This is a genomic window from Sphingobium indicum BiD32, assembly GCF_000382885.1.
GTDB classification, from domain to species: domain Bacteria; phylum Pseudomonadota; class Alphaproteobacteria; order Sphingomonadales; family Sphingomonadaceae; genus Sphingobium; species Sphingobium japonicum_C.
On the sequence record NZ_CAVK010000072.1, the window covers coordinates 54,772 to 112,442 of the forward strand.

46 protein-coding genes (2 of these 46 only partly in view) are annotated in these 57,671 nt (G+C 62.1%); 24 read left to right on the plus strand and 22 right to left on the minus strand.

All coding sequences use genetic code 11. From position 1 onward, the window contains the following. The 3 genes from EBBID32_RS07835 to EBBID32_RS07845 all read right to left on the minus strand — a co-directional run. On the minus strand, positions 1–1,020 hold the 5' portion of the coding sequence (locus tag EBBID32_RS07835) for a type II toxin-antitoxin system HipA family toxin (RefSeq protein WP_231382140.1). The gene continues 189 nt to the left of window position 1, outside the view; only the first 1,020 of its 1,209 coding nucleotides appear in the window; the start codon lies at positions 1,018–1,020; the stop codon falls past the left edge of the window. Positions 1,021–1,120: 100 nt separating this feature from the next. Further along, a complete protein-coding gene (locus EBBID32_RS07840; RefSeq protein WP_037489697.1) occupies positions 1,121–1,456 on the minus strand; it encodes a helix-turn-helix transcriptional regulator in 336 nt (111 codons plus the stop codon). Between the two features lie 372 nt (positions 1,457–1,828). Then, a complete protein-coding gene (locus EBBID32_RS07845) occupies positions 1,829–2,536 on the minus strand; it encodes a dienelactone hydrolase family protein (RefSeq protein WP_196805613.1) in 708 nt (235 codons plus the stop codon). Positions 2,537–3,152: 616 nt separating this feature from the next. On the opposite strand from EBBID32_RS07845, the gene mgtA reads away from it, so the two are divergent. Further along, positions 3,153–5,759, plus strand: coding sequence for a magnesium-translocating P-type ATPase (mgtA, locus tag EBBID32_RS07850; RefSeq protein WP_006953652.1), 2,607 nt, complete (start codon positions 3,153–3,155; stop codon positions 5,757–5,759). Positions 5,760–5,873: 114 nt separating this feature from the next. On the opposite strand, the gene EBBID32_RS07855 is transcribed toward mgtA, so the two are convergent. From EBBID32_RS07855 to EBBID32_RS07865, 3 genes are all read right to left on the minus strand, one after another. After that, positions 5,874–6,644: a pseudouridine synthase gene (locus EBBID32_RS07855; protein ID WP_006953654.1), complete on the minus strand. Its 771-nt coding sequence runs from the start codon at positions 6,642–6,644 to the stop codon at positions 5,874–5,876. Positions 6,645–7,156: 512 nt separating this feature from the next. Further along, complete coding sequence (locus tag EBBID32_RS07860) at positions 7,157–7,693, minus strand: MOSC domain-containing protein (protein WP_231382141.1); 537 nt, start codon at positions 7,691–7,693, stop codon at positions 7,157–7,159. 137 nt (positions 7,694–7,830) lie between these two features. After that, positions 7,831–8,682, minus strand: coding sequence for a 2OG-Fe dioxygenase family protein (locus EBBID32_RS07865; protein WP_231382142.1), 852 nt, complete (start codon positions 8,680–8,682; stop codon positions 7,831–7,833). Between the two features lie 80 nt (positions 8,683–8,762). Between EBBID32_RS07865 and EBBID32_RS07870 the strand changes: the two genes are divergently transcribed. Next, positions 8,763–9,593 (plus strand): TIGR00282 family metallophosphoesterase, encoded by an 831-nt coding sequence (locus tag EBBID32_RS07870; RefSeq protein ID WP_006953660.1) that lies wholly within the window; start codon positions 8,763–8,765, stop codon positions 9,591–9,593. Between the two features lie 158 nt (positions 9,594–9,751). On the opposite strand, the gene ric is transcribed toward EBBID32_RS07870, so the two are convergent. From ric to EBBID32_RS07905, 7 genes are all read right to left on the minus strand, one after another. Then, complete coding sequence (ric, locus tag EBBID32_RS07875) at positions 9,752–10,423, minus strand: iron-sulfur cluster repair di-iron protein (RefSeq protein ID WP_006953661.1); 672 nt, start codon at positions 10,421–10,423, stop codon at positions 9,752–9,754. A 173-nt stretch (positions 10,424–10,596) separates the two neighbouring features. Then, the gene (gene mnhG, locus EBBID32_RS07880; protein WP_006953664.1) at positions 10,597–10,959 is read right to left on the minus strand and encodes a monovalent cation/H(+) antiporter subunit G; all 363 of its coding nucleotides are present in this window, start codon (positions 10,957–10,959) and stop codon (positions 10,597–10,599) included. Continuing rightward, positions 10,956–11,237: a K+/H+ antiporter subunit F gene (locus EBBID32_RS07885; protein WP_006953666.1), complete on the minus strand. Its 282-nt coding sequence runs from the start codon at positions 11,235–11,237 to the stop codon at positions 10,956–10,958. Before EBBID32_RS07885 ends, mnhG begins: the two co-directional genes overlap by 4 nt. After that, a complete protein-coding gene (locus EBBID32_RS07890; RefSeq protein ID WP_006953668.1) occupies positions 11,234–11,716 on the minus strand; it encodes a Na+/H+ antiporter subunit E in 483 nt (160 codons plus the stop codon). Before EBBID32_RS07890 ends, EBBID32_RS07885 begins: the two co-directional genes overlap by 4 nt. Then, positions 11,713–13,323, minus strand: coding sequence for a monovalent cation/H+ antiporter subunit D (locus tag EBBID32_RS07895; RefSeq protein ID WP_037489709.1), 1,611 nt, complete (start codon positions 13,321–13,323; stop codon positions 11,713–11,715). The genes EBBID32_RS07890 and EBBID32_RS07895 overlap by 4 nt, the downstream gene beginning before the upstream one ends. 8 nt (positions 13,324–13,331) lie before the next feature. Then, complete coding sequence (locus tag EBBID32_RS07900) at positions 13,332–13,673, minus strand: Na+/H+ antiporter subunit C (RefSeq protein ID WP_006953671.1); 342 nt, start codon at positions 13,671–13,673, stop codon at positions 13,332–13,334. Beyond that, positions 13,673–16,606, minus strand: coding sequence for a monovalent cation/H+ antiporter subunit A (locus EBBID32_RS07905; protein ID WP_006953673.1), 2,934 nt, complete (start codon positions 16,604–16,606; stop codon positions 13,673–13,675). The genes EBBID32_RS07900 and EBBID32_RS07905 overlap by 1 nt, the downstream gene beginning before the upstream one ends. A gap of 376 nt (positions 16,607–16,982) precedes the next feature. On the opposite strand from EBBID32_RS07905, the gene EBBID32_RS07910 reads away from it, so the two are divergent. From EBBID32_RS07910 to EBBID32_RS23530, 3 genes are all read left to right on the plus strand, one after another. After that, positions 16,983–17,882 (plus strand): universal stress protein, encoded by a 900-nt coding sequence (locus tag EBBID32_RS07910; RefSeq protein ID WP_037489633.1) that lies wholly within the window; start codon positions 16,983–16,985, stop codon positions 17,880–17,882. 241 nt (positions 17,883–18,123) lie between these two features. Beyond that, entirely contained in the window at positions 18,124–18,555 is a 432-nt protein-coding gene (locus EBBID32_RS07915; protein WP_051093307.1) for an META domain-containing protein, read from the plus strand. A gap of 349 nt (positions 18,556–18,904) precedes the next feature. Next, complete coding sequence (locus tag EBBID32_RS23530; protein ID WP_231382143.1) at positions 18,905–19,411, plus strand: GNAT family N-acetyltransferase; 507 nt, start codon at positions 18,905–18,907, stop codon at positions 19,409–19,411. Between the two features lie 215 nt (positions 19,412–19,626). On the opposite strand, the gene EBBID32_RS07925 is transcribed toward EBBID32_RS23530, so the two are convergent. Then, positions 19,627–20,514 (minus strand): recombinase family protein, encoded by an 888-nt coding sequence (locus EBBID32_RS07925; RefSeq protein WP_006953681.1) that lies wholly within the window; start codon positions 20,512–20,514, stop codon positions 19,627–19,629. A 458-nt stretch (positions 20,515–20,972) separates the two neighbouring features. Between EBBID32_RS07925 and EBBID32_RS07930 the strand changes: the two genes are divergently transcribed. Next, a complete protein-coding gene (locus EBBID32_RS07930) occupies positions 20,973–21,992 on the plus strand; it encodes a hypothetical protein (protein WP_006953683.1) in 1,020 nt (339 codons plus the stop codon). A gap of 1,639 nt (positions 21,993–23,631) precedes the next feature. Here EBBID32_RS07930 and EBBID32_RS07940 read toward each other — a convergent pair. The 3 genes from EBBID32_RS07940 to EBBID32_RS07950 all read right to left on the minus strand — a co-directional run bounded on the left by EBBID32_RS07940 (position 23,632) and on the right by EBBID32_RS07950 (position 27,109). Next, on the minus strand, positions 23,632–24,756 hold the full coding sequence (locus EBBID32_RS07940) for a replication initiator protein A (RefSeq protein WP_006953686.1): 1,125 nt from the start codon (positions 24,754–24,756) through the stop codon (positions 23,632–23,634). An 80-nt stretch (positions 24,757–24,836) separates the two neighbouring features. After that, a complete protein-coding gene (locus EBBID32_RS07945) occupies positions 24,837–25,916 on the minus strand; it encodes a ParB/RepB/Spo0J family partition protein (protein WP_006953688.1) in 1,080 nt (359 codons plus the stop codon). After that, positions 25,913–27,109 (minus strand): AAA family ATPase, encoded by a 1,197-nt coding sequence (locus EBBID32_RS07950; protein ID WP_037489715.1) that lies wholly within the window; start codon positions 27,107–27,109, stop codon positions 25,913–25,915. Before EBBID32_RS07950 ends, EBBID32_RS07945 begins: the two co-directional genes overlap by 4 nt. A 561-nt stretch (positions 27,110–27,670) precedes the next feature. Here EBBID32_RS07950 and EBBID32_RS07955 point away from each other — a divergent pair. Then, positions 27,671–28,525: a DUF7146 domain-containing protein gene (locus EBBID32_RS07955; RefSeq protein ID WP_037489642.1), complete on the plus strand. Its 855-nt coding sequence runs from the start codon at positions 27,671–27,673 to the stop codon at positions 28,523–28,525. A gap of 342 nt (positions 28,526–28,867) precedes the next feature. Next, complete coding sequence (locus EBBID32_RS07960; protein WP_037489645.1) at positions 28,868–31,531, plus strand: AAA family ATPase; 2,664 nt, start codon at positions 28,868–28,870, stop codon at positions 31,529–31,531. A gap of 74 nt (positions 31,532–31,605) precedes the next feature. Here the strand turns inward: EBBID32_RS07960 and EBBID32_RS07965 are convergent, their stop codons facing one another. Beyond that, complete coding sequence (locus EBBID32_RS07965; protein ID WP_006953697.1) at positions 31,606–35,058, minus strand: ATP-binding protein; 3,453 nt, start codon at positions 35,056–35,058, stop codon at positions 31,606–31,608. A gap of 2 nt (positions 35,059–35,060) precedes the next feature. Then, a complete protein-coding gene (locus tag EBBID32_RS07970; RefSeq protein WP_006953699.1) occupies positions 35,061–36,314 on the minus strand; it encodes a metallophosphoesterase family protein in 1,254 nt (417 codons plus the stop codon). Positions 36,315–36,535: 221 nt separating this feature from the next. Between EBBID32_RS07970 and EBBID32_RS07975 the strand changes: the two genes are divergently transcribed. Continuing rightward, entirely contained in the window at positions 36,536–40,747 is a 4,212-nt protein-coding gene (locus EBBID32_RS07975) for a strawberry notch-like NTP hydrolase domain-containing protein (protein ID WP_006953701.1), read from the plus strand. Between the two features lie 377 nt (positions 40,748–41,124). Here EBBID32_RS07975 and EBBID32_RS07980 read toward each other — a convergent pair whose 3' ends face one another. Both EBBID32_RS07980 and EBBID32_RS07985 read right to left on the minus strand, forming a co-directional pair. Then, entirely contained in the window at positions 41,125–42,621 is a 1,497-nt protein-coding gene (locus EBBID32_RS07980; protein ID WP_006953703.1) for a hypothetical protein, read from the minus strand. A 2-nt stretch (positions 42,622–42,623) separates the two neighbouring features. Then, positions 42,624–44,975 carry a hypothetical protein gene (locus EBBID32_RS07985; RefSeq protein ID WP_006953705.1) on the minus strand — a complete coding sequence of 784 codons (2,352 nt, stop codon included), beginning with the start codon at positions 44,973–44,975 and terminating at the stop codon, positions 42,624–42,626. Positions 44,976–45,230: 255 nt separating this feature from the next. Between EBBID32_RS07985 and EBBID32_RS07990 the strand changes: the two genes are divergently transcribed. The 7 genes from EBBID32_RS07990 (at position 45,231) to EBBID32_RS08020 (ending at position 51,800) form a co-directional block, all read left to right on the plus strand. Beyond that, positions 45,231–47,351: a ParB/RepB/Spo0J family partition protein gene (locus EBBID32_RS07990; protein WP_006953708.1), complete on the plus strand. Its 2,121-nt coding sequence runs from the start codon at positions 45,231–45,233 to the stop codon at positions 47,349–47,351. Between the two features lie 87 nt (positions 47,352–47,438). Beyond that, positions 47,439–48,383, plus strand: coding sequence for an ArdC family protein (locus EBBID32_RS07995; RefSeq protein ID WP_006953710.1), 945 nt, complete (start codon positions 47,439–47,441; stop codon positions 48,381–48,383). A gap of 61 nt (positions 48,384–48,444) precedes the next feature. Then, positions 48,445–49,056, plus strand: a complete 612-nt coding sequence (locus tag EBBID32_RS08000; RefSeq protein ID WP_006953712.1) for a DUF6927 domain-containing protein — start codon at positions 48,445–48,447, stop codon at positions 49,054–49,056. Between the two features lie 38 nt (positions 49,057–49,094). Beyond that, on the plus strand, positions 49,095–49,301 hold the full coding sequence (locus EBBID32_RS08005) for a hypothetical protein (protein ID WP_037489648.1): 207 nt from the start codon (positions 49,095–49,097) through the stop codon (positions 49,299–49,301). Between the two features lie 101 nt (positions 49,302–49,402). Continuing rightward, complete coding sequence (locus EBBID32_RS08010) at positions 49,403–49,849, plus strand: hypothetical protein (RefSeq protein WP_006953716.1); 447 nt, start codon at positions 49,403–49,405, stop codon at positions 49,847–49,849. A 54-nt stretch (positions 49,850–49,903) separates the two neighbouring features. Continuing rightward, positions 49,904–50,410 (plus strand): thermonuclease family protein, encoded by a 507-nt coding sequence (locus EBBID32_RS08015; RefSeq protein ID WP_006953718.1) that lies wholly within the window; start codon positions 49,904–49,906, stop codon positions 50,408–50,410. A gap of 118 nt (positions 50,411–50,528) precedes the next feature. Beyond that, positions 50,529–51,800 carry an O-acetylhomoserine aminocarboxypropyltransferase/cysteine synthase family protein gene (locus EBBID32_RS08020; protein WP_006953720.1) on the plus strand — a complete coding sequence of 424 codons (1,272 nt, stop codon included), beginning with the start codon at positions 50,529–50,531 and terminating at the stop codon, positions 51,798–51,800. Between the two features lie 256 nt (positions 51,801–52,056). Here the strand turns inward: EBBID32_RS08020 and EBBID32_RS08025 are convergent, their stop codons facing one another. Then, positions 52,057–52,551, minus strand: a complete 495-nt coding sequence (locus EBBID32_RS08025) for a hypothetical protein (protein ID WP_006953723.1) — start codon at positions 52,549–52,551, stop codon at positions 52,057–52,059. 28 nt (positions 52,552–52,579) lie between these two features. Here EBBID32_RS08025 and EBBID32_RS08030 point away from each other — a divergent pair, with 28 nt between their 5' ends. From EBBID32_RS08030 to EBBID32_RS08065, 8 genes are all read left to right on the plus strand, one after another. Then, positions 52,580–53,614 (plus strand): deazapurine DNA modification protein DpdA family protein, encoded by a 1,035-nt coding sequence (locus tag EBBID32_RS08030; RefSeq protein ID WP_006953725.1) that lies wholly within the window; start codon positions 52,580–52,582, stop codon positions 53,612–53,614. Between the two features lie 181 nt (positions 53,615–53,795). Then, a complete protein-coding gene (locus tag EBBID32_RS08035) occupies positions 53,796–54,440 on the plus strand; it encodes a hypothetical protein (protein WP_006953727.1) in 645 nt (214 codons plus the stop codon). Positions 54,441–54,456: 16 nt separating this feature from the next. Beyond that, on the plus strand, positions 54,457–54,909 hold the full coding sequence (locus EBBID32_RS08040; RefSeq protein WP_006953729.1) for a hypothetical protein: 453 nt from the start codon (positions 54,457–54,459) through the stop codon (positions 54,907–54,909). After that, positions 54,906–56,240 (plus strand): hypothetical protein, encoded by a 1,335-nt coding sequence (locus EBBID32_RS08045; RefSeq protein ID WP_006953730.1) that lies wholly within the window; start codon positions 54,906–54,908, stop codon positions 56,238–56,240. Before EBBID32_RS08040 ends, EBBID32_RS08045 begins: the two co-directional genes overlap by 4 nt. A 44-nt stretch (positions 56,241–56,284) precedes the next feature. After that, the gene (locus EBBID32_RS25095; protein WP_006953732.1) at positions 56,285–56,407 is read left to right on the plus strand and encodes a hypothetical protein; all 123 of its coding nucleotides are present in this window, start codon (positions 56,285–56,287) and stop codon (positions 56,405–56,407) included. A gap of 27 nt (positions 56,408–56,434) precedes the next feature. After that, a complete protein-coding gene (locus tag EBBID32_RS08050) occupies positions 56,435–56,869 on the plus strand; it encodes a DUF4262 domain-containing protein (protein ID WP_006953735.1) in 435 nt (144 codons plus the stop codon). 39 nt (positions 56,870–56,908) lie between these two features. Then, complete coding sequence (locus EBBID32_RS08055) at positions 56,909–57,223, plus strand: hypothetical protein (RefSeq protein WP_006953736.1); 315 nt, start codon at positions 56,909–56,911, stop codon at positions 57,221–57,223. 325 nt (positions 57,224–57,548) lie between these two features. Further along, a protein-coding gene (locus EBBID32_RS08065) for an NYN domain-containing protein (RefSeq protein WP_006953739.1) crosses the window boundary here: on the plus strand, positions 57,549–57,671 show its beginning. The gene runs 699 nt beyond the window's last position; 123 of the gene's 822 nt are visible here — the first part of the coding sequence; the start codon lies at positions 57,549–57,551; its stop codon lies beyond the right edge, outside the window.

The window sequence follows — 57,671 nt, forward strand, 5'->3', positions numbered from 1 at the left end:
GGACGCCGACAGACGGCAACTCTCCAGGAGACTGCGCTTGTCCTCCCCATGTACCAGCATCGCCTGGTTTGCTTCCCGGCCGTTACGGGGCTGCGGGCAGATGTCATATGCCTGCGTGAGCGTGAGACCTGCGCCATCCCAGAACGCTGCATGATTGCGGGCATGATCATCGGTGTTGCCAGCCAGTACGTTGAAGACCAGCCGGCCGAAAAGTTCGCGAAGGGTTTCCTTTGGATCGGTAAAACGCGCACGGACCATCTCGGCGAGATCACCGTAGCTTGCATAGCGGGCCTGCATCTCACCAAGCCCCAACATCGTCAGGGCAGAAACCATCGCCCGGCGGGTCCACCCCCTGCCATTCCATTCGCGATCGAAGCGGCGCACCAGAACGACATCCTTGCCGCTCGCCTTCGTCAGGCGCACCGGCGCGGCGCTCAGGCCCACTTCCGCCGCCAGGCGCATCGCAACAAACTCTGCTTTCACGACCGCCATCGTGTCGTTAGTCGCCGAAAACTTCGCAATGAACTTATCCTCGCCATCCTGGATCAAGGCCTTCGGGCGCGCGCCGCCAATCGAACTGCCATGAAACAGCGCCTTGTCGAGCGCCGGTGGAATGGGCTCACCCCGTTCGACCCGTTCGGCGGCTTCCGCGAGCTCCTCGAGCGTCGCACCGTCCTGTTCGCGGGCTCGAAATCGTTCCGCTGAAGTCTGAAAATCGAGAGCCCCGATACGATCGGACCCGGAATTCAGCATGAAGGTCAGCTCGTCAAAATCGACATTGTGCGCAGCCTCGCCGCGCAGACCCGTCAGCCGGTTGATGATGACGCGTCGGCCCCATGCATCCGGTGCACCGTCACGCAGACACCCTGCCATGTCCAGCGGGGCGTCCGGCGCGATCCTGCCACGCTCGAGAGGCAATTCTGGCCAATAGATCGGTATCGCGTCGGCCCGCTCCAGATAGGAACGGCCATAGTTGAAGACATAAAAGCCCCCATCCGCTTCGATCCGTCCCGCAACCACGGGTTCGAGGGCCCCTGGCAACCATATCCAGACATAGGCTTCCGTAGCGGCCGGGATCGGCGCCGGACCGGGACCGTTCGCCGCGACCGCCTGAGGCCGTTCAGAAATCATCTTTCACCTCCGAGCGCGCGCGGCGCACGGACCGAGGAAGGAGCGCAAGCTTGTCATCAATCCGTGAAATCTCAGGTGCGAGCCGCGAAGGTTCATCCACGAAAAGCGGCACACCCACCAGGATCGCGGCTTCGAAAACCAGTCCGATCTCGACTTTGGGGTGGCCCTTCTCAATCAATTGCAGTGTGCTGCGAGCAATACCGACCCGAGCTGCCAGATCAGTCTCTGACATCTTGCGCTGCTTGCGCCCGAGACGAATGAGGCCTCCCATCATGGTCAGGGCTTCGCGCGTCACGCGCGCATAGCTACGGGTATGTTCCTTCATATGAGCCTCGTTGCCCGTTATGGCAGCCGCGAAATTCGCCATTGACCGCTGTATCAGTCATATATCATGACGGAGGGGGAAATCAAGATAATGACCGATATAGCGGTCATATGATGACTTTATGAATGTTATATCAGTCATATTGAGAGCGATATCCGGGGGACGATCTCCTAACATCTAGCCGGCTCATAGGTAACGGACAGGATCGCTTGATGCTTGAGGTTGCCGGTCGCACCAGCATCCCCGCAACCTTCTCGCGGCTGAGCACGGTTGGCAGCGCATGAGGATACTTCACCCGGTGGAGCTTCCAGGTCGGGACCGGACGATCGAGCGTGCGCCAATAGCAGAACCGCAGTGCCGACACCGCAGCGTTCATTTCGATCCCTCTCCGAACAGATCAAGAACCGCCCGCCATGCGCGCTCAGTGTGTTTTGGGTGATAGCCGACACCAGGCACGGTCGCTTGAACATGCGTGAGCCCCTCGGCCGGCGAGCCATCCGAATTCGTCGGGCGCGCCCAGAAGGCGTGCTCGGCTCCGCCATAGACGTTTACGCGCCAATCAACCCCGGCACCCTGTAATCCGTGACCGAAGGCGAGCAGTTGAGCGGGAGTACAGAGCGGGTCCTCGGAGCCAGTACAGAGGAGGACAGTGCTGGTCAGGTCGCGCCAGTCATCGGCGTCAGGTTCCGGCAGGCTGGGATGAACGACCGCGATGGCTTTGAAGGGTGCGCCCGTTTTTGCAAGCTCAAGAACGATATGGCCGCCAGCACCATAGCCGAGAGCAAAGAGCCGGTTGGCGTCAACATCAGGTGTCGCGAGGAGCACGTCCAGTGCTACGCGACCAATAGCCCGCATCCGCCCAGCGTCGGCCAGCAAGGGCAAGACACGAACCAACATCGCGTCGGGCCTGCCAAAGAAGGTCTGTCCGCCGTGAAAGTCCATCGCGAGTGCAATATAACCGTGTGCGGCGAGATCCTCAGCGCGGCCCCTTTGGTAGTCGTCAAGACCAACGCCGTCGTGTCCAATGAGGACTGCCGGCCAAGGCCCCTCGCCTTGTGGTCGTGCCAGATGGGCCACCATGTGCAGGCCATCTGCGTCGTATAAGACTTGGGAAGTTATGATTGCGTGCATGTCTAACCTCTCGTTACTCAGCTGCGGGTAGCCGCAATATCTACGTCCCCGTAACGCCCGTGGTTGCCGCTGACCGGCGCAAGTAATCCGCTTCGACGCCTCGTTCGAGACCGTCAGAGGTAAGAAAACAACATGCTCATCGCAATTCGCATAGGGCTCTCGATTGCCGGCCCTGACCCCATCTTTCCGGGTAAGGCGCTTCCCGCATGACCGGGAAGCTACGGGATTGGCGGACAGTTGAGTCTCGGTCGACGGAGAAATCGTCTCAGCGTCGCTGGGCATCAACGAGAGTATGAGCCCGGTCCGGGAGAGGCTTACCACCTCCCGTCCCGTTATCCGCTACCGCTATATAGCATCGGGTGACGAGCTCAGGGGGCCCCCGCGTCTGGCTTAACCGCAAGACCAGCAATGACCAGGTGCTAGCTCATACTGTTCGCTAGCGCCTCACGCCCCATTTGGCGTAAACAATTTCTTGCCCGCACCAAAGGCAGGAGAGCTCAATCGTATGATCGCTTTCGAAGTCAAGCCTCCGGCCCATCATCGCGATCTGGCCTGGCTCTCCTGAATGCCAGGCGAGACCGGCCAATCGAACGCCCTCTCGGCCCTTTCGGGCATGGCACGGCTTCCCGCGGCTGACCTGTTTGTCCACCTCGACTCCGATGCCCACGGTCTCACGCCCGCCAAGGTTGAGGGCCGGTTCCGCCAATACGGTCCCAATCGTATCGCCGAAGAAGCCCGTTATTCGCTGTTCCGCGAAATCTGGCTTCGCCTGCGCACACCCTTGAACGGACTTCTGTTCGGGCTGGCGGCGATATCCTGGTTTTTGTCTGACCTGCGTTCGGCGGTTGTAATCGGCATTATGGTCGTGCTCAGCGTCGGCCTTGGCTTCGTCCAGGAACACCGATCGAGCCTCGCAGCCGCTCGGCTCAAGCAAATGGTGCAAGTACATGCTGCGATCCGCCGGCCCGGTATGGCCAACGCCGATGCCGATGCCGAAGGATTCGTACAAATTCCGCTCGAGCAGGTTGTCCCCGGGGATGTAGTGCATTTGTCCGCCGGCGACCTCATTCCGGCCGATCTCAGGCTCCTCCAGGCCCATGATCTCTATGTCAACGAGTCCTCGCTGACCGGCGAGGCGATGCCGGTTGAGAAGCAATCCGAACTGCCGTCAGGCGATGCGCCCGTGCTCGAGACAGCCAATCTCTGCTTCATGGGTTCAAGCGTCGTCAGCGGCTTTGCCACGGGCATCGTTCTCCAGACGGGCCGCTCAACCTATTTCGGCGAGATCGCCGACCGGATCGTCGCGGCGAACAGCGACACGAGCTTCGACAAAGGTCTCAACCAGTTCGTCTGGCTGATGCTGCGCTTCATGATGGTGCTGGTACCACTGGTCTTCCTGATCAACGGCTTGACCAAGCACAACTGGTTCGAGGCCCTCTTCTTCGCGGTGGCCGTAGCGGTCGGCCTCGCCCCGGAGATGCTGCCCATGGTGGTGACCATGAACCTGGCGCGCGGGGCGATCGCCATGTCCCGCCAGCGAGCGATCGTGAAACGATTGAATGCCATCCAGAACTTCGGGGCGATGGACATCCTGTGCACCGACAAGACAGGCACGCTTACCCAGGACAAGGTGGTCCTCAAACTTCACCTCGACATTACCGGCCAGGACAACGACGAAGTGCTAGCCTACGCTTGGCTCAATTCGCACTTCGCGAGTGGCCTGCATAACCTGATGGATGAGGCAATACTCTCGCACGCTGGTATCGAGGACCATCCGATCGCAACCGGTGACTATGTCAAACTCGACGAAGTACCTTTCGATTTTCAACGCCGGCGCGTCTCGATCGTCGTACGGCGAGGCGATGAAGCGCCCCTGCTGATCTGCAAGGGAGCGGTCGAGGAAATCTTCGAGATTTCGTCGCGCTATCGGCAGTCCGGCGCAGATCATCCCCTTGACCCTTCCCATTTTCACACGATCCAGCGGCTGACCACGAAACTCAACCAGGATGGCTTCCGGGTCCTGGCGATTGCCTGTCGGACGCTCGATGCCGGGCACGACAACTACACACTCGATGATGAACGCGACCTCGTCCTCGTCGGCTTCGCTGCCTTTCTCGACCCACCCAAGGAATCGGCCGGCACAGCGCTGCGCGAATTGCTCGAGATGGGTGTCGCCGTAAAGATCCTGACCGGCGACAACGATCTCGTAACCGCGAAGATCTGCCGTGACGTTGATCTGCCGGTCGAGCGGATCATGCTCGGCAGCGACATCGAGAAACTGGACGATGAGGCACTCGCGCGCGAGGCATCGCACACTCAGATTTTCGCGAAAGTTTCCCCCGCACAGAAGGCCCGAGTGATCGCAGCTCTGCAAGGCGCAGGCCATGTCGTCGGTTTCCTCGGTGACGGGATCAACGACGGCCCGGCGCTCAAGGCAGCCGACGTCGGCGTCTCTGTCGACAGTGCGGTCGACGTTGCCAAGGAATCGGCCGATATTATCCTGCTCGAAAAGAGCCTGCGGGTACTCGGCGCAGCCGTCATCGAAGGCCGGCGGACGTTCGCCAACATCATCAAATATATTCGCATGGGTGCGAGCTCGAATTTCGGCAACATGTTCAGCGTCCTTGGCGCATCCATCATTCTACCGTTTCTCCCGATGGCGCCGCTGCAGGTCCTCACCAACAACCTGCTCTATGATCTTTCACAGACGACGATCCCCACCGACAATGTCGATCCCGAATATCTCACCAGCCCACGCAAGTGGGAAATCGGCAATATCGCGCGCTTCATGCTGTTCATCGGGCCAATAAGCTCGATCTTTGACTACGCGACCTATGCCCTAATGCTGTTTGTCTTCAATGCCTGGCACAACCCAGCTCTATTCCAGACGGGCTGGTTCGTCGAATCCCTGCTGACCCAGACCCTGATCATCCATATCATCCGGACAGGGCGGATTCCCTTTATCCAGAGCCGGGCATCGACACCTTTGATCGCGACAACCGTCAGCATCTGCTTGATTGGGGCCCTTCTTCCGCTGTCGCCGCTCGGTCATACGCTGGGATTCAAGCCTCTGCCGGCACTCTACTGGCCCGTGATCCTGGGCTACCTCATCGCCTATGCGGCACTGACCCATTTCGTGAAAGTCTGGTTTTTCCGCCGCCACGGTGCCTGAGTGGCTGAGCGTGCCCGCAGTACGGCGAAGCATGCGCTGGTATACAGTGGGGCCGGACGCACCGTTCCCTGAGGGAAGGGCGTTTCCTAGCGCACCGTACTCTCCGCCAGCATATCAGCGCGCCAAGCCCGTGTGTTCACTACTGGACAGCGACCGGGTTTCTCCCTTGGCGAGACCCCCGAGCGACACGCCGCCAATGGCGACGCGCACCAGTCGCAGGACATTCGCGCCTTGGGCTGCCATCATTCGACGAACCTGCCGGTTCCGCCCTTCCGTCAGCACGATCTCGATCCAGCTCGATCGCGCCGAAGTGCGGAGCAGTCGCACCGACCTGGCACTGAGGCACTCCCCGCCATCCTCGACCGGCTCGGAAAGGGCGGCAATAAAGCTCTCACTCACCGTGCGATCGATCTTGACATGATAGGTCTTCGTGACGCCCGAAGCGGGATTCATCAGCCGTTCCGCCCACTGCGTATCATTGGTCAGAAGCAGCAGCCCCTCACTCGCCTTGTCGAGCCGGCCGACAGGTGAAAGAAACGGCAGTCCCCCGGGCAGGCAATCATAGACGGTGCCGCGTTGCTGTGGATCGCGACGCGTCGTGACAATGCCGCGCGGCTTGTTGAGCATCAGGTAGATCTTATCTTGCGCGGCGATCCGACCTCCATCGACGACAATGACCGCCTGGGACATATCCACGCGCTGGCTGGCCGACCGAGCAGGCCTGCCATTCACCAACACCCGGCCAGCTTCGATCAGAGCCAACGCCTCGGTACGGGAGCAATAGCCCAGTTTTGAAAGAGCGCGCGGGAGGCTGACAGCAAAGGCCGAATGCACGGGATGTCTGGCGGCGCGCGGCGCGTGGACCTTGGGATTTTGACGAGGCATGGCGTGAGTCCGCTCCTCGGAGACGCCGCATTCCCGGAAAGCATGGCTGTGACGAAAGATGCAGGTTGAAGGCAGCGCCTGCGCGGAAATCCGACCCCGGACAACCGCGAAGGCGCCCGGGGCTAGATGCCCGTGATCAGTCTGCCGGCACGCAGGGTGCGATGGGATTGGCCATTCGTCATGGTCTCGTCATCGGCCGGTCAGGCGATCGCGTCAATGCTTCCCGCTTAGTCTATCGGATCGACGCTTGATGTCTGGCCTAACCACTTCACGGTAATAGGGATCGATCCGTTCATTGTCGAACGAGAACACCTTGCGCTCACCAAGGTTCGTGGAACAACATGTCGCTTCGCGGGCGCAAGCCGGGTGGCGCGCTGCACCTGCTCGCAGACATTGCCCGGCATCCGACGAGTGGTTCCGACTTCCCGACCACACCGGCGATCCGATGAACCGCCTCCTCGCTGCTCTCCCATGGCTGTAAATATGGAAGGGCATGAATTATTCTCATTCTGTCAGCCCAGCATGGCGTGGCACCGAGCTCGCCACGACCGCGACAGTTGCGGCAGTCCGGCAAGGTCAGCAATGTCGCTCCGTGATGTCGGCACCTTTCCAATCAGGATCCGAAAGGTGCGCGCGACCGTCCACTCCGGATAACGCCTGTCGATCAGCCGGATGCGGTCGCCGGCCATGATCGCACCTGGCTCGATCACGCGGTAATACCACCCGCAACGACCGGTTCCGACCACGCGCCCAACCATTGCCGGATCTCCGAAATGGTGGCCCAACTTCCAGCAGGGCTGACGTCCCTGGCTGATCTCGACAAGGGCCGTGCCCATGCGGAAACGATCGCCGATGCAGACATCGTCTTCCTTCCAGCCCAGCGTCGAGACGTTTTCACCGAACGCCCCCGGTCCGTCGAGGGCGCTCGCCAGCGCCGGCTGTTCGGCTACCCATGCCTCGTGATGGTCAATAGCATAGTGGTGAACAGCCTTGTCGACGCCGCCATGATGGACAAGGTCGGCCTGTTCATCATCCGAAAGACCGACCATGGTCACTGTCACCCGATCAGCGCGGACTGCCTTGCGATACCCGCTTGGCTCACCCTTTGGGCCAAACCGCGCGATCCGGCCTGTCAGCACTGCCCTGATTTCCGTTTCCATAACCACCGCCCTGCTGCCTCGGCTCCTCAGGCGTAGCGGAAAGTGAGCACGAGCACATCCCGGTGCGCCTCGACACCAGGAACCAGGCGATTGATCGGCGTAACGCCATGCCGAACGCGCCGGTCGTCGATAAATACCGCGTCGAGCGGATCCTTCAGTGTGAACTCGGTGATTGCCGGAACGCCATCGATCGCGATGCGCGTCGTTCCTGCAACGACATTACAACGCCCGACAAGAAAGACACCGACCCAATCAACACCGTCACGGTGCATGCCTTCGGGGGTCGGTCGCCCCTCCACCTCTCCCGCCTCGATTCTGAACTGATGAGCCTCGATCTCGCAAGCCACATCCCTCACCGCAAAGATATCAACGCATAGCGCCAGCAACTGCCTGAAGACAGCTCCCCCGAGCACCTCCGGCTTCACCTGGGCGAACCAGCGTTCGATGCCCCCGTTCAATGGATTATAGTCACGGCTCTGGTAATGTGGACGCGGCGGCAAGGTCCGGATTTGCCCTCCGTCCAGCACCAATGCCGCGTGGCGCCTGCGCCGGTAGCGACCGCCGTCCGCCATGTAGCGATCCGGGCCGAGCACGGACCAACTGTCCTGGAAGACAGCCCATTCGTCCTGACCTGCCTCACCGATTAAGGTGCGAACCCGTTCACCGGATAGCGCGGCCCACCCCCGTTCGATAATCGCGGAGGCTATTCGGGCGGTCCCCTCGTTCGACTTACCGCTCAAGCGTACGCGCCTCTCATCAAGAAGACCTCTGCGACCATATAGGCGTGAAAATCCTATTTCCGGCAACATCAGGCTGTCAGTGGACTTGCGCATATCATCAATGCCCATTGCTTCGATCAGGGCAAACCACCCAGACATCACAGTCTATTGCCTAACACCCAGCCCGACCTATTCTTGTGCTGACTGCATGTGCAGGATCAATCCAAGGAGCGTGCCGGTTGCGTATTCTGTTCATTGGAGACGTCGTCGGTCAGTCCGGCTGCAATGCCATCACCGCGCATCTCCCCGAAATGATCGCAGATTGGCGAATCGATCTCGTGGTGGTCAACGGGGAGAACGCGGCCGGAGGTTTCGGCATTACCGAAGCAATCTATCACGAGCTCATCGCGGCAGGTGCCGATGCCGTGACGTTGGGCAACCACTCATGGGACAAAAAAGAAGCCCTGACATTTATCGAACGCGCGCCACGTCTCGTTCGCCCGCTCAACTACATTCCAGGCGCGCCGGGGCGCGGCAGCGCCCTGGTCGAAGCCAAGAATGGCCAGCGCGCCCTTGTGATCAATGCGCTGGGTCGGTTGTTCATGATGGACCCGGTGAACGATCCTTTCGGGTTATTGGACGAAGAAATTTCTGCCTGTCCGTTACGAAAGGATGCAGATGCGATCGTGGTGGATTTCCATTGCGAGGCGAGCAGCGAGAAGCTGGTTGCAGGCTATTTCTGCGATGGGCGCGTCAGCCTCGTGGCTGGCACCCATACCCACACCCCTACTGCCGATCATCGCATTCTGCCCGGCGGCACGGCCTACATAACCGACGCCGGCATGACGGGTGACTACGAATCCGTTATCGGCATCAAGAAGGAGGAAATGCTGCGCCGCCTGACAACGGGTATTCCGTCCGGACGCTTTGAAGCCGCCGACGGCACGGCCACAATATGCGGTATCGCGGTAGAAACAGATGATCGGACAGGGTTGGCGCTCCGCGTCTCGCCGGTTCGCATGGGAGGCATCCTCGAGCAGATCATACCGCAATTCTGGACAGGCACTTGAGACACGCTGCCCATCAATTCCCGTTTCAGCGCCCGGTTGCCTGCTGGTGGCAAAAGCGGCCAACCCTCTTCGGTCCGCGTGAGCCTTTGGGACCAACAAGCACCGGCACCAGCAAGGCATCCGCCACTGGTCACTTCCTGTGCTTTCACCGCGGAATTTCAGAGAAACCGCGGAAACAAGATGTTGTTCTCGATATGAATGTGCTCGATCAGGTCATCCATAAATTTGGCAAGACCAGAATATAGCGCTCGCCACGTCATGCAACCATCTGCCGGCACGGCGAGGTCGTGGGTCAGCCTCTTGATCTCTTCCAACTGGGCACCGTGCTCCTGATGCTCAGCCATCATTGCCGCGATCGGGAACCCCAGTGGCATGGTTGCCCCGTTGTTCATTTGAGGAAAAAGTACCAGTTCCTCTTTCTGCATATGTATCGTGAGCTCGCCGAGCATGGCCTTCAACAGAACGGCCAAGCCTGCTGGAACCGAAACATGCCCTTGGTGAACGACCTCTACCCGCTCAGCCAAGCGGATGAGCTCGGGGAGTTCCTGGCTGTGAACGCGATGGAAGCGCGTGACGATGGTTTCGATCAGCGACCCGGTATCGAGGTCCGCCGGGGTTGTAACGCTACCCTGCTTCAATCCACTCAGCTCTGCCACGATCACCGCGAGTTCAAGCGAACTGGCCGCCGCTGCATCGCGCAGCGTGACCTGCCCTCCACAGCAATAATCGAGACCTACTCCCCGGAACAACGCGGTTGCGCCAGGCAAGGCTACGGCAATTTCGCCCAGCGTACGCTCATCCAGGTTCGCAAGATTTCCTGCCGTCAGCATGGGAAACTCCATCACGCCTCAAAACCGGAAGCCGATCTCCCGGCCGTTAATATGTATTATATATACCTCTTTTTTGATGGCGCCAACATTTGTCAGAACGGAGCTGGTTCCGCTGGCTGCACCGCGCAGCAATGCCGCACTAACAATTAAGCCGGGCCGCTCAGCGGGACCGATCAGTCATCGCCCTCGTCTCCAAAATCGCCTGGTACGTCCTGCACGCCTTCGCTCCGATCCCGGTAAAGCGCGGCACGTGCGAGCAGCATCAACGTGATGGGCGTCGTGATCGTGACAAAAACCGCGATCAGCACCTCGTGCAGCACCGGCCGCGACTGCATAACTGAAAAACACGTGATCGATGCGAGGAGAACGAAGCCGGTGCCCAGGGTCATGCCGAGCGTCGGGGGATGGACCCGTTCGTAGAATGTCTCCATGCGGATGAGCCCAATCGCGCCGACAAGCGTGATCACGGCGCCCAGCACGACGAACAGACCCACGATGATCGCTGCCCAGAGCGGGAGATCGGGCGCCTGGATCATTCGATTACCTCGCCGCGCATCAGAAACTTGGCGAGAGCAACCGTCCCGGCGAACCCCAGCACCGCGATGATGAGCGCTGCCTCGAAGAAGATCGTCCGGCCCGTCTGGATACCGTATGTCAGAAGCAGCAACATGCCCGCGAGATACAGGGCATCGAGACCCAGGATCCGATCTTGTGCACGGGGGCCGCGAAATGCCCGATAGGCGGCGCAAGCCATCGCGATGCCAAGCAGGATCTGCGCGGCAGTGATTGCCAGCGCAAGGACGAGCGCGGTCACTCGAAGATGTCCATCAGCAGTTTCTCATAGCGGTTCTTGATAAGCGCGATCCACGCCTCTTCATCGACAAGATCGAGGACATGGATGAGAATGATCTTGCGGCGGGCGTCGTGCTGGACCCACAGCGTCCCGGGGGTCGCCGTGATGATGACCGCCAGAACGACGAGCGCATAGCGGTTTTCCAGTGCAATCGGCAGCCGGATGAAGCCTGAGCGCCGGGCGGGCGGCTTGCACAGGATGATCCGGCCTACCGCGACATTCGAGCGGATGATATCGCCGAGGACGAAGCCCGCGAGCCTGACCATCGACCATCCGATGCGGACGCGCGGCTTCTCGACCTTCAGCAGCAGCATGACACGCGGAATGGTCAAGGCCACAAGGCCAGCGAGCAGGACATGCCCGGGCGAAAAGCCGGTCAACAGGACCCACATGCCGAAAAGCGCGGCGGACAGGAGCGGGAAAGGCAGCAGCCGCGTCATCGCGTTGCCTCGCCGACCCGGGGAGCCCCGCGAACCGCGCCGATATAGGTCGATCGATCCGCCAGCGCCGCCGCTGTGCCTTCCATGTAAAGATAGACCGGGCCGGCAAGAACCATCAATGCGAGGCAAGCGGCAAGCAGCAGCCCGATCGGCGCGACCTCGATCACACTGAGGCTTGGGGGCGAATCCTCGCTGGGCGTCCAGAGCAGGTCGATCCCCGCCCGCGTCATCGAGATCAGCGTCGCAAGCCCCGAGGCAATGATCAATGTGATCAGGATCCACGCTGTCGGCGAAATTGCCGCGCTGCCGAACAGCGCGTCGACGATCGCGAACTTGGCGATGAAGCCCGACAGGGGCGGAAGGCCCGCGAGAAGCAGCGTGCAGAAGATGAAGCCGCCGCCCAGGATCGCGATGGTACCGGGGATGACAACCCCGATCTCGTTCTCTTCCTCCTCCTCGACCGCGCCGGTATATTCGTCATCGAACACGGGCTCGGCGATTCCCTCGATCATGTCGTCCTCGCCCGCATTGCGTTCGACAGGTTCGATGATGAGGTAGAGCGCACTGACCGCAAGCGTCGAACTGACGAGATAGAACAGCAGGGCAGCCATCAGGAGTTCGCCGCCCATGCCGATCGCGGCGAGCAGCGTTCCCGATGAGACCATCACATAATGGCCGGCGACCCCGGTGAGCTTGCGCGTCGCCAGGATCCCGAGCGTGCCGTAGATCATCGTCGCAAAGCCAGCCCAGATCAACCAGTCGTCCGCGAAACCCGCCGCTCCGCCCGACGTCTCGCCGAACAGGAGCGAGGACAGCCTCAGGATGACGTAGATGCCGACCTTGGTCATGATCGCGAAGACCGCTGCCACCGGCGGCGCGGCGGCGGCATAGGTCCTCGGCAGCCAGAAGCTCAATGGCCAGATTCCCGCTTTCAGGAGGAAAGCGATGCCAAGGATCGCGGCACCGGCTTCGAGCAACATCAGGTCGGCCGCGGGCACACTGGTTATCCGCGTCGCAAGCTCCGCCATGTTGAGCGTGCCCGTCACCGCATAGATCATCGCGACCCCGATCAGAAACAGGAGGGAGGTCGCGATATTGATGGTGATGTAGTGCAGGCTGGCCCTGGTTCGCTCCTCGCCGGCGCCATGCAGGATCAGCCCGTAGGAGGCGGCCAACAGTACCTCGAAGAAGACAAAGAGATTGAACACATCGCCGGTGAGGAACGCGCCGTTCACTCCCGCCAGGAGCAGCAGAAAGAGCACGTGGAAGCGCGGCCCCGAGCGATCCCACCGGGCAATCGCATAAAACAGCGCCGTAAAGCCGAGCACGCTGGTCAGCAGAACCATCAGGGCCGACAGTCGGTCGGCGACCAGTACGATCCCGAACGGTGCCGGCCAGTTCCCGAGAAGATAGACATGGGGTGTCCCGGGCAGTGCCGACCGGCCGGCATCGACCTCCCAGACAAGGGCGGCGGATATGACGACGAGCGTGGCTGCCGTCCCGAGGCTCAGCAGCCGCTTCAGCGTCCGTCGGCGCTCATCGAAGGCCAGCAGCACCGCGCAGACGAACATCGGCAGGACGATCGGCGCTATGACCAGATGATGCATCCAGCCGTTCACAGATCGTCCTCCTCGCCGTCGACATGGTCGGTCCCGGTCAGTCCGCGCGCAGCGAGGAGCACCACCAGCAGAAGCGCCGTGGTCGCGAACGAGATGACGATCGCGGTCAGGACCAGCGCTTGCGGCACGGGATCGACGAATTGTGCGGGATCTACTGCCCCCTTGCCAACGATCGGCGGGGCGTCTGTGCGCAGGCGTCCAGCGGCGACAATGAACAGGTTGACCGCGTAGGAGAGGAGGCACAGGCCGAGCACGACCTGGAAGGTCCTGGGCCGGAAGAGCAGCCACAGGCCGGAGGCCGTCAATGTCCCGATCGCCAGCGCGAGAACAGCTTCCATCAACCCTTGCCCTCGAGTTCCGTTGCTTCCTGTGCGGTGCCGTCCTCCGAACGGTTCGCACGCGGGCTGCGGATGGATTGGTGAGCCAGGGCGATGAGAATGAGCACCGTCGTGCCGACCACCACGGCAAAGACGCCGATATCAAACAGCAGTGCGCTCGCGACCGGTACCGATCCGATCAGCGGAAGATCGAGGTAGCTGAAATGCGTTGATAGGAAGGGATGGCCGAAGAACCAGGCGGCCCCGCCAGTCGCCGTCGCGCACAAAAGCCCCGCACTGATCCACCGGACCGGCCTGACGTTCAGGCGTGCCTCCACGGCTCTGGTGCCGTTCGCCATGTAGAGGAGAATGATCCCGATAGACGCCGTCAACCCGGCTGCAAATCCACCGCCCGGAAGATCATGACCCCGCACCAGCAGATAGAGCGCAAGGGTCAATATCACCGGGAACAGCCATTCCATGGTGACCCGCGGCACGAGCAGATAATGTCGTGCCGTGTCGCCGACCTTGTTGCCCTTGCGGGCATCGTCGAAGGCATTCTGTCTCTTTTGCTGCAACGGCATCTCGACGCTTTCAGCCGCCGGGCGGAAGCGCCTCAGGAGCGAGAACACCGTCAGGGCAACAATCGAGAGGACCGTGATTTCACCGAGCGTATCGAAACCGCGGAAATCGACAAGGATGACGTTGACGACGTTGGTTCCGCCCCCGCCCGGATAGGCCTGCTCCATGAAGTAGCGCGAGAGTCCCTCCGGTGTAGGACGGGTCATGATCGCATAGGAAAGAGCGGCGATGCCGGCCCCACCGACAAGGGCGACAAGCAGGTCCGCGCCGCGTCTGTAGCGCACCGAGAACGGCGCGATTGAACCAGCCCAGAAATCCGAGCGGCGCTGGGGCAGCCAACGCAATCCCAGCAGGAGCAGAACCAGTGTCACGATCTCCACAAGCAGTTGGGTCAGGCCGAGATCCGGCGCCGACAGCCAGATGAAACTGATGCACGTCGACAGCCCTGCAACGCCGACCATGATGAGCGCGGCCAGCCGGTGGAATTTGGCCTGCCACGCGGCCGCGATCGCACTGACCCCGCCCAGCATCCAAAGTACCGCGAACACCGGATCAATCAGCGTCCCTGCCACCGGGCCGGCCGTATAGCCCAGCCTGGCAAGCGGCAGCCCCACGGCGAGGAATGTGGTCAGCACCAGCAAGCGGAGCTGCACTTGCTGCCGCCTTGTCCCGAAGACCCCACGCAATCCGCGCGCGCCCTCGATGATCGCGGACAACACCGTCTCGAATGTGCGCCGCCCCTTCAACCGTCCGATCACCGGCGAGTTCTGCATGGCGTTCAGTCGCTGGCCGAAAAGCCGGTAGAGCACCGCACCGCCCACAAGGGCCACAGCGCTCATCAACAGAGGCAGGTTGAACCCGTGCCAGATCGCGAGGCTGTAGACCGGTGTCCGCTCACCTAGGACCGAACTGACCGCGGTCGTCAACAGCGGACCGATCGTCAGGGCCGGCAAAATCCCGACGAGCAGGCACAGCAGCACCAGGATCTCGATGGGCAGCCGCATCCAGTGCGGCGCTTCATGCGGCTCGCGAGGCAGTCCCACCGGCGGCGGCCCGAAGAACACCTGATGGATGAAGCGAACCGAGTAGAGTACGCTGAAGGTGCTGGCCAATGTCGCCAGCACGGGCAGGAAACGATCGAGGATGGTTCCACTGTGCGCCTCGAGCGCCTCGGCGAGGAACATTTCCTTCGACAGGAAGCCATTGAGCAAGGGAACTCCGGCCATTGCCGCCGCGGCGACCATGGCCAATGTGGCGGTGATCGGCATGAAACGAACCAGCCCGCTAAGCTTGCGCAAGTCGCGCGTTCCGGTCTCGTGATCAATGATCCCCGCCGCCATGAACAACGATGCCTTGAACGTCGCGTGGTTCACCGTGTGAAATATCGCGGCCACCGCCGCCAGCGGGCTGCCGAGCCCCAGCAGCAGCGTAATCAGCCCCAGATGGCTTATCGTCGAATAGGCGAGAAGTCCTTTCAGGTCTTGCTGGAAGATCGCCGCCCAAGCGCCGATCAGCAAGGTCGCAAGCCCCGTCGTCGAGACGATCAGATACCAGCTCTCGGTGCCCGACAGGGCCGGCCAGAACAGAATCAGGATGTAGATCCCCGCCTTAACCATCGTTGCCGAGTGGAGATAGGCGGATACCGGCGTTGGCGCGGCCATCGCGTGCGGCAGCCAGAAATGGAACGGGAATTGCGCGCTCTTCGTGAAGGCGCCGATCAGGACGAGGATCAGCGCCGGAAGATAGAGCGCATGCCCCCGGATTGCCTCGCCCGCAGCCAGAACTCGATCGACGTCGTAGCTGCCGGCGATGTGGCCGAGCAGCAGGAACCCGACCAGCAGACATACGCCTCCCGTCGCGGTCATGATAAGCGCCATTCGGGCACCGTCGCGAGCACTCTGGTTGTGGTGCCAGTAGCCGATCAGCAGGAAGGAGAAGAGGCTGGTCAACTCCCAGAAGAACGCGATCTGGATGAGATTGCCCGACAGGACCAGGCCCAGCATCGATCCCATGAAGGCCAGCAGGAAACTGAAGAAGCGCGGGACCGGGTCCTCGGCCGACATGTAGTAACGCGCATAAAGCACGACCAACGCCCCGATACCCAGGATAAGCAGCGCGAAAAGCCACGAGAAGCCGCCGAGGCGGACCGTGAGGTCGAGACCGAGCGACGGCAACCACGGTATCGTATGACGAACGATCGCGCCGTCGGCGAGAGCCGGATAGAAGCAAATGAGCAGGCCTAGAGCGGCGAACGTGACACCGCCCGCCATCGCGGCCGCCAGCGTCCGGGCACGCGTCGGCAGGAACGCCGAAGCCAGACTGCCCAGGAAGGGAAGCGCGAGAATGACGAGAAGATATCGCGCTTCCAACATGGGGGACGGGCTGCTCCTGGTTGCCTGATGTATCCCCTCGAGGACTTTCTGACGTTATGGTTGAAGTTTGGCGTCAGGGGCAAGGCTTGGTGATGCCTTTATTCTTTTCACCGTGCTGCGCCGCACGCGGCTTACCCGATTGCAGACAATCTATCCTGCCAGCAGGGCGCCGTTCGAAGAAGATTGGTGTAGCGGAGGCGGACAGCCGGAACACCTTGTCCTGAAGCAAGCCCAGCGACCAGCGGCTCCGCATTCGCAGCCCTGTTTTGAGAGCACCGCGCGACCGGTTCCAGGCGCCGAGCCTTCAGCCCCGGGCTGGCCTTGCCCCCACGAACCGACTAGCCTCATGCCTTACGGCAGAATGAAGGAGTAGCCCTTGACCGAGCTCATATCCATCCAGCCTCGCAGGATACTCGTTGCGACCGACCTCACTCCGCGCAGTGATCGCGCGCTCGATCGTGCCGTCCAATTGGCAGCAGAATTCGGCGCCGAGCTAATCGCCGCTCATATCCTGGACCCGGCGGAAACCCCCCAATATTTCGTCGACCGAAGCCGCCGATCATGGCGCAGGATTCCCGATCCGGTCGAACGAATGCGCTGGCAGCTAAGGCGCGACCTTGGTGGAGCATCCGAGGGAATCCGCGTGATCGTCGAAGAAGGCAATCCGGCTGAAAAACTCATCGATCTCGCGATACGCGAACAATGCGACCTGATCGTCACGGGCGATGCCGGTCCGGAATCCTTGAGCCGCATGATCTTCGGCAGTACCATCAACCGTATTGTCCGAGGTTCGACGGCACCCGTCCTCATGGTGCATGACAGGCCTACCCGGCGCTATCGGGACATCGTGATTGCCACCGATTTTACCGAAGCTTCGCTTCAGGCGCTCCAAACGGTCGCGGCCTTCTTCCCCACAAGCGATCTGACATTGTTTCATGGCTACGACATCCCTTACGCCGGCTTTATCGTCGACCGCGACATCGAGAGCGAACTCCGATCGATAGAGAAGGAGATCACGACGAAGTTCATGGCGGACGCCCGTATTACACCTAATGTGAAAAGCAGAACGGCAGTCATGATAGAGCATGGCTCGCCCGACGCCCTGTTGGGCGATTTCATCGACGAGCACAGCAGCGATCTCACGGTCATCGGTAGTCATGGGCGCGGCGCTATTTTCGATGCCCTGATCGGAAGCAATGCCAAGCGTCTGGTCGAGAGGCTCGAAGGAGATTTGCTCATCATCCGCTATATCGAGGGCGAGCAAGCCGATCGCTGAACGCATCCGCGCCCTGGGCTTCCCTGCTCCTGGCAACGATATTCTGGCGGATGATCGAACGCGTCGCACGGCTGAGACTGACCGTGAACGGGAGATGTGATAGATCGTCGGCCATCAGCGCCACTTCTCCCGCTTCTTTGAGCCAATCGACGATCTGGACCTTTAGATCGCGAGAAACATTTATTAACCGAACCTCCCCTCACCAGACCTTTTACGCCTCTTGATCCGAAGGAACAATTCGATGCCCCTTTTCAAGCCGACTATAGCCGCTGTAGCAACTGTACTGATCTCCGCTTGTGCCACGCCAGGTTCAAACATGTCGTCATCCCAGCCCGCGAGTCTCAATATCCTTCAGGCGGGTGAGTGGAAGGTCGAGGATATAGGCGGTCAAGGCGTGATCGATAACTCACCGGCGACGCTTCTGTTCAGCAAAGATGGCAAGCTTTCAGGCAATGCGAGTTGCAACCGCCTGATAGCCAGTTATACGGTAAACGGCACCAAGCTGACTATCAGTCCTGCCGGAACTACGATGATGGCATGCGCGCCTGCGTTGATGAATCAGGAGCAAAAGCTGGTCGATCTGCTCAGCACGGTCACAAGCTACAGCATAGATCAGACTGGGGCGCTCATCCTTGCATCTACATCGGGCAAGAAGCTCATAGCCCGCCGTTGACCTGTGTGGGGTGAGGGAACTGCGATAAAGGCCTTGCCGTGCTTGCCCTTCATGCTGGCCATGATGTCCGGAGCCGTGCCAGCGACTGCAATCTCACCCTATTGTCACGATCTCACCCGAAATGGAGTTGGGAAGTACGAGCCCATCGTGCCTTTTCAGGCAAGCCCAGGCCATTGGATGAGGTCCGCACGCTGATCCATACGAAGCGAGAGTGCAAGCTCTTGGCGGTCGCAAGCCCTTGAAGGTTATGAATTTCCGGCGCGCCAGCGGCTTTGCACTCGATGCCTCACTGTTCCTGCCAGTCCGCTGTCGCCCGCTGCTAGCCTTGGCAAACCGAAAGATGCTGCCGATGAACAAGCGACCAATGGCACCATATCGCTGGATACCTGCTTCCCCCGATAGCGCCGCCACGATCGCGGCCATCGCAGTGCAAGTCCACCCCGGTCATCCTGAGCGCGAGACGGTGTTCGCCAATCGACTTGCCCTTTATTCTGCGGGATGCCTCCTGCTGGTCGATGATGGCAGCCGAAACATATTGGGCTACGTGCTGGCGCATCCATGGAAGCGTGATCACAGCATCATGCTCGATCAAATAATAGAAAAACTCCCAATTTGGCCAGACTGCTTCTACCTGCATGATATTGCGTTGCTGCCCGAAACGCGTGGTCGAGGCATGGGGTATGCCGGCATCGCCGCGATCGAGAAAATTGCTCACAACGAACGACTTCCCTCGATTTCGCTCGTGGCCTTATCTGGCGCCCTGCCTTTCTGGACGCGCAACGGATTCCAGCCAACTGGCAAACCTGTGAGCCCAGACTACGGACCTGACGCGCGATATTTATCCAAGCCGCTATAGGATCGGACAAACAGGTCAGGAATGCCCGGCCGACCAAGGAAAGGCCGGTAACGGTCCACTCTGCCCGCTACAAACGAATGGAAAGAGCCTGGCTACGCCGTGGGGAGGCCCCTGCCCTCCTCCTCAGCCTTCCCGTGCTCATCAACAGGTCAGCAACAGCATCAAGCCATTCGAGGTACTCAGCGCGGTTGCTCCCTTGCATTCCGCAACCGCCTTTACTCCAACAAGCCAAGATGCCGTGCCCGCTCCTTTTCTCGCCGGACGCCTTCGGCCGACCACGTCAGACCACCGCGGGCCGTTGGTTCACGCAGATCTCGTGTAAGCCAGTTCGCCAAATCGCGTAGTGTTGCTTCAGGGTAATGCCGGATCCGATCCGCGATAAGGCGCGCGACCCGTGTGTCCGGTGGCAATCGCGGGGCTTTGTCAAGGATCACGCGGTCGGCGTAGCCTGCATGCACAAGCGCGCGGCAGGCCTTGACCAAGGTCCGTTCAGAAAATGACCTGACCGGCGGCGTGATCGATTGCAACTGCCGCACGACAAGTTTCCAGGGAAGATGCGGGCGCAGCCGCTCGACAGTCGGCAGCCACCGGTGCCGGCCACCGAGCAGATCGTTGAGATAACGCTCGCGGTGGCCATAGCCAATCTCCGCGATGGCGTGCCTATCTCGCGCCCGCATCTTTGGATTTCCGGGCTTGGCGCCACGTGCCACGGCCGCTTTCAGCCCTGCTCGCGTGCGTTCACGAATGAGGGCCCGCTCGAATTCCGCAAAGGCGCCCAGCATCTGGGTCATCAACATGCCCTGGGCGCTACCCGTGTCGATCGGGTCAAGGATGGATCGGAAGTACGCACCTTTCTTCCTGAGCGTCTCCGCGACCTCCAGAAGATGCGAAAGCGAACGGGCGAGCCGGTCAATTCGCACCACCAGCAGGGTGTCCCCTTCCCCCGCTCGATCGATTGCGCGTGCCAGCTGCGGCCGTTCGCGGCTCGCGCCGCTCGCCTTGTCCTCAAAGATGGTCGCACACCCGGCGGCACGAAGCGCATCGAGCTGCGCCGCGGTGTCCTGCTCATCCGTCGACACCCGCGCATACCCGATAATCGCCATCCCAAACCTGCCTTTTTTCTCCAGGGGTGGCTTTGTCACAAATAGCCAAATGAGGTCAACCGACCGGTTGCCCCCGTATGATATAGATATACCGAGCTCTGGCCAATGCCGAATGGTGGAGGTCAACTCGACCCGGCGACGTTGCCCCTGCACTGTCCGCCTCTTCCCGATGCCCGACGAGCGGCCGGACAAAGTCAGGCATGCCTTGCGAAACAAACCTCCATGACGCCCGGTTTTCCTGGGTTTCGCGTGCCGCGCGATGAACCCCGCCTACTGAAAGCGCAGAGATTTGGAACCGCTCAAACCCGCCACACCTGGAATAAGTGCCGCTTGCTGAGATTGGCAGGAACCACTTCTGGGATCGTGACGCGCCTGGCGTCCAATCGATAGCGATGGATCAGCTCCAGGGAGTATCCTGGCAAAGTTGACTGAGAGGCACTTTCAGTAAACAATCAGGCATGGGCAAGACGCTGCATCATGGTCGCTATGGCCCCGAATATACGCCGATCATGGCTTCCGCGATAACATCCTGCACGGCGGCAATTTCCCGGCTTGATGCCCGGATTTGCGTAAGTTCGATATCTTCGGCATGGACAACACGCGCTGCCTGGAGCGGCTATGCACGGGCCCTGCAATTGCAAGGTGTCGAGATCGACGAGATCGACGTATTTTCTTGGGGCTGCGGCCTCCAAATCCCAGGGCGTCCGATCCGTGCGACAAACACCGATTCGTTCGAACAGTTCGAGAATTGGCGCGCGACCTTGCGTAGCAACGACCCGTTCGTCTGGCGCGATGCCCTTCCCACCGCCATCAGCGACGCCGCGGTTGCAACCGAGCACCCTTCCCTCGTTCGCGCACTCGATCGCGTACGGCAGCACGCCCGCCTCGATGCGACAATCACCCCCTGGACTGGCCTTCCCTTCGAACTGCGCGACCAGAGACTGACGGCGGCCCCCCTGCCCTGCCTGACTGGTGGCGCCAAAGCACTGCGCCTCAAGCATCAGCCGGCCGGCTCTGACTGGCTCACCGCGGTCCGCGCGCTTGAAAGGGCTGCAGTTGATGGCCTGGCGCGGCTTGATCATCTGGAACGGCTCTACCGCGATGCCCAGCGAGCGATCGCGGGCGAATACCGGGTCGGCGCCCTTCCCTCGCTCGCGGCTCTCAGCTGCCACCGGCCATTGCTGTCGCCCCAATCGGTGGCGAACACTCTCGGAATGAGTGTTGCCGGTGCGAGCAAGCTGTTGGCACGCGCGGTTTCGACCGGCCTGCTCATCGAAACCACAACCCGGCAAACCTGGCGAATTTTCCTTGCTGCCGATCTGGCGATTGACTTCGGCTATGCGAAGCCCAAGCGAGGCCGACCCGTGAGTGCTGCTCCTCCCCCACCAGCCAGTCGGGAACTATCGGCTGTGTTTGATGCATTCGACGAAGAGATGGCGGCGATCGACAGCCTGCTCGCTGGATCAGGAGCGGCCTAATTGTTCTCTTTTTGTATGAAGCGAGTGGTTGAAATAGCCCGCGCCAGCGGCACATACTCCTCCAAGAAGACCGTTCGACCCAGTTCAGGTCCTCAAACTGCAGGAAACAAGCCCTCCAGAGAGGCCCATGCAGCGCGATTTTGAGAGTTTCCGATGCGGAAGTCGCCAGGGCGGCCCTTCGCGCCTGACGGGCTCCGTAAGGCCAATGTGGGCTGTTTCGTCTTTTGTTCCATTTGCAGGCGCCCGTGACGGTTGTCTGCCGCGTTTGTTGGATACGCAAGGGACTTGTGATTGGCTAGCCGGCTCAGGGCGCGCGATAAGGGGTGCGTCGAGATCGACGGGCGGAAGAATGCGACCGGCAGGTCGAATGGAACGGCTTGCGTCGTTTGGCGGGGTCGTTCCATTCTTTTCGATCCAGAGCCTAGCCCATATGATTTCCGCAGTTGCGTTGGGTTGCCCTCCCCTCCCCCATTTTTTTGCTCTCAATCATTTTTCAAAAGAGAGGAAAGCGCCGCAGGCGCTGTTAATTCCTTTAGACTCTAAGATAGAAAGTTAGCCTGTGGATTGGGTATCCCCGACTCGCGGATTCATCGTGAGTCGCGGCGTGCTGTCCGTTCCCGTAATACCGTCAGTCCGTTCCTGAAATACCGATTGGGACGTTCCCATTGGACCGTGATTCGGTTCCTGATGTACCGTGCAGCGTTCCTGAAATACCGTGAGGCAATCGTCCGGTGCGGAGCCCTCAGTCGGTCGGTAAAACGCGTTTTACTCGATGCTATCTTCATGGAATACCTGATTTTTCTGACGCTCGACAGCACAAAAGGGTGCTTGATATGGGGCGAATTGATCCTGGGTAACGGCTTTTGCGTCCTGAACTTCTGAGTGCCTGCGCGCGCGGGCTGATCTCGCCCACGGTATATTGGGAACGGCTTAAGCTTGCCTCGCAACCATGACCGGCAAAGTCTGCGCCGAAGCCGGGCGCTATGTCCGCTGTAAGGCTACTGCTTTGCAGTCTTTCGGCGCCGTGGACGCTGATCTTTGACGAGAAGAGCTTGGTTTGAGTGGGGTGTACGGTACTTCAGGAACGGGGCTTTGGCCGTGGTTGTGAGCAGGTCTCGGCGCGTCGGCTCACCCGCTTTGACATGATACGGCGCAATGCACGGTATTTCAGGAACGCCCGAAATGCGGTCATCAACTGCCCCTCCCCTCCCCGTTTCCTCTCAACGGGTCTGGATACGGACGGGAGCAATGTGGTGGACGCGCAAAGCAATGGGGCCTTCTCGATATGCTTGAGGCGACGCAAAGGGGGGAGTTCCTATCGGGCAATGCGTTCCCGTAGTACCGTCATGGCAACAGCGCGCTCCACGCTTCCCACTCACGTCACGCCGTTCAATGCTTTCAAAATGCGCTTGGTGACCGCGGGGCGCGAGCCTGCGTGTGTCTTGAGACGCAGGTGGCTCGCTGGGTCGAGGTTGGAAGCGGCCAGCGGGGCAGGGCCATTGGTTCGGGAGGCGGGCGTGGTCGCAGGCGGTACTTCAGGAACGGACGATCAAGGCCGCTAGGTCGAGGGCAGGGGCCTCGGGTCATCTCGATCCAAGGAGCGTTTCTGAAAGACCGTCCTGGCAGGCGAGCGCTCGAGTTAACCTGCCGGACGCTGCTTTGAGCAGAAGGTTGCAAAGATCTGGGTAATGTTCTTCGCATTGAAGGCAATTTCACGCTGACGCAGGAAACCGCGAAAATCGTCGGCAACCAGGCCATGATCTCGTTGCGGGCTAGGTAGATTCGCCCTGGCGATCGCTCCGAAGGCGGAATGTGCAATATGGCCGCTACCGGGAAATTCTATCACCGCCTCATCTTCCGCCGGGCTGCGTTGCGCAGGCGGCATGGCCGAAGGTGGGGCAGGGGAAGGGGAGGGCTTTGTGGCCTCTTCGGATAGCTCCCGTTCACGGCGGGTCATGCGCAGAAACGGTTCCGCATCGCCTCGCAGCTCGATCTCCAGAGCATAGCCGGGAAGGGCGTTCTCTCTCGCGATCTTGGACATTTCGAACTTGAACCTGCGATAATCGCCCTCGGCGCCCGATTTTTCGAAGAGCGTAGGCATGGAAATCGCGAAGCCATCGGTGCCGGCTCCGCCGGCATGCTTGCGGGCAACGCGGTACAGCCAGCGCTCGCGGCCGCCGGTGAGCGAAAAATAGGCGGGATCGATGGCGAGGACCCCGCCATCCATAAGCACGCCATCGTAAAACCATTTGGCGAGCGTGATCCGCATTCCGCGAACGCTTCCGGAGCGGTCCTTGAGTTGGCTGTAGCTGTCGATCCACGAGAACGTCGTCTCTACCGCGTCGCCCGAGCGTATATTCGTCTTGACGGTGGTCGACTGCAGCCGGTCCAGGGCATTGCCAAGCAGGTCGTAGGCTCGGCCACCGACTTCGCGCTTGAGTGTCCTGAGCATATCGTAGGGTACGACATGCAAGGTCTGGGGGATATCGTTCGTGCCGCGCCGCTTGTGCTCGATAAGAACCGAGGCGCAGTAGATCAGGATGTCGAGATCATAGATCGTCGCCAGACCATATTCCGAGTTCGCCGACACGTGAACGGTGATTTTTTTGTCGGGGCTGACATAGTCGATCGGCTTCAGGCGCTTGCGTTTGGACAGGGAGAAGAACGGCCGCTCCATCGTCTCGCGCTGATCCCGCAGAGGTAGCGCAGTCAGTTGGGGGAGGAATAGGTCTACCTGACCGTCTTCGCGGAAATCCTGTGGCATCTCGTGTCCTGCGGAAGGAGTAAAACGCGTTTTACTCCCAATCAACTATCTGAAAATAAACCATTATATCTGTTTCAACATCAGTTTCGGGAGAACTTCGCACTCTCGATCACGGGCCGCAAAGCATCGAGGATCTCATCGACGGAGGTCGCGCCTTTCGGGTTGATATTGATCGTGATTCCCTTTGCCTTTGTATCGGTCAGGACCTGTCCCAGCTCCTGACCCGTAGGCGCCGTCAGTGTCGGGCGAGGGCGCGCGGCCGGCTTCGCCTTCGGAACCTGTGCGGCTGCAGCGAGGCGCTCGCAGACCTTGCTTCCCTCGATCCGGCTCTGTCCGGCAGCCTTCAGCGCCCGCTGCTCCTCGCAAAGGGCGAGGGCGACGGCGATGATGTTGTCGCGATATCGTTCGTCCTTGAGCAGCGGAGAAAGGCGCATCCCGTGGCGCACCTTGAGATCCGCAGGATCGGCAAAGGCGTCGATAACCTCGTCCGGCAGCTCTGCGAGCTGCAGGAGATTGTGGAGGTTCTGTTTGGGGATCGCCAGACGCTCGGCCATCTGCGTGCGAACACCGTTGTAATAGGTCTCTGCCGCATGCCGATAATTGCGGGCGCGCTCGAGATCGGTGACGTCCTCGCGTTCGCGGTTCTCGAGATCGGCAAGCCTGAAGGCACCTTCATCATCGAGCGTCTCGATACGGGCAACGAGCTCGATCTCGGAGTGATTGTTGGCGTGCAGCCAGGAAATCGAGAAATGTCGCCGCGTGCCAACGATCAATTCGTAGGGGTGGTCGCCATTCGGTGTACGCCGCACGACGACAGGTTCACGATTGGTGCCTTCCTCACGGATCGACTCGATCAGGGAGGAGCAGCGTTCGTAGCTGAGCGCCGCGTAATCACGGGCATTACCCGGCCAAATCGAGCACTCCGATGGCTTCAGGCGAAGCGTGGGGCGTTTGACGGTGCGTGCAATTTCATCGAACGCGATCCCGCGCCGTTCGAGAAAAGAGGGGGCGGCGATTTCCTCTGCCGGCTTCTCGCGAACAGCGGGTTCCTGAGTGTCGAGGACGGCGGCAGGCGCGGTCGGCGCCGGTGCCGGCGTCGTGCCGATGCTCTCGATGGCGTTTGCCAGTAAGCTCCGCCGCTTGCCCCCCGCGCTGCTCATGCCGCCTCCGTCAGTCTATCGGTGCCAAGCTGTGCCATGCGTGACGGCCATTGCTTGCAGATATCCTTCTCGAGTTCGCGGAACACCATGTTGAGATTGTCCCGGCAGCGAATGTAGGTCTGGTGTGAGCCGTAGGGCTTGTTGATCTCGTAGATCGACGACATCGATAGCCCCGCGTTCTTGATTTCCTCGGACAGGAGGATCGGGGTGGAAAGCATTTGCCCTGCATAGGTCTTCTCCATGACCTGCAGCATCTGCGCCTCGTTCGTGCGACTGGGCTGAAACATGGTGCAGACAACCCGAATGAATCCATAGTCGATCGAAGTGTCGAATTTGGACACGAGGTCGACAGCTTCCCTGCACGTTTGCATGAAATGGATCGTCGACAGATAATCGAGCTGCCGGGCAGGGACGGGGATCAGCAGCCCATCGGCTGCGGTCAGAGTGTTAACGCCGAGAAAGCCCATGGCCGGCGGTGGGTCGAGAATGACGACATCATAATCGAGCCGGACCTCCTCAAGTCCGATCCGCAGCATGCGGAACGCACCGGCAATCGCTGTGGGGCCTTCCTCGATCGTGGCCGTCAGTTCCCATTCGGTATCCTGCAGCCCCAGGTTCGCCGGACAGATATCGATATTGGGCCAGGCAGTCTTCTGGATCGTCTTGCGCAATGAGTTGGCCTCGTCGATCCGCGGTGACAGAAAATTGGACAGCGTGTGGGTCTCGTCGACCAGGGCCTCAAGGTTCACGTCGAACATCACGCTCATTGACGCTTGTGGATCGCAGTCCACGACCAGGACGCGATAACCGCGTAGCGCCAGGTAGTCCGCCAGGTGCTTGCCGGTTGTCGATTTGCTCACGCCGCCTTTGAAATTCTGCACGGCGATGACGACGGCCCGTTCAGCGGGCAACTTGCCCATCTTGATGCCAAGCGCCTCGCGGATGGCGATCAGATCCTCAACCGTATAAAATCGCCGACCGTTGGCGGCCGTCTTGGGAGCTGGCAGCCTGCCACGCGCTTCTGCCTTGGAGAGAGCTTCTGGCGTTCGCCCGAGAAACTCCGCTGCTACCGAGGCACCCATGGAAATGTTGAGGGTCTTGCGGTCGGATGGGTCGATGGCGGCTTGCCGCAACACCGTCTTGGCATTCTCGCACGAGGTGATCATCGCATCGAGAATCTGACCCGACAGCATGAGCATGTCCCCCTTCTCAGTCTAAATTAGCCATGGTTCGTGAAAAAGGCCGCAAAATCACCCTCAATCCCGGACAGCTATGCCAAAGAGAGGGGGGCTAGTCAATTCCAGTGCGGATTTGGCAGGTTTGCCGGGACAAGGCGTTCATATCGGCATGAGTCAGGGACGATCGGACGCCGAGTGAAAATCCAACAAAATTCATGAAAAGAACAGGATTTTTTGCGTATCGGCAAAGACTATTCGCCCAATCCACCAAGCTTAGCGCCGCGTCCTGCAATTGGCTTGGCATATACGCGCGGCATTACGCCCGATGCGAATCGGTGCGGGGCAGAATTGTCAGTCAGCATGATGCTTCAGGTTTCGCGGAGTTCGTCGAACAGGGAGGGCTGGGCGTGCGGCAGGCCCCCCAAGAAGCCAGATCGCAAAAGATAAGCGGCTTTGGCCTCTCTCCATATGGCGTGACCTCTCGGCTCAAGCACGCCCCATTCTTCACGCCTGCGGTTCGTCTTTTGAGAGCGGTAAAGCGGAGAAGGGGGTGAGGGGGTAATCAGGAGCAAGTTCATGCCGCTTACCGCCAACAGACCATCCCAGGAACTTATTGATCTTGTCGGGGCGCTTGGCGGAGCCTGGCACGGGCGCACCGCCATGTGTCTTTGCCCGGCGCATGCCGATCACACACCGAGCCTGTCGATCCGACAGGGTGATCGGGGCCTTCTTGTAACCTGCTTTGCCGGCTGCGATCGCGAAGACGTTCTTCGCGAACTGCGCCGAGTGCCGATCCGGCAGCCGTTTTCGTACCGGGACAGCCCGGCTTCCGGGGCAGGGAATGCCATTCGGCTATGGGAACAGGCATTGCCCCTCGCGGGAACTCTCGCCGAGCGTTACCTGAGACAGCGCGGGCTTGAACCGCCGGCCAGCGATCTCCGCTTCCATCCGCGCTGTCCCTACAAGCCCAAGCCCTGGACAACATATCATCCTGCGCTCATCGTGGCAGTGCGCGAAGGCAGGCGCCTGACTGCCATCCAGCGGATATTCCTCGACCCCGTCACCGGATACTACCGCAAGAAGCTCATGCTCGGACGGCCGGGGCGCGGTGCCTGGCAGGGCGCAGGGCAGGGCGCCACCGTGCTTGCCCTTGCCGAAGGTCTTGAAACGGCGCACGCCTTCACGCTTCTTGAGGGAGTCCCTTGCTGGGCGAGCCTTGGTGCCAGACGCCTCGACCAGATTCTGTTGCCGAACTCCCTGACCAAATTGATCCTCGCCGCGGACAATGATGTCGAAGGCGAATTGGCGGCTGAGCGCGCCGCATTGCGATATGCCAGGCCTGGTCTGGAGATCATGCGTGTGGTGCCGCAGGGCGTCAAAGACTGGGCCAAGGTGCTGGAGGCCAGGCACGGAATTTCTTCAGTTCGTTGACCTGGCTCGGCCCGAGGCTCAGCCAGTCATTTTATCATCCTGGTTTGCCGCTTGAACTCCGGCCAGAGCTACCACTCCCTATTTGGCGTTTATCAAGGCTCCTTTGACACGTCGGCGCATTTTCTTGCGACCGACGGCGCTTGGCCACTTTAGCAGAAGCAGCTGGAACCCAGCCGTCTGAGGCAAACCTTCTTGGAGGTGAGAAGCGGTAAGCGCAGGTTGGCGTTTTTTCAGGCTTTTCTTCGCCCGGTGCTGTGGCGTTCCCTCCGCGACTGAGGCTATTCAGGTCGCGCGACCTCGGTGCGGGTGCGCACGTAATCGTAGAGTATGGGGTTGGTTGGAATGGCAAAAGGATTGGTCGATTGGGCTCTCGAGCAGCCGGCATGGGTCAGCGATTGCCTTCGCCGCATTGCGCTGGCCGCCGACAATCTTCTTGAGGACCAGGAATTCGAGACGATTGCTGCCAGCGTCCGACATGCCGCGGGCGCTGGTCCTGCCCCCGCGGAGAGCCTGCCTATCTCGGCATCGCATATCGGCGCGGGGACTTCGGAGCAAAGACGAACCGTCCTTGCCCAATTGGGGCCAGTCCAACATATCGACCGGCTGGCACCCGAGCAGCGACTGCGAATGGCACCCGAGGGTATCACGCTCGTCTATGGTGAAAATGGCAGCGGCAAGAGTGGCTACACGCGCATTGCCAAGCGTCTATGCCGAAGTCTGTCAGCCGATCAACTGCGCGGCAATGTTTTCGCATCCGGAACAGCCGGGCCGATGCGAGTGGAAGTGCGGTATCGGGTGGGAGACGACGATGTCTCTACTCTCGATTGGGATCCCTCGTCTGCGGCGCCTGCCATTCTCCGTCAGATCTCGGTTTTCGATAGCCACAATGCCCGCCTTTATGTCGATGGCGAGAACCGGATCGCCTACCTGCCGCGCGAACTCGCCATTCTCGAGCATCATGGCGATCTCTGTCAGCGCCTGGGGCAGCGGTTCGGCACCGACGAAAAACAGCTGGCAACCAGAATGAAGGTCCCGTTGCCCGCCGGCTACACACCGGGCACGGCCGCCACCGCCATGTTGGCGAGACTGGACGCGAAGAGCGCTTCGCTGCCCAGCGAGGATGATCTTCGGTCATTGGCGGCATTGACCGAAGAGGAGCAGCAGGAGCTGGTGTCGCTTGCCGCCGAGCTCGCCTCCGATCCTGTGGCCATGGCCGCGGTTTGCCGCCGGGGCGTAACCCTGCTCACCCGCGTCGCCGAAGTGTTCGATTTGCTGGACACCGAACTGTCGCAAGGTGTCGGCGACGCGCTGTGCGAAGCGCGCAAGGAATTCGATGCGGCAGCGCAAGCGGCTCGCCTGTCTGCCAGCGGGGAGTTCGGCGCCGAGCCGATCCCCGGGGTAGGCGGCGATGCCTGGCGGGTTTTGTTTGAAGCCGCGCGGGCTTTCGCGACCAATGGCACTGAACCCCAAAGCGAGCGGCTCCCGGACGCCGAGGGTGATCTTTGCCTGCTCTGCCTCGAGCCGCTATCTCCTTCGGCGGCAATGCGTCTCGCTCGCTTCAACGCATTCGTGCGCAGTGATGCCGCCCGCCGATCCGATGCTGCGCGCGATCGCCTGAAGACGCTCACCGACAAGGTCGCTGCCGCTACGGTGCCGGCCGGCGACGTGGTCGCGGACAGCCTTGCGGCCTATGGTGCGCTCGCCGAGGACAGGGCCACGCTCGTCCAACAGATCACGGACATGATCTCTCAGTTCACAGCGCGTCGCGGCTCGCTGCTCAATAGCGCGCTCCCGTCCGTTGCCGCGCTATCCGCGGCCGAGATCCTGAGCCGGATCAGGAACGAATGTGACCTGCTGGAGGCCGAGGCGGCGGGCCTGCACAGCAGCGCTTCTCATGCCTCCGTCCTCGACGCCAAACGCGCCCGCCTGTCGGAGCTCAAGGACCGCCAGAAACTCGCTCACGATCTGCAGACGGTGCTTCAACGCCGGAGCGATGCGGTCGCGCATAGGGCGCTTGGCAACTGCATTGCGCAGGTAGCAACCCGCGCGATTTCCACGCAGATAACAGCTCTGCGCAAGATGCTGGTGACCGAGGAGTTGCAGAAGCGGATCCTCGAGGAGATCCGCGCCTTCGAACTGTCGCATATTCCCTTCACGGTGTCCGATTCCAGTTCGGGCGGCCAGAGCCTTTTCTCGGTTGGACTGAAGGGTGCGGGCAAGATCAAGACGAACCAGATACTCTCGGAAGGCGAGCAACGCGCACTCGCGCTAGCTTGCTTCCTTGCGGAAATCGGCGGAGACGATGCGCGCTACGGCATTATCGTCGACGATCCGGTGTCGTCACTCGATCACTTGCGCGTGAGGAAGGTCGCCCAACGGCTCGTCGCGGAAGCCGCCAAAGGCCGCCAGGTCATAATTTTCACCCACAACATCGTCTTCTTCAACGAAGTCGTCTCCGAAGCGGCGCGCCTTGGTGGAGCAACGCCCCTCGTGAAATCGATTGTGCGAAAGACGGAGGCCGATGGCTTCGGTGTGATCGAGGAAAACAGCGAGCCTTGGGTCGCGGATCTCAATGCGCGCCTTACGGACCTTCGCACGCGCGTAGGTGAACTTGGCTCGCTGACTGATTTCGATACCGCTGCCTACCGCCGGCTCGCAAAGGACTTTTACTCCGATCTCAGGGAATCCTGGGAGCGTGCGGTGGAGGAGCTCGTCCTCGCCAAGACAGTCGTGCGCTTCGTTCCCGACGTCATGACCGCGCGCTTGAAAGAAGTCAGTGTTACCGACGAGGACTACAAGACCATCCACTTCGCCATGAAACGCGCATCGGAACGCTCAGGTCACGATATGTCGGCGGGGCGTGACATCCCGCAGCCCATGCCAACCGAGATGGCGGCAGACCTCAAGGTTCTCGACGACTTCCGGATCGACTATGCAAAGCGCAGGAAGGCCGTGAGCGCCGTCCGGACGGCTCTTGAGCAACCTGTTCAGGCAGGCCTTATCTAGGCGGCGGCCATCTTAGTGGCATGCAAATGGGGCGGGAATCGTTTTCCGCGCTATCGAGGGGGCAAAGACATCGGTCAGCCAAGGGCACACTCGGAATGGAGTTCTGCGCCGACCACTGAGCGGGCGATGGAGGCAAGATGCGGATGGTGGGTGAAAAACAGCACCTGTGTCGAGCGGGCCAGCTCAGCCAGTACCCTGAAACCCGCTTCGGAACGCTCGTCGTCGAAATTGACGAACAGGTCGTCGGCCAAAAATGGCAGCCTTACTCCAGAGGCGACCGATTGCTCGACCGCAGCAAGGCGAAGCGCCAGAAACAGCTGGTCTGTCGTACCTTCGCTCATCGCGCCGACCTCAACGACCGTTCTCCCATCATCCCGTAGTCCCAGCAGCCGCGGCGTTGCCCCGTCGTTATCGATCTTCAGGTTTACGTAGTGGCCAACCGTCAAGGTACGGAAGAGTTCGCCGGCGCGTAGCAGCATTGGATCCTGATGCTGCTCACGATATTGTTCGATCGCCCACCGCAAGGTGACGGCCTGGGCGCGCTTCAGGATATAATGCTCTGCGAGCACGCTCAATTCTGCACGCGCCTGTGCGGCATCGCTCGCGGCATTGGCTGAAGCCTCGCCTTGCGTCTCAAGGCTGGCGAAAGCCCTGCGGGCGTCGCCATGCGTGCCGGCCGCTACCGCAACTTCGTCATTGAGGCCGGCCAGTTCTTCTGCAAGCGCTTCGCTTCGTGCGGCGAGATTATCGATATCGATGCCGTCCAGCGCGGCGACAAGGTCTTCAAGGCTTTTGCCATCGCCTGCGGAGGTAATGGCAATTTCCGCCTCGGCGACGGCCGTGCGCAGCGCGCGTGCGGCTCGCGAGCGCTCGATCGCCATACCCAGGTCGGCAGCGTCGGCCGAACCAGTTTCCTCCAGGAGAGCCGCCAATGAACCCCACGCTGCTTCCCGGCGGGCGTCTTCCGCCGCGGCTTCGGCATTTCGATTGGCGGCACTTTCTTCCAGTGTCGCAAGCGCCTTGGCGGTCGATCGTGCTGCCGCCAATCGCGCACGCATCAAGTCGAGCGGAGCGGTCCCATCGCTGGCAGAGGTGATGCCCAAAGCGTCGGCGACAACCGCAACCCTCTCATCGTGTTCGCGCGCATCTCGTGCCATCCCGTCGACTCGTGCCTGCAGCTCCGTCTGCGTCGAGATTGCCGCCCGAAGTTCATCAAGAATATCGAGGGTCGTCGTAGCGCCCGTGATGTCGAGATCGATGCCGGTCTCGCTCAACAATCCCCGCCATTCGTTCAGCCAGGCCTCAGTGACCTCTTCGACGCGCCTCCGGCGCTGCTGCAAACTCTCCAGATCCTGATCGATTTGCGTCAGGGCGGCCTCGTTAAGTCGACGCTCCTGGTTGGCTTCCTCGCAGTCTTGACGGATTTTCTCGGCGAAGGTCAGGATCGGCGCCAACTCGCTGCCGCCGGGTGCACCGGGATCGGCATTGAGCTCAGCAGCCAGGACGGCTCGATGCTCATCCCGGCGCTTACACAAGGTTCGAGCCGCATCCGCGGTCTCGAGAACCTCTTGGTGAGCCGCTACCGCCGAATCGCGATCGATCATCCACCCAAGAAATCGGCCAGGCTCCAGGTCCGGATAACCTGCATCCGTGAGCGTTCGGGTCCAGGCCACGCGCATCGCTTCGCGACGCTCTGAGGCGGCGGCCATGCGCATGTCGGCCTGTTCTCCCGCAAGCAGCGCCCTGGCGCGTCGCTGCCCCATATCCGTAAGGCGACTGGATTCGTCAGCCGCGGCGAACCGGAGATCCGATCGATCATCAGCTCCCGCAATGGCAACTTCGAAGGCTGCCACGGCCTCGTCGGCAGAGGGCAATGGGGCAGCGCGCAGTATATGGGCACGCAGGGGTTGCCAGCGATTGTCGCGATCGTTCCGTGCGGCTGCCATGTCCTCGGCGGAAACGGCGGTTCCCGACGACAGATGTTCCATCTCCAAAGCCAGTGCTGCGGCTTCTTCCCGAGCACGTGCTCCCGCGCTTTGCTCACGGCCCATGTCAGCGGTGAGTTCGGACAGGGTAGCCCGTGTTTGGTCGATCTCCTGCGGGGCCAGCCTGGGCAAAGCGAGAAGGGTCTCGGCGTCGCCGCTCCACGGGGCAAGACGCGCAAGTGCCTGTTCCAGCGCGGACGCGGACCGGTCCGCAATTCGTTGCGCCGCTTCGCACCGTCCATCGACATCAGCGCCTAACGCTTTTGCGAGATTGATCGCCGAAGTGAGGGCTGCCAGATCGCGCGCCGCTGTGCTGTTCGCGGCCTTGACTGCGAGCCCGTTGCGTCGCTCGCCCAGTTCGTCCTCACTCTGCTCGATCTGACGCAAGGCGGACTGATTCTCTACGTGGCCGAGGGCGGCTTCACGCAGCTTTGAGCTGACGATGCGTGTGGGTGGAGCAGCCGCGATCGCGCCCGCTTCCTCTCGAAGGCGCCCGATGAGCGTTTCGCCGGAGACCAGGTCCGCGGCCAGGCGTACCATGTCGCGCCGACCCTTTTCGACAGCACCCGCCGACGACACAAGCTCGTCGAGTTCCTCCGAACGGGCGAGGACTAATTGGTCGGGTGTGAGCGCGATCATCTGATTGCGCGCTTCTTGGGCAAGCGTCTCGGCTGCGGCTTTCGCGCGAGAGGCGGCCTGGGCCTCCTGCATCGCAGTCTCTGCGCCGTCCTCGCGCTGCGGGGCGATATCAACCGCATCGGTATAGGCGCCCAGCGCTTCGAGATGTGCCGTGCGGAGGCGAACGGCTGGAGCAGTCCTGCGGGTGCGCTCCACCTGACTGACCTTCGCGAGCACCTCGTCGCGCCGGCGCTGAGTTTCTTCCAGTACAGCTTGAGCATCGGCCACCGCGGCTTTGGCGTCGAGCCATGCCTTGGGTTTCAGCGCTTCGTCGCGCACCGCCCGGCTCTGTGCTTCAAGTTCACGTTGGGCCTGGGTGAAACTGCGCCGAGCGGCAGCCCTTTGCCCCCAGATCGCATCGGCCTCGGCTTCAAGCCGGGTGAGTTCGTCCGAGACACCGGTAAGACCCGAACCTGCGGCGAACAAAGCCCGACCGAGATCGTTGCGTGCATCGACCATTGCCTGGCCACCGGCACGAAGGCCGTCCTGATCGAGGCTGAACGAGAGACCGAACGTTTCCCTGGTCTGTCCCCTCAGCATCGCGAGCAGCTGACCCTCGTCGAGCGGCTGGTCTTGGGCATCGAGAAGGGTGTTGCTCGTGCCCTTCTTGCGGCGGCAGGCCAGGCTGTGACCCTCGTCTTCCAGCAGGGCTCCCACACGCAGAAGCGCATAGTCGAAGACGAAATTGTAAGGAGACCGAGCGGGAAAACCGAACAACAGGTCGGAGACTGCCGCGAGCGACGTGGTTTTTCCGGCTTCATTGGCACCGTAGACGATGTGGAGGTCAGGGCTCCCGGTACGAAACTTGAGTTCGCAGTTCTCGAAACGGCCATAGCGTTCCAGCGATAGGGAGGAAAACCGCATGGTCAGACCTCCTTTGTCAGGCGCGAGCGCAGAGCTTGGGTCGCCATGCCGAGGATCGCTGGCCAGTCGCCCTGGTTTGCATGACATCGCAGGTCGGCGTCATCGGGCTCATCCAGAGCCGTTTGCGCCGCGAGCAGAAAGGGCGCCAGATCGGCCGCGAGCAGATCCGCAAGAGCAGGATCCGCCGGCGCACGTTCGATCAACGCCGCCAGGTCATCCCCGATGACAACCCTGCCGTCGCCAGATGGGGGCGTGACGAGCACTTTCACCTTCTCGATAAAGATATGGGGTGAAACCGACGCCGCTACGGCGCGCGCGGCGTCGCGCAGGTCTGCCGCGCCATCGAAAAACGCACCCGCGTCCGAGGTCGTGCCGATCAGCAACAACCGCACAACCAGTGGCATGCCGCCGGAGTTTGCCTGCCATGTCGTCACCAGCGCTGAGCGCATGCACTCTGATGCCGCGTCCGCCGATATGGCTGAGCAATCGACCTCGACCGAAGCCCAGCGGAGGACATCGAGCTCAATAGCGTCGATCGAGGTGACCTCGCCATCCTCCACCGCGACAATGACGGCCCCTTTCGCCCCGGTCTCCCGGATTGTCCGACCTTGCGTGTTGCCAGGAAAGACCACGTGAGGCTCTTCGCAGACGATCTCGTGCTGATGGACATGACCAAGCGCCCAATAGTCATAGCGCTTGGCCTTGAGATCCTCGAGGCTGCACGGGGCATAGTCCGCATGCCCCTGTCTGCCGGCCAAGGCCGTGTGGAGCACGCCGATATTGAAATGATGGTCGGCCGCTTCCGGATAGGCCAGCACGAGATTGTCAGTCACCGCCGGTGTCGAAAAGCTCTGGCCGTGCACGGCTACCCGCAGGTCCCCAAGCAGGTAAGTCTCGGGTCGGCGGCTGCCGAACAGACGAACATTCGATGGCCATGGAATGTTGCGGGTGATGACGGAGGCGGCATCGTGGTTGCCTGCCAGCAGGAAAACCGGAATGTTCGCCCTGTCGAGCCGGCCCATGGCCCGCGCGAAATAGAGGCCGGTGCTCATATCCTTCCATTCGCCGTCGAACAGGTCGCCGGCGATGACAACGAAATCGACGGCTTCCTCGATTGCCCGCTGCACGAGATTGTCGAACGCCGCCCGCGTCGCGCCCCTGATGTCGTCTTCGGGCAGGCCCTCATACCTCGACAGACCGTGTAACGGGCTATCGAGATGGATGTCTGCAGCGTGCAGAAAACGAAAATCGCTCAATGATACTTCCCTGAAAAACGGCGGCATTGGGCGTTTGCGCGGCCGCATTTGCGCCATGATGCAGCATGAGCACGTTTCCGACAATATAACCGATGGGACTTAGGCTTGCCCGCCTTCCGGTTGGCTGTGGTCCAACAGCTGGGCGGTCGCAGAGCCGAGAAAGGGAAGGGGGATCGAAGGACTGATGCTGCCGATGGGGCAGCAAGTCCGGAGACCCCACCATGTCCGACCTCTTCGATATCGCCGTCACGGCTGGCCGACGCGCGGCCACGATACTTGTCGACTGCTTGCGTACCTGCGACCCGATCACCCGCGCGGACCTCAACATGGCAATGGTGGAAGGCTATGGCGGAACTGATGCCGATGGTCTCTGGACCCAGCGCGAGAGCTTCGAGATCCTCGAACACGCGCTTGCGCACCACCTTCAGTTCGGACCCTATCCGCTCCGCTCGCTGGACGATGTCGCGGGGGCGTGTGACCTGCTCGACCGGCTGCCGACTCAGACGGTACGCAGCGAGGACCAGATCGAATGGCAGCAATTCTCGACGCCAGTGGACCTCGCAGCCGTCGCGGTCCTGCTTGCGAATGTCCAGAACGATGACATCATTCTTGAGCCGAGCGCTGGCAACGGCCTCCTTGTAGCGCAATGCCGCGACTTCTCGGAGCTCCAGCTCAACGAATATACTCCTGACCGCCGTGCGCGGCTCGCGGACGTGTTCCCTGATGCCGTCGTCACCGGACATGACGGCGCCACGATCAACTCGACCCTGGCCGACGCGCCGCGCCCCAGCCTGATCCTCATGAATCCGCCCTTTTCGCGCTCGGTCGGTCTCGGCGCGGATGCGCATGCCGCAGTTCGCCATTTGCAGGCCGCGCTACGACGACTTCAGACCGGCGGACGGCTCGTGGCGATCATGCCCGACTGGTTCGGGCCCAATGCGCGGATGCGCGATCTCTTCGAGACGACGCTGCGCGACGTCAGCGTGCGCACCTCGGTGCGTCTCGAGAAGTGCTATCTCAAGCACGGCACGTCGATCGCGGTCCGGCTCTTCGTCATCGACAAGGTGGCGGGCACGGCCATTCCCGCGACGATCCAGCGCAGCTCCATCCGCGAGCTCATCGGTGCGCTCACGATCCACGAACGAGGATCTCTTGGCGCGCCTGCGGCGCCTGCGCCCAGGCGGTCGAGCAGCCCCTCGTTGTTCCGCGCGATGAAAAGTAGCCGCGCGCAGCCGCGTCCGTACCACGCTCCGGTACGCAACAACGTGCTACCGGTCGACTACACGCCCCTCGACACCCCGGCACCGCTGCTCGAACAGGTTGGTGTCTATCTCCCTTATCGTCCGAGCCGCATCGCCTTCGATGCCGCTGGCGACCACCCGACCGCACTTGTCGAATCCGTGGCGATGGGGTCCATCGCCGCGCCGGTCCCAGGCTACGTGCCGAACCTTCCCGAGCGGACGGTTTCCGACCGGCTCCTTTCGGCCTCCCAACTCGAGACCGTCGTCTATGCCGGCCATGCCTGGGACCAGTTCCTACCGGGACGCTTCAGGGCCGCCAAGGAAGGCGTCGGGCTCGAGGAGGCCGAGGACGGCCGCGCCTATCGCAAGGGCTATTTCCTCGGAGACGGGACCGGGGCGGGGAAGGGCCGCCAGGTCGCGGCCTGCATCCTCGACAGCTGGCTTGCCGGACGCCGGCGCAACATCTGGATATCAAAGAACGAAGCGCTGCTCGAAGATGCGCGCCGCGACTGGACCGCGCTCGGCGGTCTTGCGGCCGACATCCAACCCTTGGCCAACTGGAAGATCGATCAGGCGATCCCGCTTGAACAGGGTGTGCTCTTCATCACCTACCCGACGCTCCGTTCGGCTCGCGGTGACAATAGCCGCCTGCAGCAGGTCATAGACTGGGCGGGTGAGGACTTCGAAGGCGTGATCGGGTTCGACGAAGCCCATGAAATGGGCGGCGTTACCGGCGGCGAAGGCGCTCTCGGCAAGAAGGAGGGATCGCAGCAGGGCATTTGCGGCGTGCTGCTGCAGAACCACCTTCCAGATGCGCGTGTCCTCTACGCTTCGGCCACCGGCGCGTCCGACGTCAACAATCTCGCCTATGCTGTTCGGCTGGGCCTATGGGGTCCGGAAACGGCTTTCAGCAATCGCGAGCAATTCATCTCCGGCATCCGCAAGGGCGGTATTGCCGCGATGGAACTGGTCGCGCGCGATTTGAAGGCGCTCGGCCTCTACACGGCGCGCGCGCTCAGTTTCGCCGGGGTCGAATATGAGATTCTGCGCCACGAGCTTAACCCCGAGCAGATCGCGATCTATGACGCTTATGCTGATGCCTGGGGCATCATCCACCGTAACATGGAACAGGCCCTCGAACTGACGGCCGTGGTCGACGGGCTCGAGAACGCGACGCTCAACAGCGGCGCCAAGGCATCGGCACGCTCGCGCCTCGAATCCACCAAGCAGCGCTTCTTCGGGCAGCTCCTCCTCAGCATGAAGCTGCCGACCGTGATCGCGGCGGTGAAGGGGCACCTCGCGGCCGGCCAGTCGGTCGTGCTCCAGCTGGTGACGACCGCGGAATCGATCCTCGATCGGCGGCTTGGTGATCTCTCGCCCGACGAGCGCGCCAACCTCGAAATCGACCTCAGCCCCCGCGAATATATCATCGATTATCTCGAGCGCGCTTTCCCGACCCGGCAGATGCGCGTCTTCAAGGATGACACCGGAACGCCGCGATCGTTGCCGATGGTCGGTGACGATGGCCATCCGGTCTACAATCCCGAAGCGCAGGCGGCCCGGGATGCGCTGATCGAGAAGCTCTGCGCCATGCCGCCGATCATGTCGGCGCTCGACGCGCTGCTCGAGCATTTCGGGCACGACGACGTCGCCGAGGTCACCGGGCGCACCAAGCGGCTCATCACTGCGAGCGATGGCCGGCAGAAGCTGGAGAGCCGGTCGGCCCGCACGAGCCAGGCCGAGGCCGCGGCGTTCATGGCGGGCAAGAAGCGCATGCTCGTCTTCTCCGACGCCGGCGGCACCGGCCGCAGCTATCATGCCTCGCTCGACGTCGCGAACCAGGAGCAGCGCGTGCATCTGCTGCTCGAGCCGGGCTGGCGCGCCGATCGCGCGATCCAGGGGCTTGGCCGCACGCACCGCACGCATCAGGCGACCACGCCGCTGTTCCGGCCGGTGACCACCGACTGCAAAGGCGAGCTGCGCTTCACCAGTACGATCGCCCGGCGGCTCGACAGCCTTGGCGCGCTCACGCGCGGCCAGCGCCAGACGGGTGGGCAGGGCCTTTTCGATCCCGCCGACAATCTCGAAAGCGAATATGCCTGTGCCGCGCTTCTCTCCTGGTTCGATCTGCTGGCAGCTGGCAAGCTCTCGAGCACCACGCTCGACGATTTCCAGCATCGCACCGGACTCGAACTGGTCGACAAGGATGGCGTCCTCAAGGACGAGATGCCGCCGATCCAGCGTTGGCTCAATCGCATCCTCGCCTTGCCGATCGCGCTCCAGAACAGCATCTTTGACGAGTTCCTTGCGCTCATCGAAACCCGGGTCTCGGCCGCGCGCGAAGCAGGGCGTCTTGATGTCGGTGTCGAGACGATCCTTGTCGACAAGGCGGCGCTGATCGATGACGTGGTGCTGCGTACGGACGCGCGCACCGGCGCCACCTCGCACCTCCTCACCATCGAGATCGCGCGCCGCCGCAATCCCGTTTCGCTCGAGCGCATCCTGCGCATTGCCGATGGCGACGGGAGTGCAGCCTTCATGATCAACCGCAAGTCGGGCAAGGCCGCGCTACGGACGCGGGCACGCTCGCTCATGGAGGAGAAGGAGGGCACGCCGATTCCGCGCGTCGAGATGATGCGGCCCACACGCAACGAATATATGCGTGAGGACGATCTCTACGAATCCTCCTGGGAGGAGGTCGACCGCGATGCGTTCAGCGCCGAATGGTCGGCGGAAGTCGAGCTCGCACGGCAGACCGTCGATAGTGAAACGATCCGGCTGGCGACCGGCTTGCTCCTGCCGATCTGGTCGGCGCTGCCGAGCGATCACATGGCGGTCAACCGCATCGTCGACGGGGAAGGGCACTCCTGGCTTGGCCGCCTCGTGTTCGACGATCATGTTTCCCAGCTCTTCACCAAGCTCGGGATCGATCGCTCCGAAACACTTCCGCCTGATGCCGTCGCCAAGGCGGTTTCCGCGGGGCGCAGCGTCGACGTCTCGCAACCGTTCCCGCTCACCATCAAGCGCTCCGTCGTCAACGGTTCGTCACGGATCGAGCTTGTAGGCTACCCGCACGACCAACTGGCCTGGCTGAAATCGCTCGGATGCTTCACCGAAGTGATCCAGTATCGTACCCGCGTGTTCGTTCCGATGGCATCTTCGGAGGCGGTTCTTGGCCAGATCCTAGCGTAGCGCGTAAAATGGCTGAAATCGCCTGGCTCGATGCCGCCGACGGCATTCAACTCGCGTCAGAAATCCAAGATCGTCATCTCAGGGGGCCGTCATGTTTGCCGTGGAGGAGGTGTCTTCGGCTGTTTGGCCATGACCCAGCCAAAAAAGGAGCCTGCTCGGAATGATAGCCAAGCAGGATACCAAGGATGGAGGCCGATCAGGTCGAGCGACTCGATAGCCCCCCGGGTCGCACCGCGATCCTATCACAGGCGATCGAAAATCCTTGCAGGAAGGCGACATGGAAGAACAAAACAGTATGCACGCTCCACCACCACTCATAGCGGAAGATCGCTCCTGTACGGAGCCAAGTGCGAAACCCCTATCCAGGGCTGCGTAGCCTAGAGCTTTCGGCATTCGACGAGCAGACTGATGGCCGTGTCCAAGCGATCAGGCGTAGGTTCCGGCGGATTGCCCTGCCGCGTCGTGCCGGGAGTCAGGGTCCAGCCGCCTTCATCCATCACGATGCGCAGCCGCAGGATGGACTTTCCCCGGTTTCGCGCATCCGCGAGACCGCGTCCGACCGACCAATAGGCGTGCTGGGCCATGATCCAGATCTCGAACATCCTGGCAAGAAAGCCCGCTGGCGAAAGCTCTCGCCAACTCTCCGCCTCCTTCCTGGCCCTGCTGAGCGGCATGCGATCGGCATTCTCGAACGGATGCGGCTGGCTGGGCGCCTCGCGAAGACAAAGCGCCAGGGCAGCGACGATGGCGGCGGGAAGTTGGTCCTGGTCGCGCAGCGCGGCTTGCAGCGAGCGAAGGCGCTCGACCGGGTTGGCGGTGTCGGCTGATCCGAGGATCCAGCCGTCGACGGTCTCGGGCAGCTGGCTTTCGTTCAAGGCGGCGAGAAACGCCTCCGCCAACTGTGCCGTTGACAGCGGTCCCGGCAGGAGCCGGCCTATCGTCCAGTAGAACAGGCCCTCGAGTGCGAGCCGGAAAAGCTGGCGGATCTGCACCGCGCGCCATTCGCCCGCTGCAGCCGGCCTGTCGTCTGGCCTGTCCCATGCTTCGCTTCGGTCCGCCATCCGAACCCTGATATCTTCGTATGTAGCCTCTTCGTCGGCGAGGTCTGCAAAGGCCGCCTGGATCAACGCAACGCCCTTCTGGCGTGCGAGTGCAGCGCGCTCGCCGCCCAGGCGGCCGAACATGGCCTTGGCTTCGGCGGCCTGTGGTTTCTCCAGGTCCCAGAGTTTCCCCCAGCGTTCAGCGTCCGCGCGCTTGACCGTAACGCTGCCGAAGCGGTTGAATGCATCGTGGTCCAACTCGTTCTCGAAGCGCTTTTGGAAGGTATCGAGTACGCCATCGAGTGACGGATCAGGTTGAAAGATGCCGGCGGCTCCCTCGACGGGGATCAACCAGCCCATGGTGCGCAGGCTTGGCCCATAGTTCAGCGGTGATATCAAGCCGGTCGAATAGCGCCGCATATTGCGCCGCGTTTCCCATTCCGCTCCGCTAAAACGGTATTGGGGGGCATCGAGCAGGGCGCGCATCGCCTGGGCACCCGGGAGGCCGGCCCGCTGATCGATGAGGAACTGAGACCACGCATAGATCGCCTCGATCCGATCGACGAAATCCCGCATCTCTTCAGGCGACGCCGCCTTCCGCTTGCCGTCCTCAAGGACATGCCGCACCCGCCGCCAGGCCCAGGCCATGAGCGTGTAGGGCCGAATATGGTTGGCGACATTGTTGAGGTCGGGCAGCACCCGGTCCATCAGGCCGAAATTGATCTGCCTCAGGCCGAGGGGGTCCACTCCGCCAAAGCCGACCTTGCTCCTGTCGATCTGCCGGGGTTCGGCGGCATCGCGGGCAAGCGCGAGGAGTTCGTTCAAGTCCGCCATAGTCAGCAATCCCGATTGAGAAGGATCCGGCCGCAGCAGGTGGTGAGCCCCCGCAAGCGCAGGTCTTCTCCCGACGCGAGAGGCAGCCGCATGTTGCAGCGCGGGCAGGACGGCCGAAAGCTGTCGAGCAGGATCAGCTTGCCGAATGAAGGTGGATCGCCGAGCGCCCGTTCGAGCTGCGGCCAGAATTGCGATGCGGCGAGGCTGTCGAACCCCTTACGAGGGCCACGGCCTTCGCCCGCCGCGATATAGGTGCTAATCTGCTCGCCCATCGTGCGCGCCGCCAGCATCCTGGCAAGGAAATCATCAAGATCGATTTCGGGGCCCAGCAAGGCCATGAAGGCCGGAATGACAGCCGGCGCAGCGGACAGCGATGCAGGATCGATCCCGCGCCGCAGAAAGTAGCGGCGCGCCCTGATCGCATTTTCGTCGCGTCGATCGGCGGCATGATGCAGGAGAATGGACGCGACAGCGAGGTCGCTCTCGGGTCCGTCGAGCGTGCCGACCTGCGGCAGCACCTTGTCGAGCCAGAGCTGTACCTTCGCTGGCGCCGGCCGGATCCGGTCGGCGAGAAAATGCGATAGCGAGAGCGCCATGAGCGCGTTGCGGCCCTTGGCTTCGGGCGAGAGCATGGCGGCCAGAAGCTCGTCGAAGAGCTGCAGCGACCGCTGGTTTGCTGCCTCCTCGGAGCGCGCGCGCTTTTCGCGGTCCTTTTCGTCCTCATCATCGTCATCGTCGGTTTCACCCCCACCGCCCCATGGCCCGCGCGACTGCGTGAAGGCGGCGCGGATCAGGGCCATTGCGTGCCGCCAGACAGATGAGGCTTCGCCGCGCGCGGCGAAGCCTCCGGCATGGTCGCTCATGCTCGCCGCCTTGAGATCCGCAAGCGTTACCAGACCTCCGGCCGCTTCGGAGCGATCAGCCTCGCTGCCACCACCGATCGTCAGGGAGGCTGGCATCCGGCTCGGGTCTTCGCGAAACCACGCCAGGATGGCCGCGACATCGGTCGGCGTCTCCGTACCGGCGAGCATCGCCATCAGACGCGGCGCAATCGAACCCGTGCGACGAATGAGTTCGAGCGCGGCCGCTATGGAGACAAACCCCTCCCAGCGCTTGCCATCCTGCTCAAGCCCGAGGATCAGGCGGCCGTTCTCCCAACTTTCGAACTCGATGCCTGGTGCCGGGAGCAGGAAGGTTCCGTCAGCGGCGATCTGCACTCGGCCCAGCGCGTGGGACGCACGCGGTGTTCGCAGGAAGGCTTCCGCCTGGCCGGCAAGGCGCGGTGCTAGCGCCCGGCCCCTTATCGTCTCGCCTTCGAGCGAGGCGCTCAGGATGCCGACGGGCGGCAAAGAGGTGCCCGCCTCGTTGATTTCGTCGATCGCCAGACGAGCGGGGGGTGTGCCGTTGGTCGTGACCCAGTAGGATTTACTGCCGCGCTGAATGCGTAGAACGCCGGCTTCGACGTTTCGTCCGAACAGTCCGGCATGCGTGACATTGGCGCTGCCGCTCAGCACGAGCCTCCCCTTGCGGCAAACGAGCTCGATCGACTTGGCGTGGAGGAGCCGGTCATCATGTCCGAATGCGTCCGCCGCGTTGACCGCTTTCCACCTCGCCCCACCTTCGAACGGCCAGGCATTCGATCCGTTACCGCGAACCGTTCCTGCCGGATGAGCGTGTAGATCGGCCCGGTCGAGCGCCAGCAGCTTGGCCAAGGCTTCGAGCCCTTCAGCGCGCAGGTCATAATAAGGCGAGACGGCGGTCATTCGCGTCGCGCCGCCAAGTTCTTCGGCATAGAGCGCCAGTTGCTCTGCGATCGCTCCATCGAGGCTGTGCAGCAGATGGATGTTGCCCGGCCGGTCGTGTCCGTGTGCCGATCGCCGCAGGGACGCGGCGGTGGCCTCGCACGCTTGTCCCGCGGTCGTGATGGCCTGGCCCGAATGTGCCAGCTGGTCGAAGAAGCCAGCGGCATCGTCGAAGGCATCCGCTGCGAAGCTCGGATGCAGGTGTTCGACCAGTTCGAGGTTGCCGCCCCAGCCGGCAAAAGTCAGATTTCCGGAACCCACGAGCAGATGGGCATCATCCTCGGCAAACAATGCGCCCACCTTCGCGTGGAAGACGCCGTGGTTTCCGCAGGCGACTGGCTCGATCTCGTAGTCACGTCCGACCCTGCGCGCACCTTCTTCGCTCAGACCTGCACGAACGCCTTCGGGATCGGCCAGGATGAGGGCGTTGCGGCCGCCGCCTCGAAGCAGGGCGTCAAGCAACACGGCCTCGAAGAAGGACAGCGAGAGCGCATAGGTCGTAAACACCGCCCGCTTCCAGGGTGCGGCCGAGATCAAGTCGAGCGGATTCACATGGCCCCCTATCCCGCACGAGCTTAGCCAACCGCCAGTTCACCGAAAGTAAAAAAGACTGAAAATTCCGGATGATTCATCTCTTTCACGGATCCCATTGACTGCAATTCGAACTGACACGTTCGCCCCCATGGACTTGCGAACCTCCGGCTGCCTCAAGGGCGCGGTGTTCGGCACGAGACCCGAACTCAGGAAAGGGAAGGGGGAGCAGGGCTGGTGTCCGGGCTGGTCCGGACGCCAGATGGAGTTCTTCCAATGACCACTTCCGTCAAGCTTGCGAAACTCACGCTTTCGCCGATCAATGTCCGCAAGCGGCCCGATGACCTGCTTGAGATTCCGCAGATGGCCGCTGACCTTGAAGCGCGCGGCGTTCTCCAGAACCTTCTCGTCACGCCCGTCAAGAAACCGCGTGGAACCTTCGAGGTGTTCGACGGCGGCCGCCGCCTGCGCGGGCTCATGCTGCTCGCCGAACGCGGCGTGATCGACCCCGAGAGCTACGACGTTCCCGTGAAAGTCCTGGTCGGCGATGAGGCGACCCTCTCCGAGACCTCGACTGCGGCGAACTTTCATCAGCTCAAGATGACGCCGGCCGAAGAATGCCGCGCCTTCCAGTATTTCATCGGGCTCAATGGCGACATCGACGGTGTCGCCAAGCGCTTCGGCCTCACGCGCCGCTTCGTCGAGGGCCGCCTGCGACTCGCGACTCTGGCCGAGCCGATCTTCGAGGCGCTGAGTGAAGGGACGATCACGCTCGACGTCGCCAAGGCCTACGCTTCGACCGAAAATCACGAGAAACAGCTTCTCGTCTGGAACAACTACGGCGCGAGCTATTCGAATGCCGATACGATCCGCCGCGTCATCGCCAACGAGACGATGAAGTCGAACGATCCTGTCGCCATCCTGGTCGGCGAGGACCGCTATGCCGAAGCCGGCGGCAAGGTCGACCGCGACCTCTTCAGCGACAGCGGCGACAAGTGGGTCAATCCTGAGATCGCGCAGCGTCTCGCCGCCGATATCATGGAGGCGGAGGCCAAGCGGGTGGGCGAAGAGCTCGGTCTTGCGTGGATCCGCCCGATCGCATCCAACTACACCCACAGCGCCGCCGCGGGTCTCTACCGTGTCATCCTGCCGGCGCCCGACCTCACCGAGGAGCAGCAGGCCCGCCTCGAGACGATCACGCAGCGCCAGGAAGGCATCGCCGAGGAAATGGACGACGAGTCCATCAGCGAAGAAACCTACAAGGCGCTCGACCAGGAATATGACGCACTCTCCGAAGAAGAAAACGCGATCCACAACGTTGCGCCGGTGCTGCCCGACGAGCTGAAGCCCCAGGTCGGGGCCTTCCTCAAGCTCACGCCGAAGGGCGAGATGGTGCTCGACACCGAATATTACAGCGAAGAGCCGGTTCGCGTTGGCGGCACGGACGATGAAGCTGGTGACGGCGAGGACGATGCCGCAGCAGGCCGCCCGGGTGGAACCGGCCGGGACTATACCCCGCCGCCGCCGCTTCCCGAGGCGGTTGCTCCGGGTGGCAAGCCGCTCAGCGCTCGCCTCTACGACGAGCTTGCCATGCAGCGGCGCGATGTCCTGGCGGCGACGCTGCTCAGCCATCCTGCGCTTGCGCTCGATTATGCGCTGTTCGTCATGATTGACGACCGCATGAGCAGCTTCAGTGCCTATGGCTCGACCATCCGGGCGCGCTCTCCGCAGGATCCGGTGACGGGCGAACAGCCGGTGACGCGGGCCCGGGGATATCTCGCCGAGGCCCATGACGGCCTCGATGCGAGCTGGACCGAGCACAAGTCGGAGGTCGACCGGTTCGAAGCGTTCCGGGCGCTCGATGACGACGGCAAGGCGGCCTGGCTCGCCTATATCGTCGCGATGTCGCTCGAGGCGAAGCCCAGCTACCGCGCCGAGCAGTGCCCGTTGCACAACCGGCTCGCGACGATCATGGAGGTCGATGTCGCGGGCTGGTGGCGTCCGACTTCGGAGAATTTCTTCGACCGGATCAGCAAGGGCTCGATCCTGACGCTGCTCGCCGATGTCGGCGGGGCGGCGCTCACGGCGCGTCACGCGACGATGAAGAAGTCGGAGATCTCGGAATCCTGCGCCAAGCTGTTTGCCGGGGAAGCCATCGTCGAGCCCGAGGTTCGCGATGCAGCGCTTACCTGGGTGCCCGACGCGATGAAGTTCCTCGACCGGACCGACCCTGGCGATGCAGTGGCCGATGAAAGCGACTCCCAGGAACAACAGCCGGGTAACGCGGAAACTCTCGCGGACGGCGGCACCGGTGCCGGTGAGATGGCAGAGGGCATCGCCGCGAACGAGGCCGAGCCCGAACCGCAGGCCGGAGATCAGGACGCTTTGGCCGCCTGACGCTCAAGCCTCCTGGATGACTGGCCGCCGGCGCGCATCACGCATGCCGGCGGCTCCTTTTCCCTTTGCGCTCGGGAGCCCCCCGTCATGCCCGTTTCACGAAAGTCTAGCCGCGATGTCGCTGCGGAAATCACGGACCTCATCATCCGGAAGCTCGAGGAAGGCGTCCCGCCCTGGTCGCGGCCGTGGCGGTGCAGCGGCGCAGGCGGACGGCCGCTACGCCATTGCGGAACGCCGTACACGGGCATCAATACGCTCTATCTCTGGGCGCTCGGTGACGCGCAGGGCTACCGTTCGCGTTTCTGGATGACCTATCGCCAGGCCGAGGCGCTGGGCGGTAACGTCCGGCGCGGCGAAACCGGAGCGATCTCGGTCTATTATTCTTCGTTCAAGAAACGCGAGGAGCACCCGGAAACCGGAAAGGAAGTCGAGAAGAACATCCGCTTCCTTCGCCACTATATTGTCTTCAATGCCGACCAGATCGATGCGCTTCCGGCCTATTTCTACGCGCCGGAGGAGCCGGAAATACCGGTGGCGCCCTCCACGCGGCAGGCCGCAATGGATGCCTTCTTTACCGCGATCCCGGCCGATGTTCGGCACGGAGGCAACCAAGCCTATTTCACGCCGACCTTCGACCATATCCAGATGCCGAACCGAACCTCGTTTCGCAGCATGGATCATTACGCGTCGACCCGCTGCCACGAGACCGTCCACTGGTCGGGGCATCCCGCTCGGCTGGCGCGCACCTTCGGCAAACGGTTCGGCGACAAGGCCTACGCATTCGAGGAACTTGTGGCCGAAATCGGTGCCGGACTGTGCTGCGCCGATCTTGATCTCCCCAATGTCCTGCATGACAGCCACGCTAGCTATGTCGGGCATTGGCTCGAGATCCTGCGCGGCGACAAGACGGCGATCATCCACGCCGCGGCCAAGGCCGAACAGGCGTTCGTCTACCTGAAGAGCTTCGTCAGTGCGGACGCGAATGCGGCCAGCTGTGACGAAGCCGAGCCTGCACTGGCACACGCAGCCTGACGCTCTCGTTTCCATCGGACTCTCCGATGGCGCAATTCCACAATCAGAAAGGACCGCCACCATGGGATGGCTCTTCATGCCCTTTACGTCGATGGGGGGGCACGCCTCCGCCAAATCCTATCTCGACGCGCAGCTCACCTATGAAAACACGATCGAGGACGATACCAAGCGCGGCCTCAGGGTTCTTGCCTCGTCCTGCCCGGGTAACCGGACCTACTATGCCGCGGTCCAGGAGATGGCGGACGGCGTTCCGGGCAGCGTCTTCGCCGTGGTGTGCCTTGTGCGCTGGAACCCGCGCTCACGCGACGGCCACCAGTTCGGCTACAAGGACATGACGGAAAATGCAGGTCCGTGCGAAGCTGATTGTCCCGCCATGATCCTCGATCTGCTGACCCCGACCGACCACCAGTACGCGCGCGACTGGCGTGCGCGGTGCCGGGCAAACCTTGCGCGCCGCGCACGCAAACTGTCGGATGGCGATCGCATCCGGCTTCCCGAGCCAATGACCTTCACGGACGGAAACGTCGCTCAGGAATTTATCGTCTGCCGACGCGGACGGAGCCTGGTGCTTCGCGATCCCGAGAATGGCGGCTTCTACCGGATCAACCGCCTCATGGAGCGAGCCTGGTCGATCGTGCCGGTCACCAGAGTCCACAAGACGGTCTTCGCCTGATCGCCAGACCCTTTCGCCGCGATGAAGTGGACCACGTGATGACAATCGCCACCGACAGGGAGCGCCTGTCTCCCAAACGCCAACTGCTCTGCAGCCGCGAGAACGCGCTGCGGGTCGCCCGCCGGATCTTCGATCATTCTCCGGGCAGGGTGAGCATCCTGCACACGGCCGATCCGCTGCAACCTTTCCGTGTTTCGACGGACCCGGCATCGCCCGGCCTGATCGTCCTCGAAATGGTCGCTTGATGCCGCATTCCGGCCATCCGGGATCGGTGTGAACCTGATCTCCGGCAAGCAATAGAGACGGGTGGGCGAGCCTTGATCCCTCGAACTGGAAGGAAGCAACCATGGCCACCGGCTATTACATCACTGCGCGCGTTTCGAAATTTCCGCTCGACTATGCGGTAAGCAGTGAAGAAGCACAGGCATTGCTGAAGCACCACCAAGCTGTCCATCCCGATGCTACCATCGAGCCGATGGATAGCTATTTCGAACGGTCGCGGGCCGAGACGCTGACGCTATTCCCCCTCAGCCGGATCACGCGGCGCTTTTATGAGGCGATGCTGGGCGTTCTCCCACCGCAATATATGAGCGGAGTTGCGGGCTTCTTTCTCTCCGAAGCGGTGACCGAGAGGATCCACGCCCAGTTCATAGAGTATAATGGCCGCACCTACGGAGGTTATGCGGACCTTGCGCGCGAAACGCGCAGGATCTGGACCATCGCTGACATCGTCGCGCTCGAAAGTCAGGCCGGCGATTACACGCCGACCCTCGACTGGTTTCCCGCCGACTGATCCTTGCTTGCCCACCCGATGGCAATGAGCGGCGTCCTTTGTCATAGGTATGGCATGTACCGCGCCCCGTTCCTCATTCTGCTTCTCTGCGCATGCGACGTCCAGGGCGCTGCCGCCAGCGATCCGACTTTCACGGCGACTGCACGGGCGCTCGATGGCGACACGATCGCAGCCGATTTCCGGCTGCTTGGCGCCGATGCCTTCGAGCGCCGTCAGCTCTGCGAACGTGCGGGCTCCTGCTGGGAATGCGGCAAGGCCGCTCAGGATCTTGCCGCGCGAACCCTGCGCGCCGGCGACGCGCAAATCCATCTGTCGCCAAAGGCGAGCTATGGTCGGCCGGTGGCGAGCGTGACGGTCAATGGCCGCGATCTTGGCGAGATTATGATCGCGGCGGGCCTGGCCATTCCGCAGCCTCAATTCCTGAAAGCCGAACCGCAGCGCGCGGACCGCTATGCACGGGCGTTATCTGGTGCGCAAAGCAGGCGGGCAGGCGCTTTCGCGGGAAACTGGATCGACCCAGGCAGATGGCGGCGCGGTGAACGGCTGGCATGCGAACGTTGAACGAACATATCTTGAGCCATTGCCCTCGGAGTTCGATCGCATAGTCTGGCCAAACGTCAGCTGAAGCATCCATCCCGCTATCCGCCGCCGAACAACGGCGACTTGTGAAGGAGTGAACATGAAACTGGAATCCATCGCCTTGCATCACGGGTACTCGGCCGAACCCACCACGCACGCCGCTGCGGTTCCGATCTATCAGACCACGTCCTACACCTTCGACGACACCCAGCACGGAGCCGATCTCTTCGACCTCAAGGTTCCCGGCAACATCTACACGCGCATCATGAATCCCACGACAGCGGTCCTCGAAGCGCGGCTGGCCGAAATGGAAGGTGGCATCGGAGCGCTCGGCCTTGCATCCGGCATGGCGGCGATCACCTACGCGATCCAGACCATCGCGGGCGCCGGGGACAATATCGTCTCGATCTCGCAGCTCTACGGCGGCACCTACAACCTGTTCGTGCATGCTTTCCCGCGCCAGGGCATCGAAGCCCGGCTCGTCGCCTTCGACGACTATGCCGCGCTGGAAGCCTCGATCGATGCCCGGACCAAGGCCGTGTTCCTGGAATCCATTGGCAATCCCGCCGGCAACATCGTCGACATCGAGAAGATCGCACAGATCGCCCATCGACACGGCGTGCCGGTGATTGTCGATAACACCGTTGCCACGCCTTATCTTTGCCGGCCATTCGAATTCGGGGCGGATATCGTCGTCCATTCGCTCACCAAGTACATCGGTGGACACGGCACGACGATCGGAGGCGTGATCGTCGACAGCGGTCGTTTCGACTGGTCTGCGAACAAGGAGCGCTTCGCGATCCTCAATGAGCCCGATCCTTCGTATCACGGCGTCGTTTATACAGAGGCGCTTGGCGCCGCCGCCTATATCGGCCGCGCCCGCGTCGCTCCTCTGCGCAACACGGGCGCTGCCCTCGCGCCCCACAGCGCGTTCCTCATTCTCCAGGGCCTTGAGACGCTGGGCCTTCGCATGGACCGCCACTGCGAGAACGCACTGAAGGTGGCAGATCATCTGCAGCGCCATCCCAAGGTGAGCTGGGTGAGCTATGCAGGCCTTCCCGACAGCAAATATCATGCACTTGCCAAGAAAATCACCCGGGGCATGGCTTCCGGCATTCTCAGCTTTGGCATCACGGGCGGCAAGGAGGCAGGAGAGCGATTCATCGACGCACTCCAGATGATCCTGCGCCTCGTCAACATCGGCGACGCGAAGTCGCTCGCCTGTCATCCGGCGTCGACCACCCACCGCCAGCTCAGCGCTGACGAACTGGCCACTGCCGGTGTCTCCGAGGATCTCGTGCGCATATCGGTCGGTATCGAGCATATCGACGACATCGTTGCAGATATCGATCAAGCATTGGCGAAAGCCTGATGATGTCTGAGGCCGACTTGGTTGCCGATCCAGCGAAAGCTGCTCCGCAGCAGCTGTTTCGAGGGCTGTCTGAGCTCGCGTGATTTCGAGCCGAAACATCTGGCACCCTGGAAAACACGGTAAATATAAGAATAACCTGGAGTCGTTCCGTTTCAATCAGAACCGAAACGATTCCAGGTTATCGCCAGCCAGCCAGTCGATCTCCCAACGGTCGCGCACCGCGAGCGAGCGAGGAGGCAAACTGCTCGACCCGGGCCTATACTCCCAATTCGGGATCAATCCACCAGGAACGGCCTTGCTGGAAATCTGCCGTCGTCGACACGACCGGGCCATCAGGTTCATCCGCCACATAAGGCGAGACGAGTGGCCGTGCCTTGATGCGCTGCCGATGCATGTCCCCGGAGATCCGGCCACGCGCTTCGAGTAGCTCCTCAAGCCACATGAGATCGTCGATCATCTCGACGACCCCGCGACCCGCGAGGCAGAAATAGATGCAGCGCTGGAAGTCGTCCCCTGCCGGATTGCCGAGGATCGAGGTCAGCTTGCGCTTGCCGCCGGGTTCGCCCTCATGAATCCAGCTCACCGCCTCGCGTAGCTCGCGGACGGAATAGAAGGCATCCTCGACATGCATGCCGATGGCCGCGTTCGCGATCATCCGGCGCGTCGGGCGATGCTGCTCATCGATCGCCGCATCGCGCAGCGTCACGTCGAGATCGAAACAGTCAAGATAACGGGCGGCGGAAGCGGTCATCGCGAATCTCCTTGATGAGGAACATTATATGAACGATCCGCATCCCAAGAAAAGATCGATCACCGTCATGATCGGTTTGCCGCACCTCGCCGACGGCAAGCTTCTTGAGCGCGCGCGGTGTCTCCGGCAGCCGGTTCTCGTCTCGGCGAATGCGTTCTCGCGCTGGTCGAAGAAACGCGGCTGGCGCGAATGGACGGGTTGGAGGACGAACGCGCTCGGCAATGCCGCGGGGCTCCAGAGCCTCAGCCTCGATAGCGCCGGCTTCAGCGCGATGGTGACCTATGGCGGCTATCCGTGGACCGTCGACGACTACATCGGTCTTGCCGCGGCCTATCCGTTCCAATGGTGGGCAAGCCTCGACTATTGTGTCGAGCATCAGGTCGCTGGTGACCGCGACGAGGTGCTCGATCGGATCTCGCGCACTATCCGCGCCAATATCGAGTGTCGGCTACGAGCCGAAGACCATGGCATTCTTGGCAGTTTCATGCCGGTGATACAGGGGCGGCTGCCGATCGACTATGAGCGCTGCGCCGACGCGCTCTCCGGCACGATCGAACGGGCCGGGCTGGTCGGGGTCGGGTCAATGTGCCGGCGCCCGATCCATGGCCCCGAAGGCTTGATGGCCGTCGTCGATCATCTCGACCGGGTACTGTCGCCGCGCGTCCGGCTCCACCTCTTCGGCGTGAAGGGCGATGCGCTCCCTTATCTCACCGTCTTTGCACACCGCATCGCTTCGATCGACAGCCAGGCCTATGGCGTGGCGGCAAGGGCCGAGGCCCGCCGCGGTGGGCGCCCGAAAAGCGATGTCGTCGTCGCGGACCATATGGAACGTTGGGTCCGCGCGCAGCATGCCCGCCTGCACCAGCCCCGCCGCCAGCTTCCGGTCCTGGCTCCCGCGGTAGTGCCGGTGCAGACCCAGGACCCCTGGGAAGCGGCGGTTGCCGAAGCCCGGCGGCAAATCCGTGAACTGATCGAGTCCGGTGACCTCGACCATGACGAGACGACCGCGCCCTGGATCGAGCAATGGGCCGCCGACATCTATCACGACCGGATGAAGGCCTGAGGCCTCAACGAGGAGGGCGCCATCGAGAAGAGAAGGAAAGGGGGCGCTCATGACAGGAACCCAAACGCCCCCTGGCCCGAGAACCTGCCATTACAGAAGTGCCGGGATCCCGGGGACGGAGAGAGGGAAGGGGGACCGGGAATGTGGGCGGGACTTCCGCTCGAGTTTCCCGGAGGACCTCATGAGCTATGACGTGGCTTTTCGTTATGGCCAGGCGCTCGACCCCAGCGCGCTGATCACCATTGGCACTACGCTCCACGCCGTGCACGCGGCGATCACCGACTGCCGCAACGCGGGCATCGAGGTCGAATCCGACCCCGCTGTCATCCTGCTGGTACGCCACCTTTCGCATGTCTGTGCCGACCGACCTGACGATGCGGAGCTGCGCCGTGCTTGCATGGCACGGATCACTGACCTCAGAAACCGCCCGGTTCTGAAGACACTCGCGCTGCGCGGTGTTGCCTATGACGAACCGGCCAAGCGGCTCTTCCATAGCGAAGGCCGGGCCGCGCTCCGGCGGCTCGCGGAAGCGCTCGGACTCGAAGAGGACACTTTCGGCATCCGCTGCAACAAGGCGGGGCCTGCCGTTTCCGGCGAGATCACGCTCCACGGCGAGACGCTCTGGGTGCAGTTCTCACTGGGACCGTTCGGCCCGGACCGAGAGGTCCGCTTTCGCAAGGTGCGGGATCGGCAGGATCATATCGGCGAGCGCAACCATTGGGGATCGGTTCGCGAACTGGTCGAGCCCGAGCGTTTTGCGGCGCGCATTCGCCGCGAGCTCAAGCTTGCCGCACCGGAGCCCGTCGCACCGCGGCTTGTCGCCTGACCGGGAGGAATGATCCATGCGCATCCTCCTCACCCGCGCCAGGATCAGCGGGGAAGCGTCGAGCTATTCCTACCGCGTCTTTATCCCCTTCGCCGAGATCTCGCTCGAGCGACAGGCATTGATCGCGATGCGCTCGGACTATGGCCACGGGGCTGGTCTCCTCGCCAGGCTCTCGGACATAATCGCGCCGATGACGCATCTCGACGCCCCCTCCAGTCTCGACAAGCACAATTTCGCAAAGGCCATCGATGGCATTGCCGACCGCGTCGCCGCCGTCCTGCTCGGGACGGCCTTTCCCGAGATGACTGAGCGGGTGCTGCCGTTCCGCCTCGATGTGCCGTCCGCGCCGACCAACGCCCGGTTGTTCGGGAGAAGCGAAAGCCTCTCGGGACGCTACGAAATGCTCGTCCAGGCCCAAGATAGTCTCACTGCTGTGAGTCTCGGTTTTCAGATGGAGACCAACCGATGATCTCGGAGCCGTTCGATCCTGCTGACGCCGGTGCCTGGATCGCCCGGGGGCGTCCGCCCGAATATGCCGCCGTCATCGCCGAAGCCTGGCGGTGCTTTCCGGATCTGCCGGCGGCGGCCGCGCCAGAGGATCGCTTTGCGCGCATGCGTCAGCGCGCGATGGCGCTGCGACCCGTGATGGAATCCATGTCACGCGCCGCCGAGAAAGAGCGCCAGACGAGGAACTTCACTTTCACCGAAGGCCGCATCGCGAAAGGAGAGGATGATAATCGCGATCGCGCGATCCTGTCCGCGCGCAGCCTCTACGCCTACGACTGGGACCGGGCGGTCCGCTACGCCTCGGGGTGGTATGCGGCCAATGCAGGCTGGGAACCCGAAGTGCGCAGGCCCGGACGTGCTACGCCCTCGACGCTCGCCTATGATCAGGGTTTTGCCGATGGCGGCGGGAATCGCGACGATCTCTTCGATACCGCGCGGCGGGCCTTTGAAGTAACCGCCCCTCAGGTCGAACCGCCCGTCTTCGCCGCCGGGCGGCCGCTCCCAAGCACATGGCAAAAGCCGACCGACGAACCCTTGCCTGCCCGCTGGAGCCGCCGGCTGCTCATCCTTGGCGCGCCCGAGGCGGGCATGCTCCCGCCTGGGGTTGATGAGAAGCCCGATGTCGCCGTGCTCCTCCCTGCGTTGCAGGCCTGTCCGGGCTATGGCGAACTCTTCGTCATCGTTATCTCGAGCGCAGGTTTCCACGCGCTTGATAATCACACGCCGGATGCAGGCCCTCTGGAGCCCACCCTTCGCGATAAATGTGGACTCGATCCGCGGCCTTACCGTCAGCTCCGGGACCTCCTTGCCGGCCGCGATTTTGACGACGTTCTGGTCGCGGCGCAGGGCGTCAATCTCGCGCTTCTCGACGCCCACGTAGGTGCGCTGCCGCTTTGCCGAACCATGGAGCGCACCCGTAACACGGTGCTCCAGCAGCGCACACATTTCCGGATCTGGCTCGATCGCGGTCTGGCGGTTGGCGAAAGTCTCGGTGCCGGTCACATTCGATGGGGCAAGGCGGCCAAGGGCCTTACCGGCAAGCTCGGCGAGTTCACCGCGCGCTACGCCGGCAAGCTGCCCGCTGGGGGCCACCGCATCATCATCGAGATGCAGGATGGCGTGCCCGCCCAAGGTTATGTGACGGCTCGGGGCGAACCGCTGTCGCCCGAAACCGTGATCGGCAACCGCTCGCACCTGCGCAAGGAAATGGCCGCGCGCCTGCGCGCCTTCGGTGGGGCGACCCGTCTGTCCGCCGCTCGATTGCCTGACCCACTCGATACGCTTGCCGCCTGAGCCGGTCCCGGGAGCGAGGAACAGGGGGGCGCGAAGGCGTGATCGTGAAGATGCATTTCGCGGGCTTTTACGTGAAGCTCGACATGAGCCCCCGCGAACGCAGTCAGAAGACCGAACTCGTCGAAACCGATCATCTCGATGTCCTGACGCCGCCCGCAGCCCCCTGACTTCCACCAATTAAACCCGAGGCCACCATGGAATCCGATCCTGATATCTACGTCGCTATTGAGCGCAACATCTCCCGCAGCGGCCAACACCTCTTCCTGATCTTCGCCGACGGGGAGGCGCCGGCGTTCGTCTACACTATCGGCAACGCGCTGCGGGGACTGCCGGAACTGCTCCTCATCGGCAATTTCCCGCCCCGCGTCGCCGGCGGCATCGTGAACGACCTCGGCCAGCGCATGCGCGAGGCGGGTAGGCCGCTCGAAGGCGACATCGACGTGGGTGGCCACTTTCCCGTTCGTGTGCGGAGCGCCTCCGCAAAAGCGCGTCAGGCCTATACGCTCCAGGCAGGACGTTACTTTCGTCACGAGGAATACGACGTGCTGCAAATCCTGCTGTGCGATCCGAAGGGGGTCTATCCGGGCGAACCGGGCTGCGAGCCCGGATACGACATCCCGCTGGCCTGACGACGGTCTTCACGCTTTCCCAAAATCCACAGGAGACAGATGATGTCCGAGCCGACCCACTTCGTCCACGTCTATGCCACCGTCAGGGTCAAGATGGCCGTATCTGCCAAGGACCATCACGAAGCGATGCTGGCGGCGGACAGTGCGTTGTTCGCGAAAGGTTTCGGCGTGCGGTTGATCCCCAGCGCCGAAGGCGCGCTCGAAGCAGGCTATGCGGAGGAAGTGACCGGCTATCTTGTCGACGAAGCTGGTGACCCGGAATTCCTGCGGAGCGCGAACTACGGTCCGGATTACGAGCCCGACTGGGGTCTGCGGGGTCGCGATCATGGTGGTGGTCAAGCATCGCCTGCCTAAAAGACCTACGTCGCTACGAGGTATGACGGGGTTTGGTACGACTTCAAAGTGTGCAACGTTGACGAACTGCTGGAATTCTACGTACTAATTAATTGTGCACGAAGGAAATTTCGATGCCACGCGCGATGGTTGGCGGCAACAAACGGATGAGGCTGCGGATTCGACCCGAGCAGAGCCTCTCGAGGTGATAGATGCAGTTGAGCCAGCGCCCAAGTGTGACGAAGTTCGTGTCGCAATGATGGATCCTAGCGGCAGGCGCGGCACGTCTCACCGGGTCAGGTAGGTATGTCTGTAAAAGACTGATGGACGAGGGAGGGAGTTCAAATTGGACATCGAGGAAAAGCCTCGCGGCGGACCGGGTGGTCGAATCGCGCTCCTGATCGACGCCGATAATGTTTCCCACACGAAAATCGCCGGGATGCTCGCCGAACTTTCCAAATATGGCACG

Bases quoted from the DNA above. Each gene is read 5' to 3' on its own strand.
- EBBID32_RS07990 (WP_006953708.1), top strand. From the start codon at position 45,231: ATGACCACTTCCGTCAAGCTTGCGAAACTCACGCTTTCGCCGATCAAT.
- EBBID32_RS07945 (WP_006953688.1), bottom strand. From the start codon at position 25,916: ATGAGCAGCGCGGGGGGCAAGCGGCGGAGCTTACTGGCAAACGCCATC.
- EBBID32_RS07975 (WP_006953701.1), top strand. From the start codon at position 36,536: ATGTCCGACCTCTTCGATATCGCCGTCACGGCTGGCCGACGCGCGGCC.
- EBBID32_RS07995 (WP_006953710.1), top strand. From the start codon at position 47,439: ATGCCCGTTTCACGAAAGTCTAGCCGCGATGTCGCTGCGGAAATCACG.
- EBBID32_RS08045 (WP_006953730.1), top strand. From the start codon at position 54,906: ATGATCTCGGAGCCGTTCGATCCTGCTGACGCCGGTGCCTGGATCGCC.
- EBBID32_RS07930 (WP_006953683.1), top strand. From the start codon at position 20,973: ATGGGCAAGACGCTGCATCATGGTCGCTATGGCCCCGAATATACGCCG.
- mnhG (WP_006953664.1), bottom strand. From the start codon at position 10,959: ATGATCCAGGCGCCCGATCTCCCGCTCTGGGCAGCGATCATCGTGGGT.
- EBBID32_RS07860 (WP_231382141.1), bottom strand. From the start codon at position 7,693: ATGGTCGGTCTTTCGGATGATGAACAGGCCGACCTTGTCCATCATGGC.
- EBBID32_RS07905 (WP_006953673.1), bottom strand. From the start codon at position 16,606: ATGTTGGAAGCGCGATATCTTCTCGTCATTCTCGCGCTTCCCTTCCTG.
- EBBID32_RS08000 (WP_006953712.1), top strand. From the start codon at position 48,445: ATGGGATGGCTCTTCATGCCCTTTACGTCGATGGGGGGGCACGCCTCC.
- EBBID32_RS07845 (WP_196805613.1), bottom strand. From the start codon at position 2,536: ATGGTGGCCCATCTGGCACGACCACAAGGCGAGGGGCCTTGGCCGGCA.
- EBBID32_RS07980 (WP_006953703.1), bottom strand. From the start codon at position 42,621: ATGGCGGACTTGAACGAACTCCTCGCGCTTGCCCGCGATGCCGCCGAA.
- EBBID32_RS08015 (WP_006953718.1), top strand. From the start codon at position 49,904: ATGTACCGCGCCCCGTTCCTCATTCTGCTTCTCTGCGCATGCGACGTC.
- EBBID32_RS07950 (WP_037489715.1), bottom strand. From the start codon at position 27,109: ATGCTGTCGGGTCAGATTCTCGATGCGATGATCACCTCGTGCGAGAAT.
- EBBID32_RS08030 (WP_006953725.1), top strand. From the start codon at position 52,580: ATGAACGATCCGCATCCCAAGAAAAGATCGATCACCGTCATGATCGGT.
- EBBID32_RS08020 (WP_006953720.1), top strand. From the start codon at position 50,529: ATGAAACTGGAATCCATCGCCTTGCATCACGGGTACTCGGCCGAACCC.
- EBBID32_RS07915 (WP_051093307.1), top strand. From the start codon at position 18,124: ATGCCCCTTTTCAAGCCGACTATAGCCGCTGTAGCAACTGTACTGATC.
- EBBID32_RS07925 (WP_006953681.1), bottom strand. From the start codon at position 20,514: ATGGCGATTATCGGGTATGCGCGGGTGTCGACGGATGAGCAGGACACC.
- EBBID32_RS08040 (WP_006953729.1), top strand. From the start codon at position 54,457: ATGCGCATCCTCCTCACCCGCGCCAGGATCAGCGGGGAAGCGTCGAGC.
- ric (WP_006953661.1), bottom strand. From the start codon at position 10,423: ATGCTGACGGCAGGAAATCTTGCGAACCTGGATGAGCGTACGCTGGGC.
- EBBID32_RS07955 (WP_037489642.1), top strand. From the start codon at position 27,671: ATGCCGCTTACCGCCAACAGACCATCCCAGGAACTTATTGATCTTGTC.
- EBBID32_RS07965 (WP_006953697.1), bottom strand. From the start codon at position 35,058: ATGCGGTTTTCCTCCCTATCGCTGGAACGCTATGGCCGTTTCGAGAAC.
- EBBID32_RS07890 (WP_006953668.1), bottom strand. From the start codon at position 11,716: ATGACGCGGCTGCTGCCTTTCCCGCTCCTGTCCGCCGCGCTTTTCGGC.
- EBBID32_RS08050 (WP_006953735.1), top strand. From the start codon at position 56,435: ATGGAATCCGATCCTGATATCTACGTCGCTATTGAGCGCAACATCTCC.
- EBBID32_RS08035 (WP_006953727.1), top strand. From the start codon at position 53,796: ATGAGCTATGACGTGGCTTTTCGTTATGGCCAGGCGCTCGACCCCAGC.
- EBBID32_RS07900 (WP_006953671.1), bottom strand. From the start codon at position 13,673: ATGGAAGCTGTTCTCGCGCTGGCGATCGGGACATTGACGGCCTCCGGC.
- mgtA (WP_006953652.1), top strand. From the start codon at position 3,153: ATGCCAGGCGAGACCGGCCAATCGAACGCCCTCTCGGCCCTTTCGGGC.
- EBBID32_RS07865 (WP_231382142.1), bottom strand. From the start codon at position 8,682: ATGTCTGGGTGGTTTGCCCTGATCGAAGCAATGGGCATTGATGATATG.
- EBBID32_RS08010 (WP_006953716.1), top strand. From the start codon at position 49,403: ATGGCCACCGGCTATTACATCACTGCGCGCGTTTCGAAATTTCCGCTC.
- EBBID32_RS07940 (WP_006953686.1), bottom strand. From the start codon at position 24,756: ATGCCACAGGATTTCCGCGAAGACGGTCAGGTAGACCTATTCCTCCCC.
- EBBID32_RS07840 (WP_037489697.1), bottom strand. From the start codon at position 1,456: ATGAAGGAACATACCCGTAGCTATGCGCGCGTGACGCGCGAAGCCCTG.
- EBBID32_RS23530 (WP_231382143.1), top strand. From the start codon at position 18,905: ATGAACAAGCGACCAATGGCACCATATCGCTGGATACCTGCTTCCCCC.
- EBBID32_RS07855 (WP_006953654.1), bottom strand. From the start codon at position 6,644: ATGCCTCGTCAAAATCCCAAGGTCCACGCGCCGCGCGCCGCCAGACAT.
- EBBID32_RS08005 (WP_037489648.1), top strand. From the start codon at position 49,095: ATGACAATCGCCACCGACAGGGAGCGCCTGTCTCCCAAACGCCAACTG.
- EBBID32_RS08025 (WP_006953723.1), bottom strand. From the start codon at position 52,551: ATGACCGCTTCCGCCGCCCGTTATCTTGACTGTTTCGATCTCGACGTG.
- EBBID32_RS07960 (WP_037489645.1), top strand. From the start codon at position 28,868: ATGGCAAAAGGATTGGTCGATTGGGCTCTCGAGCAGCCGGCATGGGTC.
- EBBID32_RS07895 (WP_037489709.1), bottom strand. From the start codon at position 13,323: ATGCATCATCTGGTCATAGCGCCGATCGTCCTGCCGATGTTCGTCTGC.
- EBBID32_RS08055 (WP_006953736.1), top strand. From the start codon at position 56,909: ATGATGTCCGAGCCGACCCACTTCGTCCACGTCTATGCCACCGTCAGG.